A 56938-nucleotide genomic window follows, 5' to 3' on the forward strand; every position below is an offset into this window, starting at 1 on the left:
GGACAACTGGACCTTCGGCGTGGTCTATGCGCCGAGCTGGGGTGCCAACCAGTCGTGGTCGGACCGCCTGGACTTCGAAGTGGGCTACTACAACGTCGAGATCGAGGATGCGATCCAGGCCCGCGACCTGCAGGCATTGCTCACGACCTGCCTGCAGGAAGGCGGCGTCAACTCGGTCAACTGCACGCCGTTCTCGCGCGGCGCTGGCGGCAACCTCAACCCGCCCAACAACTTCCTCGACAACCTGGGTTCGATCAAGACCGACGGCGTCGACATCAAGGCCAACTGGGCCGGTCCGGAGTGGAGCTGGGGTCGCCTGAACGCGTCGCTGCAGTCGACCTACGTCAACGACTACGAGGCCGTCGACGTCGACGGCAACCGTTCGCAGCGCGAAGTCGGCATCGAGGTCGACGACAGTGCGATCCCGGAATGGCAGACCAATGTGCAGCTGGGCTGGACGAGGGGTGATTTCAACGCTGGCTGGACGCTGCGTTACATCTCCTCGGTGAAGGAGCCGTGCGACAACGTGCCGGTCGCCAATGCACCGGGCTGCCTGGGCGGAACAGAGTTCAACGAGCTCGGGTCCACCACGTTCAACGACGCGCAGTTCAACTGGTCCAATGCGTTCACCGAGGGACTGAAGCTGACGGTCGGCGTGAACAACATCTTCGGCAAGGAACCGCCGGTGTGCCTGACCTGTTCGCTCAATGGCTACGACGCGGGTACGTATGACCTGCCGGGTGCGTTCTGGTACGTGAGCGCGGACTATCGCTTCTGATGGTGCGCTGGTGATCGCGCGCTCATGAAGGCGTGATCGCGAACCAGAGTGGAACGAGGACGGCCGATGCATTGCATCGGCCGTTCTCTTTCCCGGAGGCGTCGCGATCGGGACAGGGCGCCAAGTTTCTTCTCCAGCGACCCCAGGGTGCGCTCCGGCTCAGTCTGGGCTGCTGTCATCGCCCACGCATCCCACAATTGCTTCTTCCAACTCATGGTTCCCGTGCTGCTGCTCGCCGTGCCGGGTTCGCATTCGGACGCATGCGTCGACCGTTGCGGACCCGCCTGAAGAGCACGAGGTTGCGTCTTGCCCATTCCCGCGGTGACTGCGGGCCATACATGGGTATGGATCCATACCTAGGTGTTATCGCCGTCGGCGCCGTGCGCTGATTACATGGCGACGACCGCCCCGATCGCGTCGCGACACGTCGGTCCATCGCCCGAGCATTTCGATACGAAGGGCGGCCTGTCCGGACACACGCCGGATAAACCGCCCAGCCAGGCTGTACGCACACGGCGCTGCCTGGCGCCGGAGAGCCGCGGATCCTCGCGCAGTGCGGCGGACTGGCGCCATTCAACGACACGGAGACCACCATGGACCATCGCGAAACCCAGTCGTTCGATCCGCTGCGCCGAAAGATGCTGGCTACCGCCGCCCTTGGCGTGGCGGTGGCCCCGCTCGCCATGGTGCGCAGCGCGCACGCCGCCGCGGCACCGTCCACCGCCGTCCCGCTGGCCCGTCGCGCGCAGGCGATTTCGTTCGCGACGTTGAAGCGGATCCGCGCAGGGCTGCTGGACGTCGAGTACGCCGAGGCCGGACCTGCCGACGGGCCGCCGGTGATCCTGCTGCACGGCTGGCCCTACGACATCCACAGCTACGTCGAAGTGGCGCCTCTGCTGGCGAAGCACGGATACCGCGTGATCGTGCCGTTCCTGCGGGGCTACGGCGGCACGCAATTCGTATCGGCTGACACGCTGCGCAACGGGCAGCCCTCGGCGCTGGCCGAGGATGTCGTGCAGTTCATGGATGCTTTGCACATCCGCACGGCGGTGCTTGGCGGTTTCGACTGGGGTGCGCGCTCGGCCGACATCGTCGCCGCGCTCTGGCCGGAGCGCGTCAAGGCGCTGGTGTCCGTCAGCGGCTATCTGATCGGCAGCCAGGCCGCGGGGCAGGTCCCGCTGCCACCGGAGGCGGAGCTGCAATGGTGGTACCAGTTCTACTTCGCCACCGAGCGCGGCCGCGCCGGCTACGACACGAACCGTCACGATTTCACGAAGCTCATCTGGAAGCTCGCCTCGCCGAAATGGGACTTCGACGACGCGACTTTCGATCGCAGCGCGGTGTCGTTCGCCAACTCGGATCATGTCGATATCGTCGTCCACAACTACCGCTGGCGCCTGGGCCTGGCGCAGGGCGAGGCGAAGTACGACGCCCTGGAGAGCCGCCTCGCGCAGTCCCCATCCATCGGCGTGCCCACCATCACGATGGAAGGCGACGCGAACGGCGCGCCGCACCCCCAGCCCGACGCGTACGCCAAGCGCTTCACGGGCAAGTACGAACACCGCCTGGTCACCGGCGGCATCGGCCACAACCTTCCGCAGGAAGATCCGCACGCGTTTGCGCAAGCGATCATCGATGCGGACCGCCTCTGAGCGACGGGGGAAATCGACATGAAAACCCGATGGGTAGTGCTTCCTGTCGCGCTGATCGTGCTGGGCCTGATCGCACTTACGGCCGCCGATGATGCGAAAGCCGGCAAGCCGGCATCGCCGATCTACGGCGTCACCGTGCCCGATGGCTACCGTTCCTGGGAGCTCATCGCGCCTGCACGCGAAGCCGCGCCGTTCGACGAACTGCGTGTGGTACTGGGCAACGACATTGCGGTGCGCGCGTACCGCAAGGGCACGTTGCCATTCCCCGACGGCAGCGTGCTGGTGAAGCTGGCCTGGAAGGAGGTGCAGTCGCCGGAGTTCGCGTCGGCGACGATTCCGGGCGCGGCCACGACCGTGCAGGTCATGGTGAAGGATTCGAAGAAGTATGCATCGAGCGGTGGCTGGGGCTTCGGCCGCTACATCGACGGCGTGCCCGCCGACGAAGCCCAGCACCGCAGCTGCTTCGCCTGCCACGAAGCACGCGTGAAGGATCGCGACTACGTGTTCACGCGCCGGGCGCCGTGAATCCTGCATCGCCTGATGGAGCGCAATGACATGACGCAACGATGGCTGATCACCGGCAGTTCCCGCGGCCTGGGCCGCGCACTCACGCTGGCCGCACTGCAAGCGGGGCATCGCGTGGTGGCGACGGCGCGCGACCCCTCGCAGTTGCGGGACCTGGTCGAACGGCATGGCGACGCCGCGCGCGCGGTGGCGCTGGACGTCACCGATCCTGCAGCGGCGGAGGCCGCGGTGCAGGCGGCTTTCGAAGCCTTCGGTGGTCTCGACGTGCTGGTGAACAACGCCGGCTTCGGCAACGTCAACTCCGTCGAGGACACCTCGCTCGACGATTTCCGCCGCCAGATCGAAACGAACCTGTTCGGCACCATCATCATGACGAAGGCGGCAGTTCCGCTCATGCGGGAACAAGGCAGCGGCCACATCATCCAGTTCTCCTCCGTCGGCGGCCGCCTGGGCGCGCCAGGGCGGGCGCCGTATTCGGCGGCGAAGTGGGGCGTGGAGGGGTTCTCCGAGGTGCTCGCGCAGGAAATGGCCCTGATCGGCGTGCGCGTCACCATCATCGAGCCCGGAGGGTTCCGCACCGACTTCGCGGGCGCATCGACATCGCTCGTCGAAGGCCGCCCGGAGTATGACGCCGTAGTCGGCAACGCCGTGCGCATGCAGCGCGAGTACGACGGTTGGCAGCCGGGCGACCCGGCGCGCGCGGCCCGCGCGATCCTCGCCATCGCCGCGATGCCCGAGCCTCCGCTGCGGCTTGCGCTCGGCAGCGATGCCGTGGCCGCGATCGAACGCGTCGAGCGTGCGCGCCTGGACGAACTCGCGCGATGGCGCGAGCTGAGCGTTTCCACCGACTTTCCCGCTGAACCTTCACCCCCCGAAAGGAGATCGACATGAAGAACCTGCTGGCCGCGATGGCCATGTGCGCGGCCTCGCTCACCGCGACGGCCGTGTCCGCACAAACGCCCAGGCCCACGGTCGTCCTGGTGCACGGCGCCTTTGCCGACGCATCCAGCTGGAACGGCGTCATCCGTATCCTCGAGAAGGACGGCTATCCGGTCGTCGCCGTCGCCAATCCGCTGCGCGGTGTCGCCAGCGATGGCGCGTACGTGGGTGATGTCGTGAACAGCCTCGGCAAGCCGGTGGTGCTGGTCGGCCATTCGTACGGTGGCAGCGTGATCACCGAGGCCGCGCGCGAAAAATCCAACGTGAAGGCGCTGGTATACGTCAGCGCATTTGCGCCGGACGCCGGCGAAACGGCGGCTGGCCTGTCCGGCAAGTTTCCCGGCAGCACGCTCGGGCCGGCCATCGCGCCGCCGGTGAAGCTGTCCTCGGGCGGCAACGACCTGTACATCCTGCAGGACAAGTTCCACCAGCAGTTCGCAGCGGACGTGCCGGCGGCGGACGCCGCGCTGATGGCCGCCACGCAGCGTCCCATCACCGAAGCCGCGCTCAACGAGAAGTCGGGGGCGCCGACGTGGACGGGCATCCCGTCGTGGTTCGTCTATGGCGACAAGGACCTCAACATCCCGCCGAAGGCGTTGGCTTTCATGGCCGAACGTGCGAAGTCGCGCAAGACTGAAGTCGTTGCCGGCGCCTCGCACGTGGTGATGGTGTCGCACCCGGACGTCGTTGCCCGGTTGATCGAGCGCGCTGCGGAAGCGAAGTAACCCCCCTCACGCTTCGCTCCCCGCGTTGCCCCGGGCCTCGTGCCCGGGGCTTTTTTTTGTTCCCGGAACAAGGAACGGCAGCCGGTCATGGCTGCCGCTACCGTGTTCCCGGTGGTGCTGCGATCGATCAACCGCGGATGAAGGCCAGCAGATCGGCGTTGATGACGTCCGCGTGCGTGGTGCACATCCCGTGCGGATAGCCAGGGTAGACCTTCAGCGTCCCGTGCCGCAGCAGCTTCACCGACAACAGCGCCGAATCGGCGATCGGCACAACCTGGTCGTCGTCGCCATGGAGCACCAGCGTCGGCACGTCGATAGCCTGCAGGTCATGGGTGAAGTCGGTTTCGGAGAAGGCCTTGATGCCCTCGTAGTGAGCCTTCGCGCCGCCGATCATGCCCTGGCGCCACCAGTTGTCGATCACGCCCTCGTCCACTTTGGCACCTGCGCGGTTGAAGCCGTAGAACGGACCGGACGGGAAATCACGGAAGAACTGCGCGCGATTGGCGGCGAGCGCGGTGCGGATGCCGTCGAACACTTCGATCGGCAGTCCGCCGGGGTTGGCGTCGGTCTTCAACATGATCGGCGGCACCGCGCCGATCAGCACTGCCTTCGCGACGCGTCCAGCGCCGTGGCGTGCGACGTAGCGGGCGACTTCGCCGCCGCCGGTGGAATGGCCGATGTGCACGGCGTTGCGCAGGTCCAGATGCTGCACGACGGCGGCTGCATCGGCGGCGTAGCGATCCATGTCGTGGCCGTCGCTGACCTGGCTCGAACGCCCGTGGCCGCGGCGATCGTGCGCGACGACGCGATAACCCTTCGCGAGGAAGAACAGCATCTGGGTGTCCCAGTCGTCGCTCGACAGCGGCCAGCCGTGGTGGAAGACGATGGGTTGTGCGGTCTTCGGGCCCCAGTCCTTGTAGAAGATGCTGGCGCCGTCGGCGGTTGTGATGAAGCTCATTGCAGGTTTCTCCGTGGGGTTGGACACACGGAACAAACTACGTCGCGCCCTGCGGCGCAGGAATCAGATCAATGTATAGGGATCGTCTGCAGGGTCGCCGCCATCCAGTGCAGCGGCAATGCAACGCGCGACGGTCGGACCGTCCATCGGCTTGACCAGGTAGGCCAGAGCGCCTGCGGCGAGGACGCGTTCACGCGCCGCGTCGGACGGAAATGCGGTCATCACGATCACCGGGAATCTTCTTTCGTTCACGATCAATGCGTCCAGCAGCTGCGCGCCGGTCATGCCCGGCATCTGCATGTCGGTGATGAGGCAATCGGGATCGCCTGCGTCGACATCGGCGAGGAACTGTGTCGCCGACGAATAGGTACGCACGTCGTGGCCGAGCGATCGCACCAGGCTGGAAAGCGACGTCCTGACGCCTTCGTCGTCATCGAGGATCGCGATCATGGGTGCGCGCTTCATCAGGGTCCTTCAGGCCGCGCTGGGTACGAAAGTGCATTGGAACGCGGCACGTACACGTTAACCGCGCCCGCGGCACCACGAAATCATACGCAGGTATGGCATGCGCTCACTTCGCCGCCGCAAGCCCCAGGGCTTCGGCCTGGCGAACCAGGTCGGCGAGCGTGCGCACACCCATCTTCCGCATGAGGTTGCCGCGGTGGATCTTCACGGTGATCTCGCTCAGCCCGATCAGGCCGGCTACCTGCTTGTTCATCAGGCCGGCGGTGACGTGCGCCATCACCTCGCGCTCGCGCGGCGTCAGCCTCGCATAGTGCGCGCGCACGTCGTCCAGTGCCGCGTTGTCGGCGCGGCGTTGCGCGTCGCGTTCGATCGCACCGGCCACGGCATCGAGCATGTCCTGGTCGCGGAACGGCTTGGGCAGAAAGTCGACCGCGCCTGCCTTCATGGCGCGCACCGACATTGGAATGTCGCCGTGGCCGGTCATGAACACGATGGGCAGCGCGATGCCGTTGCGCGCGAGCTGTTCCTGCAGGTCCAGGCCGCTGATGCCGGGCAGCCGCACGTCGAGGATCAGGCAGCCCGGCGAATCGGGCACCGTGGCCTGCAGCAGTTCAGCGGGCGAGGCGAACAGCAGCGTCTGCAGGCCAATCGAACGGAACAGGCTGTCCAATGCTTCGCGGACCGGCGCCTCGTCGTCGACGATCACGACGAGTGGGACGGGGGCCGCGACGCCACCGGAAATCGTGGGCGTGTTCATGCGGGAAGGTCCGTGGACGCGGTGGAAAGCAAAAGGCGGAACGTCGCGCCGTGGCCGGGCTCGCTTTCGACGGTGAGTCGGCCGCCGTGCGCTTCGGCGATGGTCTGGCAGATCGCCAGGCCCATGCCCATGCCCTGGGGACGCGTGGTGAAGAAGGGGTCGAACAGGCGCTCCAGGTGTTCGGTCGCGATGCCGGGTCCGGTATCGGCCACCGATATCCCGATGCGCGCTTCGCCCGTGCCGCCGACGGAGACGACGAGACGACGATGGCCCGCCTGCCCGGACATCGCCTGGCTTGCGTTCATCATCAGGTTGACCAGCACTTGCTGCAGCTGGATGCGATCGCCTCGGACGACGGGCAGCTGGGGTTCCAGTTCGAGCTGCAGCTCGACGTTGCCCCGTACCAGTTCGTGCTGGACCAGGCGCGCGGCGTCCTCGACGGTGGCGGCGATATCGAGTGCTTCGTGCCGGGCCGGCGCCTTGCCGAGGAACGCGCGGATCCGCGCCACGATCTCGCCGGCGCGACGGCCTTCCGAAACTATGCGCATGATCGCCGTATCGACTTCGTGCAGGTCGGGCGGGTCGCGACGAAGCCATCGCATGCCGGCCTCGCCATAGGTGACCACGCTCATCAACGGCTGGTTGACTTCGTGCGCGATGGAGGCCGTCAGTTCGCCAAGCGTCGAAACACGCGACGCGTGCGCAAGCTCGGTCTGCGCCAGCAGCAGGGCATCCTGGGCGCGCTGGCGCTCGGTGTTGTCGACCACGAACACCAGCACGCTCGCATCGCCGTCTTCCGCCGACGGGAAGGTGATGGTGAACAGCACCGGCGCACGCGCGCCGTCGCGCCGAACGATCTCCGTTTCGCCTTCATGGAACGCATCGCCGCGCGCGAATGCGAGCAATGCGGCAGCGAAGGTCCGGTCGGCATCGCCGATGACGTCCTGCACCGATGCCGGTGCCGACATCGGATCGCCAGCGCCGAACATCGCGGCAAATGCCGGGTTTACTTCGTCGATGCGTGCGATGCGGCGCATCTGTCCGACCAACTCCGGGTGTTCGAGCAGGTGCGCCGCCAGTGCATCGGCATCGTGTAGTCCACGCGCGTCAAGTTCCGTGCGCACCGCGCTCCAGTCCTGCTGGAGTACGCCGATGCGGCTTTCGTCGAACATGCGGCGGAAGCGACGTTCGCTGCGCACGAGGGCCGCGTACGCCGCCTTCCGTTCGGTGATGTCGGTGTGCGTCTCCAGCACGCCGGTCGCGCGTCCCTTGTCGTCGCGCTGCAACACCCACCGGCTGTCCAGCACGAGCGTGTGGCCGTGGCGGGTGACCTGCTCCAGCACGCCTTCCCATCGTCCGGTGGCCAGCAACGACTGTTCGATGTCCTCGCGGCGGTCGGGGTAACGCGTGCCCAGCAGGTCGTCCGCGTTCCGGCCCAGCGCCTGAGCCTGCGACCAGCCGTACACGCTCTCGGCGGTGGCATTCCAGAACGTGATGCCGCCCCCGATGTCGCGCACGAAGATCATGTCGTGCGACACATCCAGCAGCGTGGCCTGCGCCGACAGGGTGCGTACCGCGCTCTGGTTCTTCAGCGCCAGCAACGCGGCGATGCCGATGGCCGACAGGCTGACGAACGCGCGCACGGTCTGCGAGCCGACGTGTTCGAGTCCATGCGAGTCTGCATAGGCAAAGACGGTCAGCAGCGCCGCGCCGGAAGCGGCCATGAGGATGTCGCCACGCCGCTGCGTGCCGGCCACCAGCAGCACCGCGACCACGTACAGCACCGCGACCGCACCCTCGAGCGTGGTGAAGGTGTCGAGCAGGAAGATGCCCAGCATCAGCAACACGGCCGACGTGCGAAGCAGCCGGGGGCTTGCGCGTCCACGCGCCGCTACGCCCACGGCGTGGCGCGGGAGCGACGGATGCGGACGCACATTCGGATGCGGGCGGGGCGGGGCGGACACGGGCGGCTCCGTTTGGGCGGTCGCGCGAGACATTATCACCGCACGCACCCCCGCCGGACCGGATGGGCACGGATCGAAACCAAAGTATGAGTCGGCGAAACGAAGTATCTGCACCCGTCCGGACCTCGCCTTCCTCCAAAGTCCGCTTCTGGCCGATAGCGGACATCGAAGGTAGCGAAGCGGTAAGCGTGATGCTGATGTCCGCTTCCGTCCCAAAGCGGGAATCGCGCGCGTGCCTACGCGGTCCGGCTCAAGCGGAGCGCGTGACGGGGCTTGGCTCGCTAGATCGAGTAGCCGCCGTCCATGGTCAGGCTCGCGCCGGTCATGTATCCCGCTTCCGCGCTGGCGAGAAAGGCGGCCAGCGCGGCGACTTCGTCCGGTCGGCCAACCCGCTTCAAGGGGTTGCGCTGGATCAGAGGTTCGAGGAAGTCGGCGGTGATGTCGGTCTCGATCGGGCCGGGCTGGATGTTGTTGATCGTGATCCGACGTGGCGCCAGGTCCAGGGCCAGTTCACGCACCAGCGTGGCCACTGCGGCCTTGCTCATCGCGTAGACGCTGCTGCCCACGACACCTCCGCGCACGGCGGTGTTGCTGCCGATGGTAATGATCCTCCCATCCTCGGCCATGCTCGCGGCCGCCGCCTGGATCGCCAGGAACACGCCGCGTATGTTGATCGCCAGCATCTGGTCGAGGATGTCGAGCGAGAACTCCTGCAGCGGGCCTCCCTTGTAGATGCCGGCGTTGACCACGGCTACGTGGAGGGGCCCGAACTGCGCGACCGCGCCGCGAACTGCGGACGTGATGGCATCCGCGTCTGCGCTGTCGGCTTGCAGCGCCATGGCCACGCCGCCATCGGCCTGTATGGCGGCCACCACCTCCGCCGCTTTGTCGGCCCGGGAGGCGTAGGTGAGGGCTACCGCGTAACCGTCACGCGCGAGACGGCGGGCAATGGCGGCGCCGATGCCGCGCGAACCTCCGAAGACCAATGCGGCCTTCGGAGTCTGGGTGGGCACGTTCGTCATGTTCGAGTCCTTCGGATGGTGCCGACGGACAATCCGCCGGCTTTCAACCATTACGCCTCGGCGTTGTATCCGGCGGGTGTCTCGTCCACGCCGCTTTGTAAGCCAGTGCATCACCGGTCGCTCCGATGCGTTTGGATACGACGGCCGAGGGGCCTTCGGCCGAGCACCGACGACGCGCCCGGCAGATCCTATGCACTGGACCAGGGCATTGGCTCCGCGGCGCGCCGGCTCATGTTCGTTACGACGCCTGGCGCAGCGGGCGGAAGGCCGCACGCAGTTCCGCGCTGAACAGGTGGGGTTGCTCCCACGCGGCGAAATGGCCTCCCTTGCCCGGTTCGTTGAAGTAGTACAGCGTGGGGTACGCACGCTCGGTCCAGGTCCGGGGTGCGCGGTAGATCTCGCCGGGGAAGACGGAAACCGCGACCGGCACTTTGACCTGCGAGGTCTTCTGCGCGGCCGCGCTGAAGTTGTTGTTGTTGTTCTCCCAGTAGAACCGGCCCGACGACGTTGCGGTGCCCGTGAGCCAATACAGGCTTATGTCGTCCAGGATCGCGTCGCGTCCAAGCACGCGCTCGGGCATCCCGTCGCTATCGGTCCACTGCACGATCTTGTCGTACATCCACGCGGCCAGGCCGGCCGGAGAGTCGTTCAAGGCATAGCCGATGGTTTGCGGCCGCGTCACCATCATCGCGCCGTACGCCGCGTTGCGACTGAAGAATCGACTCAGCGTGTCGAACGCGTTGCGCTCGCTGTCCGAGAGCCCGGCCGGAGCGGATGCGCCGCTGTTGATGGCCGTCATCAACTCGCCCGGCACCGTCGCCGGCATGGTCAGGTGGATGCCGCGCAATGCGGCGGGCGCCTGGCGTCCAAGCGCATCGGAGATGACCGAGCCGTGGTCGCCGCCTTGCGAAACATAATGGTCGTAGCCGAGCCTTTTCATCAGCACGTCCCACGCGGCGGCAACGCGTTCCGGGCCCCAGCCAAGTTCGGTGGGGATGCCCGAGAATCCGTAACCGGGAATGGACGGGATGACGACATCGAAGGCGTCCTGCGCGCGACCGCCGAAGGAGGTCGGATCGGTCAAGGGACCGACGGTGTCGAGGAACTCCAGGATCGAACCGGGCCAGCCGTGCGTGAGGATCATGGGCAAGGCATTTCGGTGCGGCGACCGGACGTGGATGAAGTGGATGTCCACGCCATCGATGAGGGTGAGGAACTGCGGCAGTCGGTTGAGTCTGGCTTCGAGCCTGCGCCAGTCGTATCCGTTGCCCCAATAGGCAACCAGCGATCGCAGTGCCGCCAGGTTCAAGCCTTGTGAATCATCTGCGACGAGCTCCCTGTCCGGCCATCGCGTGGCCCGCACCCGATGGCGCAGCTCGGACAGCTCGCGCTCGCCTACATGCACCTTGAAGGGTCGGATCCGATCGTTGCCGACGGGGGACGCTGCGGGAGTGGAAAAGGCCTTGCGTGACGGAAGCAAACCAAGCAGGCCGGCACTTGCGGCCGCCAGCGTGGCGGCGCTCATCATGCGGCGACGTGGATGGTCGATGGTTTCGCTGGTTTCGACAGTGGGCATGGCAAGTTCCTCGGCACGGTGGTAGGAGGAGACGTCGATGGGCGGCTGCGCTGTCGGGCCTGCTGGCGACAAGGCATCTGCAGGCCTAAGCGTTGTCGCGAACGTGACGCGATGTGAGCGGATCTGGCCTCAATTCAAGCGCACCGCAAGCGCGCCAGACAGCTATACCTAGGGATGTTCGCTCTAACCCGAACGTAGGGCTGCTGGTCGATGAGGAGCGCGGTCTGGGGGCGACGGCGCAGGTCGGTCAACCTTCCGGGTGTTGGGTTCGTTCGGCGTAGATGCCCAAGGAACTGGTTGACCTCCGAGGACGCTCCTGGCCGATAACGGTCATCGAGCCGAGCAGCCGCCCGGGCGGCCATTTCACGACGAGTCGCTCAACGGCTCCACGCTTCGAATGAATCGTTCGCCGCAGACACGTGCGATCTGCTCACCGGCGTGTTGCGCGATAGGAGGCTACTTCGGCGTCACGCCGATGCTTAGGCTGCGGCGCTGAAATTGATCTGCGCCTTGCCATGGAACAAGGAAGGGCCACTCCCTCGCGCCTGCATGGCAAGGACCTGCGACCGGACGACGGCGCATATCCACTTTGCGATCCAGCCCCTTCAATAAGAGAGCAGTCAGATGAGTGCGTACCTGTCCCTGTTCGGCCGTATCGGTCTTTCCCTGATCTTCCTGGTGTCGGGATGGGGCAAGCTCGGTGGTTACGCCGCAACGCAGCAGTACATGGAGTCCATGGGCGTTCCAGGGACGCTGCTTCCGCTGGTCATCTCCCTCGAAATCCTCGGCGGTCTGGCGATCCTCGCCGGATCGCTTACACGCTGGGCTGCCATCTCGTTGGCGCTGCTCTCGCTGGCGTCGGCCGTGATCTTCCATGCCGACTTCGCCGATCCGATGCAGGCCAACAACTTCTGGAAGAACCTATCCATCGCAGGTGGATTCTGTGTTCTCGCCGCGAATGGCGCTGGCGCCTTGAGCGTCGATGCCGTTATTGGGCGTCGCATGCGTTGAGTCTACCTGCCGCGGACTGCCTGGCCTCGATGCATCCACCCACGAAAGAACGCCAAAGAGCGGGAACAACCACCATCATGAAAACGAACGTTAAGGCGCTACCGGCCACGCTGGCACTCCTGCTGTCGACCGGCTGCGCGCCTGGAGGGACTGTCCAATCCGTCGGCGATGCCCATCAGGTGGCGTCTCAGGACGAAGCGCAGCCAGTTGCGGCCGATGACCTGCAGACCGAACAGCGCAACCTCCGGACATTCGATGACCTGGACTTCAACGTCTTCAGCCATCAAAAGTGGGACCGGCTCGCGCACAGCCATGCGCAGGACGTGATCGTGCATTGGCCCGATGGCCGCACGACCGTTGGCATCGATACCCACATCGCCGACCTGAAGAAACTGTTCGTCTATGCCCCGGACACGCGGATCAAGGTCCATCCGCACAAGATCGCCGATCGCAACATGACGGCCGTCAGCGGAATCATGGAAGGCACGTTCACCCGGCCGATGCCGCTTGGGGATGGCTCCTCCATGCCGGCGACCGGGAAGCGCTTCACCCTGCCGATGGCTACGATCGGTCGCTGGGAGGGCGGCGTGATGCAGGAGGAATGGCTCTACTGGGACAACCAATCGTATCTGGTGCAGATCGGTGCAGCCCCCTGAAGCGTCAACGACGCTCCGGACCCTTCATGCCATGACTCGCCGCCAGGGTCGCGGCCTGCATCGGCGCGATACAGCTCGTCAGTGTGGCCGGCCTGCTTGTTGCGTGGCTTCAGCGAAAGGGGCGAGCTCGGGGCGTCGTGTCGATGGACAGAAGTCAAGGTGCGCGACGATCACCAGCGGTGTGCGACGCTTCAGGCGGAGCACGCACCTCTACCCGCTGGGCAATGTTGACCCCTCCTGGGAAGCGCAACTCGAGTGTTGTGACGACGTCATCGCGAGGCGAGCGATCCAGCGCGACCAGGCGCATGCCGCTGTCCGGCGATAACAGCTCGTTCGGACCGGATGCCGCCAATGCCTTGCGGCCGCGCCCTTGTCGGGCCCACGTCACCGTACCGTCAAGCAGTCGTTCCACTTCGAAGCGCTCAGCTGGAAAATCGCGTAGCTGATAGGTGCCGGTGAAGCGCGCGGCGATGGCGTCCGTCAGCGGAACAAACGACGCTCGCTCCGAGTGCATGGGATCCGGCCAGCCATACTGGTCGGCGATTGCGCGAGCAACCTCGTGTGCGAGGGTCATGCCTTCATCGGCATTGGTCATGATCGTTGCCCCCTGGCATGTGTCGGGGAACATCAGCCACAGCGTGCGATAGCCGACGGGCGCACCCGTGTGACTGAACTTGCGCGGCGCGCCGTCTGGCGACAGCTCGACGCCCAGTCCCCACGCCCCCGCCTGGCGGCGCATCATCTCGTTCGCGGTGGTCTTGGTCAGGAGCGCTCCGTTCTCGCCGCGCAGCGAACGCACCAGCGCGATTCCGAAGTGCGACAGATCGGTTGGCGTCGACCACAGCCCGGCCGCTGCCTGTTCGGGATACAGGCGCCAGCCGCCGGGCATCTGCGTTCCATCGGCGAGTGTTCCGCTGGCGGCTTCCGGCGCAGGCGTCGTCGCCAGGGGTGCGTGGTAGCCGCTGCGATGCATGCCCGCCGGGCGCAGCACGCGATCGCGTATCAAGTCTTGGAACGGGATGTGGCTCACCTCTTCCATCAACAGCTGTGTCAGGACGAAGCCACCGCCCGAGTAGCGCCAGTCTGCACCGGGCCGCACCTTGATGCGCACCGGATCAGTGTTGGCCGGAGGCGTGCCGTCGAGGATCTGCGTCAGGCTTGGCAGCGTGGTGCCGGCCGCATATCCCTTGAACCCCGGCACGGTCAGCCCGGCGCTGTGCGAGAGCAGTTGGCGCAGCGTCACCGGGATCTGGTCGAACGGCTCTGGCCGCGGCAGGGTCCAGCCCCCAAGGTAGTGCGACACGTCATCGTCCAAGGAAAGTGTGCCGTCCTCGACGAGCTTCAACGCGCCAGCCGATGCCACGACCTTACTGACGGATCCTGCCATGAACCGCGTGCCCGGATACGCCGGTGTGCCGTCCGGTCTAGCTTGCCCGAACGCGCGCGAATCCACGATCTCGCAACCGTCCACGACCGCGACGCTGACCGCCGGCACCCCGTAATGCCGCATGCGCTCTTCGATGCCAAATCGCTGGTTCCCCGCGCCTTCCAGTATGACCTTGCGGCGCAGGTTCGAGTCATAGCCGGCCGTTCCGGGTTCGTTCGCGGCAGCCGCTGGCAATAAGGTAAGTAATACCGCGAACAAGGCGGTGGATGAACCTTTCCATCGGCAAGCACTGCGCACCATGGTTGCGGACACTGTCTTGTAGTGATTGGCCGCCGACGATAGCGCAATGCTCCTGCTTGCACGAGGTTGGCATACCGCCAGCGATCAAATGCTCAACAGAGTGGGCCGACAGGAGCTACGGCTTACGCGAAGCAGGGTGCGTCCGATGTCCGCTCTGGCCGATTGCGGTCGCCGTGACGTTAAGGCATTTGCGGAGTCAGGGTGTATAACGCGGTCCAACTGGCTAACGGAAAGGAGTGGCCATGAGCATCCGTCGTTCTGGGCGGTTGTCCCTGGAAGCTCCCACGCGTCGTGCGAAACGGACACGGATTGACATATGACCGCTCAAAAGCTCGCTGGCGGCACGGTTCACAAGCTGCCTGCCGATTTCCGGGAAGCCATCGAGTCCGATGGCACGGCCAAGGCCCTCTGGGCCGACATCACGCCACTGGCGCGGAACGAGTGGATCTGTTGGGTCACGTCACCCAAGCAGGAGGCGACCAGGAAGCGTCGCATCGAGGTCGGCATCGACAAGATGCGGGGAGGCATGCGCAGGCCATGCTGTTGGCCCGGGTGCCCGCACCGCTGACCTGCTTGCTCACTTGGCCTGAGAGGACGCGGCGACTACCGCCTCGCAGAGGCGTTCTATCACCCGGCTGCCGGCGCGGGCTTCATCTTCGTCGGCGGGAGCAAACTCGGTCATGGTAAAGCCGACCAGATCCGCTTCGCGTGCTATGCGCCCCACGAGCGCGATCGCATCGTCAATGCGCAGCTTGCCGTCGGGATAGGCAACGTAGGGAAACTCTAGCGGGTCCAGTGCGTCCAGGTCGAAATGGATATGCACCGGTCCGTCGATGGCTGCCTGCGGGCCCAGTCGCTGCAGATCCAGCTCGCGTTGCAGTTCCCAATCGCCATCGTCGCCCACCTGGATGCCGACGTAGCGGAAGCGGCCCGGCTCTAGCGGCATTCCAAGGTACGGTCGCATCGGTCCAGGCGCGCGCCCCAGAATCGCGCTGACCGGCATGCCGTGGAAGTTGCCACTGGGCGAGGTTTCCGGTGTATTGGCGTCGAGGTGTGCATCGATCCAGATGACCTGAAGATCAGGATGCACGCCTTTCAGGTAGTCGATCACAGCGACATCCACGGCGCAGTCGCCGCCGGCGGTCAGGACGCGCCTGGCACCCGAGTTGGCGAGGATCTTCTGCGCATTGCGGAACTGCGCGAAGATCGCCCGCCAGCGGTGAACGCCGTGGAGCAGTTCGTCATCGGCCTCGTCATCGCCATGGGCAGGTGGAACCCGGACCAGCGGGGCGAACCGTCCGCAGATTTCCGAGGCCGCTTCGGCGCCGCGCGGCAAGTTCTGGTATCGCCCCGATCCCTGCCATTGCGGGTAAGAAAGACTGAGGTCGAACGGCATGGTTCTGCGCTCCTGTCAGGTCGCCACTATAAGCGCACCACCGTCGTCCGTTCGCCCAGGGTCGCTTCCGATTCCAAGGGGACATCGATCGTTGCTTCGACAGGTCGTGCGATGGCCTCGTTGATGGCGGGCACCGGACTACTTGGGCACCCGGACCAGTGGTAACGTCCGCTTCCGACCCAAAGCGGACATTGGCCAGGCCATTCGACCCGACCCGCTGGGTCCGGTTATACGTCGGCTTGTTAGCCCGACCCAGCTTGCATAAGCTCAAGCCCAATCAGGGGGTTACAGCCCATTCGCTGGGGTGTGGCGTCAGACGTATAACCGGACCGACGGGTCCGTCTATTAGGTAGTTAGCCCGCCGGGAAGAGCAATGAAGACTGCCATTGCAATCGCTGCCTTTCTGCTGCCGCTTCCGGCTCTGGCCGTAGTTGGCGGCGCCACTGTTCCGGACCAGTTTGTTGGCTATTGGGCAGGAAGCCCTGATTCCTGTGGGTCGGACGCGGATGACCTTACTCTTCGCATTACTCCTCGCCACGTCGCCTACTGGGAGAGTCGAGGCCCAATCAAGGCCGCTGTGGTTCGCGGAGACCATGAGATTGCGTTGATCTCTGAGCTGTCCGGTGAGGGCGAAACGTGGCTTTCCACCGCGAAGTTCACATTGTCCAAAGATGGGCAGAAGCTAATTGACGACACGACCGTGCCAGGTCAGGAGATCACGCGGTACAAGTGCCCTGGCCCAGTCGGTACGCGGTCTAGCAATTCATTCAAGCCGACACCGCTCCGCGGCGCGGCTTAACTCTGGCGTTGGACCTGCATGAAGCGCTACCTTCGCCTTGACCAAGACAAGCTAATCTCTCTGGCACTCGGTGCTCTGCTGGTGATCTCATTCGTAGCCAAGCACGGCATTGGTAAGGGCTTACTAGCTTCTGCTGGTTTCGCCTACGCCATGGCGGCAATGTGGCTGGTGTCCGCCGCGTTAACGGCACTTTCCGCAAGGAGTTGGCGGTTCTCGCTGTTCGACTGGGCTGTTGCGGCGTTTGCGGGCATCTATGTGCTCGGGTCCTTTCTGTTCACCTGGCCGGCGGCCGGCACGCTTGCACTTATTGGCGCGGCAACGGGCGGCGTTGTTTGGACCGCAATGTGGTTGTTCAGGGGGCGCGGATGATGCTGCTGTCCGCTGGCCGCATGTCTAACAGTTCATTCAAGCCGACACCGCTCCGCGGTGCGGCTTAACTCAGGCGTTAGCTGCCTATGAGATATCTCGTTGCACTCACCATTCTCGTAGTCGCTGTTTGCCTAGCAGTTCTTGGCTGGCGCGTGGGCCGGGAGTGGATGTGGGAACAGGAGCATGCTCCACTCGGCATTGAGAGTTCGCAGCCTCCCCTTGGAAATTACACTGCTCAAGTTCGCCTGCTCTCCGAGGGAGACGCGTCAGCACCGTATGGTCAAGGCGTGTTCCTGCGCGACCAGCGGATGCAGGATTGGTCAAGCGCCACCCTTGTTTTTGCCGGGTACTGCAAGCCGGAGATAGAGCTCAAATGGCTCTCCGCCGAGCAGCTTGCCGTACAGTGCAAAGTCGCAGAGGGGGTTCCAAAGTTGTTGCCAGCTCCCAAAGGCATCGTTGTTGTAGTCAGCGGTGGCGGCGACTAACAATTCATTCAAGCCGACGCCGCTCCGCGGCGCGGCTTAACTCAGGTGTTAGGTGGCAGGGAAAGATGATCTCGGCTCTTGCAATCGCGATGCTCGCGGCCAGCTCAGGTGCTAACGTATCTGCAGCACAAGCTCCCGCGCTTCAATGCAACATCGGCCCAACGACCGCCCAATTGGGCGGCAACGACTGGTTGATGTACGGCTGCGCTGATGGCCATTCGGTAGTTGTGGTAGCCGCACCACCGAATCCTGCTTCACCGTTCGTTTTCATCGTTACACCTGACGGGAATGGGGGCATCGAGCTTCACGGAGAAGGCACAGGTTCCAAGTCCGCCACAGAGCCGGCATATAAGACCCTCAGCTCAATGTCATCGGCCGACCTGGAGGCCTTCTATCAACAGGCCAGGCATGCTGCAGACAAGTAAGCTGCCACCTAACAGTTCATTCAAGCCGACGCCGCTCCGCGGCGCGGCTTAACTCAGGCGTTAGATGGTGAGGAAGCGAATGTCACGTCTCATTCTCCTCTTGTGCTGCGTGCTGTTGTCGCCACTTGCAAATGCTTGTGAAGTGGAGATCCGAAACAGCACGAACGTTGGCCTCTCCATTCCTACTGATAAAGACACAGCAGTTTCAGTGGAGCCCGGTCAGACCGGCCGCTTTGTGGTCAGTAGCCCAGTTTGGGTGGACCTTCGGCGCCATGGCTCACGAGTTCGAAACTGGGCCCGCTAGGAAAGCTCTTTGCCCGGGCGGGGCGAATGCTCCTGTGCGGATTGAGGCCCGGTCGGACGGTGCCCTTTGGTTAGATACACCTGGTACCCAGCCGGACGGGTTTCCACTGCGGCCAGTTGGCATCCACGACCTCACTGGCTCACCATCTAACAACTCATTCAAGCCGAAGCCGCTTCGTGGCTCGGCTCAACTCAGGCGCTGGCGAATGTCCGCTTATGGCCGTTAGCGGACATTGGGATCGGTCGGACGTCGGATCAGGTGCTAATGTCCGCTTCCGACCCGAAGGGGACTTCAATACATGCTCATGAGATGCGTCAGCTTTGCGGGAGAGTTGACCAGGCTTGAGCTATGCGCTTGCTTGATCTGCGCCCTTGTCGTTGCTGGCTGCCGGGAGCGGACAGGCGCGGCATTGCCTCAGCAATCGCAGGTCGCGGCGAAAACGGCCAGCACCGCACCTCCTCCACCGCCACCTGCCGATGCGCCGTATTGCGTAAAGGACGACCCCGGCCAGTGGCTGCAGGGTACTTCGCAGTTCGTTGTCATAGGTGCGCATGCCGCTAGCGAGGCTTGGCGAGGCTTGGCGGGGTTTGGTCACGCTCACCCGAAGCGGTAGTCGGTTCAATGTCATTCGCGTCGTCGCAGATCGAACTTTGGAGGGCGAAGCGGAAAGTCAGCGATGCGGCGGTGGGGAATACCAGCAATTTGTAGTCCACTATGACGACGGTAGCGTGGCCATCTGCCATATGACAGGTAATGGACGCAACGAGATGCGCTTCGTCTGCGACGTCTCGGTCAAGGGGCAGAAGCCTGGCATGGAGACATGGTACGAACCGCCTCTTGGTGAGACAGTCAATCGAGCGAGTGCTAGATAAAGTCGGCACAAGCGTTCGACGTAAATAAGCTTTTGGCGAACGGCCGCTCCTGGCAGTGGGCGAACAATGGGGCGGGCGGAGGCCAGGTTCTGTTCCACATCCCGGAGGGGAGACGCGACGATGCTGATTTACACGCAGATGAATCCGCGGGGCACAGCGTTCATGCAGGCCCTGGGCTTGCCGTTCTACGTCACGGCGATCGTGGTGGGGCTCGCCATTTCCTCCTGGTTTCCGGGTGCTTACTTGGCCACGCTTCTCGGGGCCTTTTTCATCTACTCCCTCGCCTACAGCAAAGCACTTCACTACTTTGTGCACCGGCTGCGTCCGGCAAGGCCGCTTTGGCAGTTCGTCCTTGCCGTCCTGGTGGTCCAAGCTCTTATCATGGCCGCCACGTTGTATGGGATTGCGGCCTGACAATTCGATCCAGCCGGAGCCGCTTCCATCCATGCGGTACGCCCATCAAGCATTACCTGATGCGCGCAGGATTGCCGACCACAGTCGCACCGGCAGGTACGTCGCGGGTCACGACGCTGCCAGCGCCGATGATCGCGTCGTCGGCAACGCAGACACCGGGCAGGATAAGGGCACCCGCGCCGATCCATACATTGCGACCGATCCGCACCGGCCGGCCAAACTCCAATCCACTGGCACGCTCGTCCGGATTGCGGGGATGGTCCGCAGTCAATATCTGCACGCCCGGACCGATCTGAGTGAAGTCACCGATGGAGACTTCGACGACATCAAGAATGACGCAGTTGAAGTTCAGGAATACGCCTGTGCCGAGGCGGATGTTGAAGCCGTAATCACAATGGAAAGGCGGGCGGATGACGGCGCCTTCGCCGACCTGGGCCAAGCGTTCCTGCAAGAGGCGATGCCATGCGGAGGGCGCGTTCGCGAGGCCGGTGTTGTACCGCGCCAGCCAGGCGCGTGTTGCCGCCTGGTCCGCCTGGATCTCGGGCGAGTTGGCGTTGTATAGCTCCCCAGCAAGCATCTTCTGCTTTTCGGTGGGCTGCGACATCTGTCCTCCAGTAGGCAGAGACGGAGTGTGCGCAAGACGATCGCATATCGAAGCGTCAAAGGCACCAGGGGCAAGCAGGCGTGAGGGTCGTTGCTTTCGCGCCATGAACACCCGGCGCCGCGCCTCCTTTAAGATCACGGCATCCTGCCATCGGAGGTAGTCGGGTGATAACAGGGCGCTGTCTCTACGGTGCAGCCGGCTACGAGTCGCCAGGTCCCGGTTTATTCTCCATCGTGTGCTATTGCCCCGACTGTCAGCGCGCATCCGGAAGCGCCGGCGTCCCGGTGATGGGTGTGCAGCGGGCATCGTTCACCGGCATCGGACCGATCAAGCAGATGCCGCATCCTGGCGAGTAAGTCCGCTGTTGCCGCGGGGGTGAGAGCCTCACCCTGGTCGCCGAGCCGCCGTTGGGATTCAAGCGCGGAACACCGGAGCGTCCGCTGTAGCGCCATAGCGGGCATCCGTCGATGCCAGAGTACGTTTGCCGGCTACCGTCAGCGCAACGCGCTGTCCGGCACGTCCAGCTGGATCGACAGCGCAAGGTGATCCGACTGCGCCGCCGGCAATGCGCGCGCGTTCGAAGTGCGCAGGCCGTCGCCGACCAGGATGTGGTCGATCGCGCGCTGCGGGCGCCAGCTCGGGAAGGTCGGTACGTCGCCCTCGGGCGGTTGCAGGCGGGTGCTGCGGAACAGCGCCTGCATTTCCGGGCGGTCGATCGAGCAGTTGAAGTCGCCCATCAGCACCGCATGCGGGTGGTCGTGCAGCAGTTCGGCGATGAAGCCCAGTTGCGCGGCGCGCGAACTGGCGCCGAGCGAGAGGTGCGCCACCGCGACCAGCAATGCGGCATCGCCATCGCCATAACGCGCCAGCAGCACGCCGCGACCGGAGATGCGGCCGGGCAGTGGATGGTCGATGACTTCGCGCGGTTCCAGCCGGCTCAGCAGGCCGTTGGCGCTGGAGGCGACACCGCCGACGCGGCGGTTGGGCTGGTGGCTCCAGTAGTCGAAGCCGCCGCGCTGGGCCAGGTAGTGGGTCTGGTTGGTGAACCCGGAGCGGAGGCTGCCGGGGTCACTTTCATTGAGGCCGACGATGTCGTGTTCGCCGGCCAGCTGCGCGATCGTGTCGAGGCTGCCGCGCTTGTTGCCGGCCGGCAGTACGTGCGACCAGCTGCGCGCGACGTAGTCGTGATAGCCGCGCGTGCTCGACCCCGCCTGGATGTTGGCGCTTAGCAGGCGGAGCCGGCGCGTCTCCATTCGAGGCAGGGTCGCCAGGTCAGCCGCCGGCCGGGGCCGGAGCAGCGGACTTGGCGCGCTCCTGCGCGACCAGGTGGTCGGCGATGCGCAGGCTGTCTTCGAAGCTCTTGCCGACGACCTTGTACTTGCCGTTGACCACCAGCGACGGGGTCGAGTCGACGCCGGCGCGGGCGATGAAGTTGCCGGCGCGCTTGAGCTTGGCATCAACCGCGAAGCTGCTCATGGTGCTTTCGAACTGCTTGGGGTCGACGCCGTACTTGGCGTAGAAGCTGGCGATCTGGGCGTCGGTCGGCAGCGGCTGCACCGGCAGGGTGTGGTCGACGTGGATGGCGTTGAACATCGCCTCGTGGGTCTTGTCGAGCACGCCCATCGCCTGCGCGGTGTAGAAGGCCTTGGCGTACGGCATCCAGTAACCGCCGAACGGCGCGGCCAGCGCGACGAACTTCACGTCAGCCGGCTGCTTGGCCTTCCAGGCCTCGACCAGCGGCTCGAAGTGCGCGCAGTGCGGGCAGGTGTATCCGAACACTTCGATGACTTCGATCTTGCCGCTGGTGGGCTCGTAGGTCTGGCCGCCGGCGATCTCGACGTAGTCGGTGCCTGCGACCGGGGCCGGGCCCTGCGGCGGCGTGGCGGCCGCTGCGGGAGCTGCCGGTGCCGGGGTCTCGGCCGGCGCGGTCTCGGTCGGTGCCGGAGCGGCCGGGGCCGTCTCGGCAGGAGCTTCGGTGGTGGCTACCGGAGCGGCCGGCGCAGCGGTGTCGGCCGGTGCCGGTGCCTGCTTGGAGCAGGCGGACAGGGCGAGCAGGCCGGTCAGAACCACGGCAAGGTGGGGCAGGCGCGAGGTCATGGATCGAATTCTCCGCAGGTGGCTATTGCTGGAAGGTGTGGCCGGCGCACGTGTGCGTCCGGGCCATCAAGAGGTGTTGCCGCAAGAATACCGGCCGCCGGGGCTGACCGGTATGGCGGGCGCGCAGTCAGCGAGTCGCGCGTTCGCGCGCGACCAGTTGATCGGCGATACGCAGGGTGTCGTCGAAGCTGCGGCCGAGGATGCGGTACTTGCCGTTCACGACCAGCGTCGGCGTGCCTTCCACGCCACTGGTGCGGATGAACTGCTCGGCCTTGTCCATGCGCGCCTGCACCTGCGGGCTGTCGTAGGTGCTGGTAAAGCGCTGCGCGTCGACGCCATAGCGCGCATAGAACGAGGCGATCTCGTCGACCGACGGATTGCGCAGCGGCAGCGTGCCGTCGGTGTGCAGCGCCAGGAACATCGCGTCATGGCTGCGGGTGGCCACGCCCAGCTCCTGCGCGGCATAGAAGGCCTTGGCGTAGGGCGTCCAGAAGCCGCCGAACGGCGCCGCCATCGGAACGAAACTGACCTGCTTGGCGTTCCGGGCCTGCCACTTGGCGATCTGCGGCTGGAAGTGCGCGCAGTGCGGGCAGGTGTAGCCGAACACCTCGACCACCTCGACCTTGCCCTTCACCGGCGCAAATGGCTTGCCGCCCTCGATGACCTCGTAGTCGGTGCCCTCGACCGGGGCGGGTGCCGCAGTGGCGGCCATCGCGCCGGAGACCAGCGCCGCGGCGGGCAGCAGGGCAAGCAGAAGCAGTGACTGCAGGAACGGACGACGGCTCATCGATCGGGGTCTCGTCAGGGCTGGCCATGGGAAGGGGGCGGATCGCGCCTCCCGGAAAACAAAACGCCGGTCGTGTGGACACGACCGGCGCAAGCGAACAACAGGAGGAGATGATCGCTGTGACCGCGGGTCACCGGCGAAAGTTCCGCCTTTATGAACCGGTGGCGGGCGCCGCCGGCTCCTGGGTCGGGGCAGGCGCCGGAGCGGGGGCCGCCGCCGGGGCTGCCGGAGCCGCTGCCGGGGCCGCTGCCGGCGACTTGGCCGCGGCCAGGTCGTCGTGGCTCGGGTGCAGGCCCTGCAGGTAGCTCGACAGCGAGCCGATTTCCTCGTCGCTGAGCTGCTTGGCGACGGTGGCCATCACGTTGAACAGGTGGGCATCGCGCTGCGTGGTGGTACCGGTGCGGTACTCCTCGAGGCGGCGCTGCGTGTAGGCCGACTGCTGGCCCGCGATGTGCGGGTAGGCCGGGCCCGGGTTGCCGGCGCCGTCGGGGCCGTGGCACGCCATGCAGGCCGGGATGCCGCGGGCCTTGTCGCCCGAGCGGAACAGCTGCTGGCCGATTTCGAAGAACTTCTTGCCCGAGTTCGGGCCGGTCGCGATGACGGTGTCGTCGGCGACGCCGGCGCCGGCCTTCTGGGTGGCGAAGTAGGCGCCGATGTCGCGCGCGTCCTGGGCACTGAGGGCGTCGGCGAACGGCTTCATGACCGCGGCCATGCCGGTGTTGCGCTCGCCGCTCTTGAACAGGGCGATCTGGTGGGCGAGGTAGCGCTCGCTCTGGCCAGCCAGGCGCGGGTACTGCGGATCGGTCGGGTTGCCGTCCAGGCCGTGGCAGGCGGCGCAGGTGCCGGCCTTGGTCGCGCCAGCCTTGGCGTCACCCCAGACGACCTTCTCCGGCGCGGTGTTCAGCGCAGCGGCCTGGACCGGCGCGTTGTCCGGGACCGGGGTAACGGTGGTCTGGGCGTAGGCGACGGCAGCGGCCGCCATTGCGGCGAGGCCGATCATGCCGAGGACGCGGGCTTGGCTCATGTAGCTGGGCTCCGAAACACTTTAAGAGGCGCCCAGGATTGCGGACGCCGGAACCGCGGAATTATCGTCGCCGCTTCCGGTCGGGTCAACGCGGATTGAGCGTGTGAGCTGCCCGAGTCAGGCGTTTTGCTGTGTTTTGGGCCTTTTGCGCGGGCCTGGATCGCTGCCTGGGCGGCAATTCCGGCGGTCGGGGGCGTCGCCATGCGATCCTATGGCATGGCCAATCCCTTTGTTCGCGCCCGCTACCTGCTGGCGGCGCATAACCACAAGCAGCTGCCGCCCGAGGGCGGGACCGAGGTCGCCTTCGCCGGCCGCTCCAATGCCGGCAAGTCCAGCGCGCTCAATGCGTTGTGCCAGCAGAACGCGATGGCGCGGGTCTCCAAGACCCCCGGCCGGACCCAGCAGCTGGTCTATTTCGACATCACCCCGCCCAGCGTGGAGCCGGTCCCGGGCAACTACCTGGTCGACCTGCCCGGCTATGGCTACGCCAAGGTGCCGCAGGACCTGCAGGCGCACTGGCAGGCCTTCATCCACCAGTACTTCCAGACCCGCGAGTCGCTCAAGGGCCTGGTGGTGGTGATGGACATCCGCCATCCGCTGCGCGAATACGACCGGCAGATGCTGGGCTACGCGGTCAACCGCGGCCTGCCGGCGCATGCGTTGCTGACCAAGGCCGACAAGCTGGGGCGTGGGCAGCAGACGCAGACCCTGCACGCGGTGAAGCGCGACCTGTTCAGTGCCTTTGGCGACACGGTCAGTGTGCAGACGTTCTCGGGCGAGTCGAAGCAGGGCGTGGAAGAAGCGCGCGCTGTAGTCGCCGGCTGGCTGGGCCTCTGAGATCCCCGTCGTCCCGGCGAACGCCGGGACCCAGGCCCGCAGTCCATCAGCAACGTCACGTCATCCCGGCGAACGCCGGGATCCATTTCGCTGTTGCTCTTTGGTTTGCGAAGCAACATCAACAGCTTCCGCCACTGAAGCGGCGGGTCACTTCTTCTTTGCTGGCCCAAAGAAGAAGTAACCAAGAAGAAACGGCCTCCCTGACAACCCAGTCCTACGACCGGAGTGCTCGAGGGGATTTTTCTAAGGGACATCCTTGTCCCTTAGAAAAACGCCGCACGTCCTGTGCGGCGCCCTCCGGGTCTGCAAGCGCTGCTGGCTGCGAGGTTCACCTCGAAGGCGCGAGGCACAGGCAAAGCCAACGTCAACGTCAACGTCAACGTCCTTGGATCCCCGCCTTCGCGGGGATGACGGTGAGGTATACCCGTCATTCCCGCGCAGGCGGGAACCCAGCGTCTTTGCTCGTGTTGGTTGCTCGCCGAAGACCGCGCAACGAATCGCCAGAGCGTTGTCCGCAGGGGCGGGGAGTGCGGAGCAGCGGGACATGGATGTCCCGCGTCCCGCATAAAGACAGGATGTCGTCTGCGGGACGTAGCACTCCCCGCCCCTGCGGACAACGCCGCTCCGAAGACAACCCAACGTCAAGATGGATCCCGGCGTTCGCCGGGATGACGGTGACAAAGCGGAAGACGTGACGGCCTGGATTCCGGCGTTCGCCGGGATGACGGTGACAGGCGTTCGCCGGTAGGACGGGCAATAAAAAACCCCCGCCGGATCGCTCCGGCGGGGGTTCGTTCTTCAGCCCGGGAGGGGGATCAGAACTTGTACGACGCGCCCACCAGATAGGTGCGACCCCACTCGATGTACTCGAGCGGACGGTCCTTGCTGCTGGCGTAGGTCTGGTACGGCGAGTTGGTCAGGTTGCTGCCCTGCAGGTACAGGCTCAGGCCCGACATCGTGCCCTCGCCGAACTCGTAGCTGATCTGCGCATCAAGCTGGTCGTCGCCCACCACGTAACGCAGCGTGCGGTTGCCGTTGAAGTTGCCGATCTCGCCGATGAAGTCCGAACGCCAGCGCTGGCTCACGCGCGCCTCGAAACCACCGCGCTCGAAGTACGCCGTGAAGCTGTACACCTCGTCCGACAGGCCCGGCAGCGTGATCGGGTCCGAACCGACACTGCTCGCGCTGTCCGGATCGACAATCTCGATGTCGCTGTCGTTGAAGCTGGCGTTGGCCACGATGCCGAAGCCTTCCAGCGGCTCCCACAGCATGTCCAGCGGCAGCGACGCACTCAGCTCCAGACCCTGCAGCATGCCGCCCTGGCCGTTGTACGGCGCAGTGAAGTTGCCCGTGGTCTGGGCCGGCACGCCACCTTGCGGCGGCACGTAGTCGGCGACGAAGCTGCTGAAGTCGTAGTTGTCCTGCGTCTGCTTGTAGATGTAGCTGCGCAGGTCCTTGTAGAAGTACGCGGCCGCAACGTAGGCGCGGTTGTCGCCGAAGTACTTCTCGTAGGAGATGTCGAACGCGTTGGCACGCCACGGATCCAGGCGCGGATTGCCGCCGCTCGCGCCGGGCTTGCCGGTCGAGGTGTCGACGCCGAACTCGAGCGAGGCACGCAGGTCGTCCACGCGTGCGCGGGCCACCTGGCGGGCGAGGGCGAAGCGCAGGGTCTGGTCATGCTCGAACGAGAACGCCAGGTTCAGGCTCGGCAGCACGTCGGTGTAGGTCGTGCCGTCTTCGAACGGCTTGGCCGCACCGGTGTTGTTGTTGGCGGTGCCGTCCCAGTAGTTCGCGTTCGACGACTGGTCGGTGTGCTGGATCTGCACGCCGACGTTGCCGCGGACACCGACCGAACCCCATTCGGTGTCGATGTCGGCCTGCACGTAGCCGGTGGTGATCTTCTCGTTGACCGTCCAGGCCTTCGACACCAGGTACGACAGGTCGGACACCGGATTGAAGGTCATGTAGCGACCGACCGCGCCCGGGACATTCCACGCCGGGATGTAGCCGATGCCGGCGAAGCCCAGGTTGACCGGGTCGAACTGCAGGTCGGAGGCGATCGTGGTGTCGCAGCCGGTGCAGATGTTGATGTTGCCCTCAGGCTGGGTCTTCTGCTTCTCGCGATCGGCGTAGTTCAGGCCGATGTCGATGTTCGACAGCCAGCTCGTCGCCGGAGCCGGCAGCGAGACGACCACGCGTGCACCCTTGAGCTCGTCGTCGACGCTCGGGACCTTGCCGTAGCCGGAACCGTAGATCGTGCCGGTCAGGAACAGGCTGTTCGGATCTGAATAATCGCGCCCCGGCACCAGCTGCGAGAAGTCACTGCGGGAGTAGGCCAGGTTCAACGTGTCGCGCAGCGTGTTGGGCAGTTGCTGGGTGTTGTTCTCCAGGCTCAACTCGTCGCGGCTCGCCTTCGAATAGCTGAGGTCTGCATTGACGCGGGCATTGCCCACGGCGAAGTCGTTGTTCCAGCCGAACGCGTTGATCTCGTCTTCGCGCTTGTTGTACATGCCGCGCACCAGCGGGTAGATGCCGGTGGCGTTGCCGCCAGTGAACGTGCCGTTGCCGTTGACCTGCGCGCCGTTGATCAGCAGGCCGCTCGGATAGTTGCCGAGATTGACCTCGAACTGATTGGCCGTGTCGACCTGCTCGGCCTCGGTGTGGAACACGTCCAGCGTGCTGGTCCAGGCGTTCGACGGGCGGTACTGCACGGTGGCCATGATGCCGTCGCGCTCGGCATAGCCGGTGCGGCGCAGGGCCTTGATGCCGTCGGAGTAGAACGCGCCGGCAGGCACGCCCGGGCGTGCGCCGGCGCCAACGGCCGACCACGGCTCGTACAGGCCGACCTGCTCTTCCTGGATCGGCGTCTCCAGGTGCGAGTAACCGATCGAGATGCCCAGGGTGTTGTCGAGGAACTGGCCGATGTAGCTGGCATTGACGCGGTTGCCGTCGCCGTCGCTGTCGGCGGCCGAACCAAGCGAGTTCTTCTGGTAGCGGGCGCCGAACACGGCCACCGGCTCGCTGTAGCTCAGCGGACGCACGGTCTGCATGTCGATGGTGGCCGACAGGCCCTGGCCGACCAGGCTTGCGTCGGGGGTCTTGTACACGGTCACGCCGTTGAACAGCTCCGACGGGTACTGGTCGAACTCGACGCTGCGGTTGTCGCCGGTGCTGACCACTTCGCGGCCGTTGAGCAGCGTGGTGGCGAAGTCGGGCGACAGACCGCGGACGCTGATGACCTGCGCGCGGCCGGCCACGCGCTGGGCGGCCAGGCCCGGCAGGCGGGCGATGGATTCGGCGATGCTGATGTCAGGCAGCTTGCCGATGTCCTCGGCCGAGATGGCTTCGACGATCGAGGTCGAGTCCTTCTTGGTCGAGATGGAGCTTTCGATACCGGCGCGGATACCGGTGACCACCACCGAGTCCAGCGTCGTGGCGTCCTGGCCGGGCGTGCCCGGCTGGCTCGTTTCCTGCGCCTGGGCGCCTGCGGCGATCAGCATCGTCGCCGATGCCAGTGCCACGCTCAGCAGATTGCGCTTGAGTTGCATCTCCCCTCCCACTGCATAGTGTTTTTATAGTCGGCTTGCGTACGTCGCGGCGATTGCGCCGCCGATCGTCGAAGCCCGCGCGCCAGGATTGGCAATATGAAAGACCGTTCCAGAACGTAGCGCGATGGTAGACGCAGGCATCGCTGCACAAATTCCATTGCATACGTATTCATCGCCACGGCATGCAGGCAATTGGCGGCTGCAATCGTTTTCGGGACGCACGCAGCCGGCGCCTTCCCTCTTCAGGGTGGGCGGTGCGGGACGGCCGGGCACCGGAAGCGCCAGGCCGATCAGCGCCTAAGGCGCTGGTGTGGGCGCAGCCGGTGCCGGCAGGTAATCGCGACAGCGCGGCATGGCGCTCGCCGCGGGCGTGGCGTAGGCCCAATGCAGGAATACGGGCAGCATGCGAGCCCACGACGCCTGGTTGTGGCGGCCGTCGGCGAGCAGCAGGAAATCGATGTCGGATTGCGGGCGGCACGGCGCATACGCCAGCGACACCCGATATCCCAGCCCCGTCAGGCCCTGCAGATCGCGTTCGCCATCGCGGCCGCCGCGGATCAGGGTGAGGGCATCGTCGAGAGCGTCGAACACGCCATCGTGGTCGCGATCGTCCGTCTCTTCGGCGCTGCCGACGGCGATGAACATGCGCAGGCCCTCGCGCCTGGGGCCACGCTCGACCATGGCCTGCGCGAGGCGTTCATCGCCCGGCGCGCGCGATGGCGGCAACCAGAACGATGGCGAGAATGCGCCCATGCGTCCGAACAGTTCCGGGTACTGCCAACCCATGTCGAACGCCTGCAACGCGCCCAGCGACCAGCCGAGCATGCTGCGGCCAGAGGCCTCCGGCACGGTGCGGTAGTGGGAGTCGATGTATGGCACCAGCGTGCCGGCGAGCCATTGCGCGTAGTCGTGCGCGCGCGTGCCGATCGGACCGAAGCGCGAACTGCCGGGGAGGCTTGCTCCGGCGGCGCGGTCGGACAGGCCGTAAGTGCCCATGCGATCGGTGAGCATGTCGATGGCGACGACGATTACCGGTTCGATCGCCGGTTCGATCGCCTGCTGCGCGTACAGGCGCGACAGCGTCGATTCGAGGCCGACGGCCGGCATGTCCTGGCCGTCATTGATATAGAGGACGCCATAGCGACGGTCGCCCTGGTCGCCGTAGCCCGGTGGCAGGTACACCGAGACTTTCACCCGTTCCGGCGCGAAGGCCGGCGCGTCCAGTTGCAAGCGAACCGGTTCGGCGCGCAGCGGCAGCGCGAACGATGCGATCAGCGCGAGCGCGGCAATGGCGGCACGCGCGCGCATCGGTCAGCCGATCCGCGCGTAGCACACGCCGTGCGCCGGCAGCTGCAACTGGCCAGCATCCACGCGCCCGGACAGCAGGCCGTGGTCGTCGACCGGTGCCAGCGAGCCCAGGTCCGCGGGAATCGCCCACTGCTGCGGCTGCGCCGACAGGTTGAACACCACCAGCAACGACTCGTCATCGCTGCGACGGGTGAACGCCAGCACCGGCTCCGGGGCGTCCAGGAAGCTGATGTCCCCGGCGACCAGCGCCGGATGTGCCTTGCGCCAGCGCATCAGGTGACGCACGCCGTTGAGCACCGAGTCGCTTTGCGCGTCCTGCACCGCGACGCTGCGCGCGCTGTGGGTTTCCGCCACCGGCAGCCACGGCTTGCCGTCGCTGAAGCCTGAATGCGTGCCGCCGTTCCACGGCATCGGCGTGCGGCATCCGTCGCGGCCCTTGAAGTTGGGCCAGAACGCGATGCCGTAAGGGTCCTGCAGCGATTCGAACGGAACCTCCGCTTCGGTCAGCCCCAGTTCCTCGCCCTGGTACAGGCAGACCGAACCACGCAGCGAGCACACCAGCGCCACCAGCTGCTTGGCGAGGGCGTCGGGCGCGTTGTCGCCGCCCCAGCGCGTCACCGCGCGGCGGACGTCGTGGTTGGAGATGGCCCAGCACGGCCAGCCGCGGGTCATCTTCGCTTCCAGGTCCTCGACCGTGCCGCGGATGTAGGCGGCGCTGAAGTCGTCGGTCAGCAGTTCGAAGCTGTAGCCCATGTGCAGGCGCTGCTCGTTGACGTACTCGCCCATCGTCGCCAGCGAGTCTTCCGAGGAGATCTCGCCGAGCGTGGTCGCGCCGGGATAACGATCGAGCAGGGCGCGCAGGTCCTCGAGGAAGTCGAGGTTCTGCGGCTGCGTGTTGTTGTAGTGGTGGTACTGGAATGCGTACGGATTGTCCGGGCTGAAGCCGCGACCGGTGCGCAGTTCCGCCGGCTTGGGCGGGTTGTCGCGCAGCTGCTGGTCGTGGAAGCAGAAGTTGATCGCGTCCAGGCGCAGGCCGTCGACGCCGCGGTCGAGCCAGAACTTGACGTTGTCCAGCGTCGCCTCGCGCACGGCCGGGTTGTGGAAGTTCAGGTCCGGCTGCGACGACAGGAAGTTGTGCAGGAAGTACTGGCCGCGGCGCGGTTCCCAGCGCCAGGCGACGCCGCCGAACAGCGACAGCCAGTTGTTGGGCGGCGTGCCGTCGGGCCTGGCATCGGCCCAGACGTACCAGTCGGCGCGGGCGTTGTCGCGGCTCTCGCGGCTTTCCTTGAACCAGGCATGCTCGACCGAGGTGTGGCTGAGCACCTGGTCGATCATCACGCGGATGCCGAGAGAGTGCGCCTTGGCCAGCAGGCGGTCGAAGTCGTCCAGGGTGCCGAACAGCGGGTCGACGTCGCGGTAGTCGGCGATGTCGTAGCCGAAGTCGGCCATCGGCGATTTGAAGAACGGCGAGATCCAGATCGCATCCACGCCGAGGCTGGCGACGTAGTCCAGCCGCTCGATGATGCCGGGCAGGTCGCCGACGCCATCGCCATTGGTGTCGAGGAAGCTGCGCGGGTAGATCTGGTAGATCACCGCGCCGCGCCACCATGCTGCGTCCTGCATTGCCGCCTTCCTGTCCGTTGTGACTGCCGCCATCGTCATCCGCGCGCCGCTTGTGTCGTTGGGCGCGCCGGGGGCACGCATTGGTGCGCACTATTCCATGCCGGGTAGCCGTCGGGATTGCCAGGTCCGCCTGCTTGGCGATGAATACGTATGCAGCAAGCGCGTGCGCATCGGTGCCGCGAACTACCATGGCCGCTGTTCGCAAAGGGGCGATGCATGACTCAAGCCGCAACCGCACGCTGTCAGGCCGGGGTTCGAGGCCTTGTCGCGGGTGCGCTCGCCATCGCCTGCACGGTCGCGTTGGCGCAGTCACCCGCCGCGCCCACCGATGCTGCATGGCAACACGGTTTGTCGTGGCGCGGGCAGAGCGTCGAGATGGTTGAGGGCGGCAAGGGGTATGTGCTGTCCGGCGCTGCCAGGCCGCGCACGATCCCGCCGCAGTCCCTGCGCAGCCAGACCGCCAGCCCGCTGTTCGACGGCCTGTTCGCACTGGCCCAGCTCGAGGTGCAGCAGGCTCAGGTCGAATCGATCACCGACAACGCCTTCGACAACGGCAAGCCGATCGCCTGTCCTTGCTTCGAGACTGGCGAGAAGTGGCGTTACGTCTGGACCCGCGATCTCTCCTACGCAGCGGACCTCGCCCTGGCGCGGGTGGCGCCTGAGCGCACGCGCGCCTCGCTGCGCTTCAAGCTGTCCGGCACAAGACCGCCTGCAGCCGCCGGCGGATTCTTCGTCGCCCAGGACACCGGCTCGGGCGGCAGCTGGCCGATCAGCAGTGACCGGGTGGTGTGGTTCCTGGCTGCGCGCCATCTGCTCGCTGGCAAGGATGCGGATGGCAAGGATGCCGACAGCAGCCGCTTCGCCGACGAGACCTGGCGCGCGCTGACCGACACGCTTGCGCAGGACCGGCAGTTCGTCTTCGACGACAACGTCGGGCTGTATCGCGGCGAGACTTCCTACCTCGACTGGCGCGAGCAGTCGTACCCGCGCTGGACCGCGAACGATGTCGCCTTCATCGCGCAGTCGTTCGCGCTGTCCACCAACGTCCTGCAGTACCAGGCGCTGCGCCTGGGCGAGCAGATGGCCAGGCGTCGTGGCGACGCCCGCGCGGCAACCTATGCGCGTCAGGCCGATGCGCTGGCCAAGGCCATCGACCGCGCGTTCTGGCGCGAGGATCGCGGCCTGTACATGAGTTACATCGGCACGGCCGAGCACCGCGTCCCGTTCGAGGCGTATGACCTGCTCGGCCTGGCGCTGGTGATCGAAAGCGGCATCGCCCCGCCCGATCGCGCGCGCCGCGCGCTGTCGCGCTACCCGGCGCTGGAAAGCGGCAGCCCGGTGATCTGGCCGCAGCAGCCCGACACCGCGATCTACCACAACCGCGCGATCTGGCCCTTCGTCAGCGCCTACTCGCTGCGCGCCGCGCGCACGGTCGGGCACGCGCCGCGCATCGCCCACGAGATCCGCTCGCTGATGCGCGGTGCCGCGCTGGCCGGATCGAACATGGAGAATTTCGAGCTGGTCACGCAGGCCGTGCACGTCGACGACGGCGCACTCAGCGGGCCGGTGGTCAACTCGCCGCGGCAGCTGTGGTCGGTGGCGGCCTACCTGGACATGGTCATCGAAGGCGTCTTCGGCGTCGGCGAGGACGGCAGCGTCAGGCCGATGCTGCCAGCCGAGCTGGTGCCGATGCTGTTCGGCGACCGCGACGAGATCTCGTTGCAGCTGGACAAACGCAGGGTGACCCTGCGTCGCCCGCGTGCGATCGAAGGCGACTTGCTGCTTGCCGGCACGACCCGCGTCGACGGGGCAAACACCGTTGTCGATCTGGTCGCCACGCGAAGCACGTCGGCAACGCTGGCCACGGACGCTGCGGCGCTCGCGCCCGCCTCGCCACAGGCCCCGCTGGTGCACGCGACCGGCACGCAATGGCGCGTCACGCTGCCGCCGGGCACGCGGCTGTATGTCGACGGCCAGCGCCGCGCCGATGCCGGGGGGGCATCGACCGCGGTGACGCTGGCCAGGCAGCCGTACCAGCAATGCCTCAGCCTGACCCGGATCGGCGAAGGCGGCATCGAGTCGCTGCATGGTCCGACCCACTGCATCGCTGACGGGACATCGGTCGGCGGTGACTGGCCGCGGCAGTGGACGGCGACGTCGGGCGGACGCTTCTCGGTGCGCCTGGACTTCGTCAATCCGCACGGCCCGATCAATACCGGCATCACCGCGGCGGTGAAGACGCTGGTGGTGGACTGCCCCGGCCAGCCGCAGCAGTCCGGAACGCTGGTGATGCCGCACGGCAAGGCCCGGCAGCTTTCCAGCGCGGTCGTGTTCGACGCCAGGGTCGGAGCGCAATGCCGCTTCGACCTGCGCGACGGCTTCAACATGAGCTACCTGAGCCACTTTGCCCATTACACCGGAGGCACCGGTGGCGCGGCAGGGCCGTTGAACTCGGCCGAGGCGGGGGAACTGCATGTGGTCCAGCTGGCTCCCGCTGGCGCCGTCATCCCGGCGAAGGCGGGGACCCAGTGACTTTGCCCTTGACCGTCATCCCCGCGAAGGCGGGGACCCAGTGACTTTGCCCTTGACCGTCGTCCCCGCGAAGGCGGGGACCCAGTGACTTCCGCGTCCATCGAAGTCAAAGTCGCTGGGTTCCCGCCTTCGCGGGAATGACGGGTTACGGGGATCCATCGCAATGACGGCTAACCATCTCAGGGGGATCGGGACGCAATGACCACCAAACCGCAGCTGTCGTTCTGGCAGATCTGGAACATGTGCTTCGGCTTCCTCGGCATCCAGTTCGGATTCGCCCTGCAGAACGCCAATGTCAGCCGCATCTTCCAGACCCTCGGCGCCAGCGTGGACGAGATCCCGGCGCTGTGGATCGCCGCGCCGCTGACCGGCCTGATCGTGCAGCCCATCGTCGGTTACCTCAGCGACCGCACCTGGACGGGCCTCGGCCGCCGCCGTCCCTACTTCCTCGTCGGCGCAGTGCTGGCCACGCTCGCCCTGTGCGCGATGCCGAACTCGCCCACGCTGTGGATCGCCGCCGGCCTGCTGTGGGTGCTCGACGCCTCGATCAACATCTCGATGGAACCGTTCCGCGCCTTCGTCGGTGACCAGTTGCCGACAAAGCAGCGCGCCAGCGGCTTCGCCATGCAGAGCTTCTTCATCGGTGTCGGCTCGGTGATCGCCAGCCTGCTGCCGTGGTTCCTGGCGCAGGTCGGCGTCGGCAACACTGCCGGCCCGGGCGAAGTGCCCGACACGGTGCGCTATGCGTTCTACTTCGGTGGCGCCGTGCTGATGCTCTCGGTCGGCTGGACGATCGTGCGCACCCGCGAATACCCGCCAGAGGTGCTGCGCGCCCACGACACGCTGCAGCGCGCGCCGCAACGCACGCTCGATCACGCGCGCGCACGCCGCAACGGTGCGATTTGGCTGCTGCTCGGCGCGGCCGGTGCGTACGTAGTCATGCATTACAACCTCGACCGCCAGCTCTACGTGCTCGCCGGACTGGCCGCGGGCTACGGCCTGGCGCTGCTGGTGGTGACGCTGCTGCGGCGCGACAGCGCCTTCGCCCACATCATCGGCGACATGCACGACATGCCCGCCGAGATGCGTCGCCTGGCGGTGGTGCAGTTCTTCTCCTGGTTCGCGCTATTCGGCATGTGGATCTACACCACCGGCGCGGTCACCGGCGTCCACTACGGCACCAATGACACCGGCTCGGCGCTCTACAACGAAGGCGCCAACTGGGTCGGCGTGCTGTTTGCCGCCTACAACGGTTTCGCCGCGCTGGCCGCGATCGTGATCCCGTGGATGGTGCGCCGCATCGGCCTGCGCATGAGCCACCTGATCAACGTGTGGCTCGGCGGGCTCGGATTGATCTCGTTCCTCTTCATCCGCGACCCGCACTGGCTGCTGCTGTCGATGGTCGGCGTCGGTTTCGCCTGGGCCTCGATCCTGTCGCTGCCCTATGCCCTGCTGGCCGACAGCGTGCCGGCGGAAAAGATGGGCGTGTTCATGGGCATCTTCAATTTCTTCATAGTGATCCCGCAGCTGGTCGCCGCCAGCCTGCTGGGATTCCTGCTCAAGACCTTCTTCGGCGGCCAGCCGATCCAGGCGCTGACGATTGGTGCCGTCAGCCTGTTCGTCGCCGGCCTGTGCGTGCTGCGCGTGCAGGACCCGCGCGCGGCCACTGTTGCCACCAGCCACTGAGACCCATCGATGCCGAACCCGAAGTTCCGACCGCTCGCCGCCACGCTGCTGGCCATACTCTCCGCACAAGCAGCAGCTGCCGACCGGGCGCCGGACTACTACGGCACGCTTGAACCGTTCGCCAGCGAGTCGGTGTACTTCGTCGTGACCGACCGCTTCGTCAACGGCGACACCGGCAACGACCATCGCGAGCAGGGCGGGCCGGATCCAGCCACGCGCACGTTCGACCGCCCGGTTCCGGGACCGGACGGCGAGACCGACAACATCGGCTACCTCGGCGGCGACTTCAAAGGCGTGCTGGACAACGTCGGCTACATCCGCGACATGGGCTTCACCGCGGTGTGGATCACCCCGATCGTCGACCAGCCCGATGCCGCCTTCACCGGCGGCAAGCCGGTCAGCTGGGGCAGCTTCTGGACCGACCAGGGCAAGACCGGCTACCACGGCTACTGGGGCGTGAACTTCTACAAGCTCGACGAGCACCTGCCCAGCCCGGGCCTGGATTTCGCCGGCTTCACCAAGGCGATGCACGGCCATGACATGAAGGTGGTGCTCGACATCGTCGGCAACCACGCGTCGCCTGCGTTCTCGATGCCGAAGAGCCAGCCTGAGTTCGGCAAGGTCTACGATCGCGACGGCAAGCTGCTGGCCGATCATCAGAACCTGCCGCCGGAGAAGCTCGATCCCGAACACAACCCGCTGCACGCGTTCTACCGCTCGCCGGCGGAAATCGCCGAACTGGCCAGCTTCAACGACGGTAACCCGGCCGTGCTCGACTACCTGTCAGGTGCCTACCTGCAGTGGCTGGGGCAGGGCGCCGATGCACTGCGCATCGACACCATCGGCTGGATGCCGCACACCTTCTGGAAGCAGTTCGCCGACCGCATGCGCGCGCAGCGGCCGGGGCTTTTCATGTTCGGCGAGAACTTCGAGTACGACCCGGCCAAGATCGCCCCGCACACCTGGGCGAAGAACGGTTCGATCAGCGTGCTCGACTTCCCGATGAAGGAGCGCATGGCGCAGGTGTTCGGCCGTGGCGACAAGCCGCACGGCTTCGAGAACCTGCAGCCTCGGCTGTACCTGCAGGGCGGGCCGTACGCCAACCCGTACGAGCTGATGACGTTCTACGACAACCACGACATGCCGCGGCTGGATGCCAGCAACGAGGGTTTCATCGACGCCAACAACTGGCTGTTCACCGCGCGCGGCATCCCGGTGGTCTATTACGGTTCGGAAGTCGGCTTCATGCGCGGCCGCGCCGAGCATGCCGGCAACCGCAACTACTTCGGGCAGGAACGGGTGGATGCGGCGGTGGGCAATCCGATCCGCGAGAACCTCAAGCGGATTGCCAAGATCCGCGCGGCGTCACCGGCGCTGCAGCGCGGCGTGCAGCTGGATGTGCTGCTTAAGGGCGACAAGGCGGCGTTCTACCGCGTCTACCAGCACGAGGGCGTGTCGCAGATCGCGCTGGTGCTGCTCAACAAAGGCGACCAGCCGGCGCAGTTCGAGGTGAAGCGCTGGTTGCAGGCAGGGCGATGGAAGGCGGCGATTGGCGGCGGCGAAGTTGAGGTGGCGAACGGCAAGGAGCTTGCCGCGACCGTGCCTGCGCATGGCGTCGAGGTGTATCTGTTGGATGCGCCGGTGGCGCGCGCCGACCTTCGGCGCGAACTGGATGCGGCGATGAGGACGAAGCGTCCGCAGTAAGGCGACCCCTCTCCCTGGCCGCTTCGCGGCCTGTCCCTCTCCCACAAGGGGAGAGGGTTGTAGCTCTTCCTTCTCCCCTCGTGGGAGAAGGTGCCCGAAGGGCGGAAGAGGGGGACTCTTGCTTCTCAGGCCCCGCTCGACTTGCGCACCACCAGCGACGCCGGCAGCGTGATGCTCTGCGTCGCCTCGCCATGCACCTGGCGCATCAGCGTCTCCACCAGCAGTTCGCCGGCGCGCTTGGTGTCCTGGAATACCGTCGTCAGCGGCGGCGTGGCGAAGCGCGCCATCGGGATGTCGTCGAAGCCGACCACGGCGACGTCTTCCGGCACGCGCAGGCCGGCATCGGCCAAGGCCCGCATCGCGCCGATGGCGATCAGGTCGCTGGCGGCGAACACCGCATCGAAGGCGCCACCGCGTTCGATCAGCTCGGCGGCGGCGTTGTAGCCGTCCTCTTCCGAACTTTCCGCATCGACCTGCAGGATCGCCTCCATCGCCCCGCCGACCTCGCGCAGGGCGGCGTCGCAGCCGCGGAAGCGGTCGAAGAATTCCGGGCAATGGCTGGAGGCGCCACCGAGGAAGGCGATGCGTCGACGCCCTTGCGCCACCAGGTGCTCGCCGGCCAGGCGGCCGCCATTGAAGTTGTCGCAGCCGATCGACTGCCCGGGCTGGTCCGGCAGCACCGCGCCCCAGCGGACGAAGCGCGTGCCTTGCTCGACGAGCTTTTCCAGCTTGCCCTGGTAGGCCAGGTAGTCGCCGTAGCCGAGCAGGATCAGGCCGTCGGCCTTCATGCTGTCCTCGTAGTCGGCGTGCCAGTCGTCGGACAGCTGCTGGAACGAGATCAGCAGGTCCTGGCCCTCGCGCGCGCAGGCGCGGGTGATCGAGCCGACCATCGACAGGAAGAACGGGTTGATGTGCGACTCGTCCGGGGTCGGGTCCTCGAACAGCAGCAGCGCCAGGGTGCCCGAGCGCTGGGTGCGCAGGCTGGAGGCGTGGCGGTCGACCTTGTAGTTGAGCTCGCGGACGGCGTCCTCGACCCGGCGCCGGGTCTCGGCATTGACCAGCGGACTGCCGCGAAGCACGCGCGATACCGTCGCCTGCGAGACACCGGCCCGGTGGGCGATGTCGAGCGAGGTGGTCTTGGTCTTCTTGCTGCGACCGACGAACTGCATTTGAGACATTCGGCCAGTGTAGGCAGCACTGTCCCGTAAGGCATGCCGCAGCGCAGCGCAGGAGGCTTGGATTGAGCCGGGTCGCGGGGAAGGCCGAAGGCCGCAGCGGGTCCGCGTCCACACCAAAAGACAACCTACAGCGTTTCAGGGCCGCCATTGTTCCATTCGCGCCCGCCGCTACACTGCACAAGGCTTGCTATCAGGGGGGACGTCCCCACCATGCTGGTCAGGTGGGTGCCTTCACGTCGCTTGCGCGAGCAAACGCGACACTGCACCGCCGTTCCGCGCTTTGGCCACATCGCGCGAGCAGGGCATCAGCCCTGCAGATGGAGTTTTCCCCCGCGAGGTGCATGTGTCCGGTCCCAGTCATGTCAAGGAAGTAGCCATTGAGGGCCGGGCCGACCTGGTCGAGTTCCTCAGCTCCGGCGCGCGCCCGCGCGAGGACTGGAAGATCGGTACCGAGCACGAGAAGTTCGGTTTCCGCAACGATGACCTGCGCCCGCCGACCTTCGACGGCGATCGCGGCATCGAGGCTTTGCTCAAGGGCCTGACCCGTTTCGGCTGGCAGCCGGTCGAGGAGCACGGCCGCGTCATCGCGCTCACCCGCGACCAGGCCTCGGTGTCACTGGAGCCGGCCGGCCAGCTTGAGTTGTCCGGCGCACCGCTCGAGAACCTGCACCAGACCTGCAGCGAGACCTCCAGCCACCTCAAGGAAGTGCGCGCGGTCGCCGAGCCGATGGGGCTGGGCTTCCTCGGCATGGGCTTCCAGCCCAAGTGGCGTCGCGACGAAATGCCGTGGATGCCCAAGGGCCGCTACAAGATCATGCGCGAGTACATGCCCAAGGTCGGTTCGCTCGGCCTGGACATGATGACGCGCACCTCCACGGTGCAGGTCAACCTCGACGTCGGCTCCGAGGCCGACATGGTCAAGAAGTTCCGCGTCTCGCTGGCGCTGCAGCCGATCGCCACGGCGCTGTTCGCCGACTCGCCCTTCACCGAGGGCAAGCCCAACGGTTATCTCAGCTACCGCTCGCACATCTGGACCGACACCGATGCCGGCCGCACCGGCCTGCTCGATTTCGTCTTCGAGGACGGTTTCGGCTACGAGCGCTACGTCGACTACCTGCTCGATGTGCCGATGTACTTCGTCTACCGCGACGGCGAGTACATTGACGCCTCCGGCCAGTCGTTCCGCGATTACCTCGACGGCAAGCTGCCGGCCTACCCGGGCCAACGCCCGCTGCTGCGCGACTGGGCCGACCACAGCACCACCGCCTTCCCGGAAGTGCGCCTGAAGAAGTACCTGGAGATGCGTGGCGCCGATTCCGGCCCGTGGAACCGCATCTGCGCACTGCCCGCGTTCTGGATCGGCCTGCTCTACGACGATGCCGCCCTCGACGCCGCCTGGGACCTGGTCAAGGATTTCACCCTGGAAGAACGCCACGCCTTGCGCGACGGCGTGCCGCGCCAGGCGTTGAAGTTGCCGTTCCGCAACGGCACCGTGCTCGACCTCGCCCGCAAGGCGCTGGAAATTTCCGCGCACGGCCTGGCCCGGCGCGCACGCCTCAACCGCAACGGCGCCGACGAGTCGATCTACCTGGATCCGATGATGGAGTTCGCCGAAGCCGGCATCACCCCGGCCGAGCGCAAGCTCGAGCTGTTCCATGGCGCCTGGAGCGGCAGCGTCGATCCCGTGTTCACCGAGTTCGCCTACTGACGATCAAAACGGGGTCAGAGTGCCATTTCCAAATCGGGGTCAGAGTGCCATTTCCGGTACGAGTGAAAAACGTACTCTGACCCCTGTATGGGACCCAAGGTAGGCTAGGCGCCACTTACCGTTGACCGGAGTGGCTGCAATGCACGGATTCCGACGTGGCTGGTGGCTGGCACTGCTGTTGTTCACCGGCGCGGCCGATGCCGCCGAACGCATTGCCCTGGTCGGCGGCACCCTTGTCGACGGCACGTTGCGCGAGCCGATCCAGGACAGCGTGGTACTGATCGACGGCGAACGCATCACCGCCGTTGGCAGCGTCGGAACGCTGCCCGTACCTGCCGGCACGCGCGTGATCTCGACCGAAGGCATGACCGTGCTGCCCGGGCTGTGGGACATGCACGTGCACCTGATGATCAACGGCCACGCCGATTACGAGCATTGGGACAAGACTTACCCGGATCGCTTCCGCGACGTGATCATGCCGGCCTCGGCCAAGCAGCTGCTGCTGGCCGGCGTGACCGGCGCGCGTGACCTCGGCGGTCCGCTCGAGGACAGCATCGCTGTGCGCGATGCGATCAACAGCGGAAAGATCCCGGGCCCCACGCTGTTCGTGTCCGGGCCCTTCATCCAGAAGAAGCCCTATCCGGGCACCGAACAGTTCCGCTGGGGCGTCGACTCGCCGTCGGATGCGCGCCGCAAGGTGCGCCGCCTGGCCGAAGCCGGCGTGGACGTGGTCAAGCTGATCGACCAGGACCAGATGAGCGAGGCCGAAGTGCAGGCCATCGTCGACGAGGCCCACAAGCACAAGCTGCCGGTGGTGGCGCACGCGCATCGTCCGGAAGAAATCCGTCGCGGACTCAAGGCCGGTGTCGACTGTTTCGAGCACACCGGGCTGGGCGCGTCGCCGGAGTATCCGGAAGATGTCATGGCCGCGCTGCGCGAGCGCACCGGCAACATGGCTGCGGGCCCGATGTTCTGGACGCCGACGATCGAAGGCTTGTTCAACTTCCCCTACACCGTGCGCAACCATGAGTTCATCGACGGCGATGCCTGGCACGAAGGCCTGCCGCCGGACATCGTCGCCGACATCCGCCACTCACTCGAGCACCCCGAGCGCATCGCCTACTTCCAGCAGACGCCGCAGCGCTGGCCGACGCTGAAGCGCAAGTTCCAGCAGCTGCGCGAATCGGGCGTGGTGATGCTGGTGGGCACCGACTCGGGCATCCCGATGAAATTCCACAGCGGCAGCACATGGAACGAGCTGGACGTGTGGGTCAACCAGCTCGGCGTGCCGGCGGTGGACGCGATCCGCGCGGCCACGTACTGGCCGGCGGTCGCGATGAAGGCCGACAAGGATTACGGCAGCGTGGTCGAAGGCAAGTACGCGGACATCATCGCGGTGAAGGGCGATGTGTTGAAGCAGGTGGCGCTGCTGCAGCGGGTGGATGTCGTCATCAAGCACGGCAAGCAGGTGAAGTAAGCCGTCCGCCGCTGTCTAGAACCGCGAAGCCACCAGCTTCACATCCGCCCACTCCCACGCCGCCGCATACCGTCGCTCGGTCTCGCTTGCATCGAGCTTGAGCTTCTTCTGCGCCTGCGCCAGGCCATACAGCGACCAGCCGTTCTCCGGGTAGGTCCTGAGGTCATCCTCGTACACCGCCACCGCTTCCTTGGCGCGGCCGGCATCGAGCAATGCCGCGCCCAGGTACGGCCGCACCGGCAGCGGCCAGTCCGGCGGCTCGTTGTAGTTGAGCTTGTCCTCGGCGGCGACGGCTTCGCGCAGCGCGGCCAGTCCCGGTTTGCGCTGCTTCTGCGCGAGCGCGATCTCGCCGCGCAGCATCGGTTCGGCCACGGCCAGCACGCGGTCGGCACTGTTCATGCCGAACAGCCCGACCTTCGCCAGCTCCGGATCCGCGGCGATCGCCTTCAATGCTTTCAGCTCCTTGAGCGCGGCGGCCGGCTTGTCGGTGCGCACCAGCGCCATGCCACGGGCGAAATGCCAGACCCCGCGCGGGAACGGCAATGCCGCCGGTGCCTCTTCCGTCGCCAGGATCGCATCCCACTCACCGAAGCGGACCTGTGCGAACAGCGGCGTGACCAGGAACTGCTGCATGAAGCTCATCGCTTCCATCTGCGGCGGATCGACCCGCTTGGCGGTCTGCTCGGCGGCCTGCATCGTCAGCGTGCGCGAGCCGTGCAGTGCAGCCGACATCGCCGCGAAGTGCCAGTTGTGCGGGACGTAACCCAGCGGGTAGGCGCCATTGCTGCCGCGGCACACGGCCAGGAATTCCTTGTCGGCGGTGCTGGCGGCGAAGTTGCTCAGCGTGGCGTCGTGGTAGCGGCCGATGCGGATGTAGACATGCGCCGGCATGTGCACCAGGTGACCGGACCCCGGCGCCAGCGCGGCGAGCTTGTCGGCATAGCCTTCGGCGCGCTTGGGGTCGTTCGACGCTTCGACCGCATGGATGTAGTAGTGAGCCGCGCCGATGTGGTCGGGATTGCGCTGCAGCACCTTTTCCAGCATCGCCACCATCGTTCCCGTGTGCAGGCCCGGCTGACCATCGGGGGTCCAGTACGCCCACGGCGACAGGTCCATCAACGATTCGGCATACAGCGTGGCGATGTCGTCGTCGTCGGGGAACTGCGCCGCAGCCTCGCCCATCGCTTTCGAGTAGGCCTCGTCGAGCGGCTTGCGGTCATCGGGCGCGGGTGCGGTATAGCGCTTGGTCAGCGCGGCGATCAGCGCGCGGTCGGCCGGCTTGGCGCCCTTGGCCAGGTCCTGCGCACGCGTTGCCAGCAGTGTCGCGTCGGCGGCGAGTTCCGGCGGCATCGGCAGGTTGATGTTCGGGCCCAGCACCAATGCCTGGCCCCACACGCACATCGCGCACTTGGGATCGAGGCGTTCGGCTTCGGCGAATGCGCGACCGGCCGCTTCATGGTTGAAGCCGTAGGCCAGGCGCAGGCCCTGGTCGAAGTAGCGTTGCGCCTCCGGCACGCGCGTGCCGATGTCGCGGTGCAGCTGGCCGAAGGTGTCAAACAGAGGCGGTGCCGCCGCGGCCTTTTCGTCGCGGGTGGTCGGAGCCTCGCAGGAGATCAGGGCGAAACAGCTGAGCAGGAGGACCAGGGCTCGAGTCATGGCGATCGCACGGAGTGGGGCCGGGACTATTAAACGTCAGGCCCGGCCACCGCAGGCCGCCCGACGCCATGAACAGGCCCGCCAACCGCCCCGACCCATCCGTTGCGGCTGAAACGGTCGCCGTCAAATGTTGCAGTGCGGTAGGCTCGGCGGATGACCATGAGCCGCGCCGTCGAGTCCGCCTCCGAGTCCGTTGCGGAGCCCGCCGAAGAACCCCTGCGAATCGTCGAGTTCGCCTCCTCCGACGCGCTCCTGCGCGAGGACGTCAAAACCGTCGGCGCCCTCGTCGGCGAGATCCTCGCCGAGCAGCGCGGCCCGCAGTTCCTGGCCGAAGTCGAACGCCTGCGCCGCGCGGCGATCCGTCGCCGCGAAAGCCATGCGCCGGTGTCGGAGCTGACGCAGGCACTGGCCGGCATCGAACTGTCCCATGCCGGCGACCTGGTGCGCGCCTTCGCCACCTACTTCCAGGCGGTCAATGTCGCCGAGCGCGTGCACCGCATCCGTCGCCGCCGCGACTACGAACGTCGTGGCGCCGGCGCGCAGCCGGGCAGCCTGCGCGAAGTGCTGGCTTCGCTCGCGGCGCAGGGTGTGAGCCTGGATGAAGTGGTCGCGCTGCTCTCGCGGCTGCGCATCGAACCGGTCTTCACCGCGCACCCGACCGAGGCGGTGCGGCGCGCGCTGCTGGAAAAGGAACGGCAGATCGTCACCTGCCTGATCGACGACATCGACCGCAGCCGCACGCCGTACGAGCACCGTGCCGATCTGGAGCGCATGCGCCTGGCGCTGACCGCCGGCTGGCAGACCGCCGAAGCCTCGCCGGTGAAGCCGAGCGTCGCCGACGAGTTCGAGCACGTCGGCTTCTATCTGTCGGACGTGCTGTACCGCGTGTTGCCGGTGTTCTACGAAGTATTCGAGGACGCCCTGCGCGAAACCTATGGTGAGGCCACGCCGGCCCCGGACGTGATTGGTTTTGGCACCTGGGTCGGCGGCGACATGGACGGCAACCCGAACGTCGGCGCCGACACCATCGCAGCCAGCCTGGCGGGCCAGCGCAAGCTGGTGTTGAGCGCGTACCGCCAGGAAGTGGCTGCGCTGGGCGAACTGCTGAGCCAGTCGCTGGGTCGTGTCAGCGTCGCCGACGAGGTCATGGCGCGCATCGAGGAATATCGCTACCTGCTGCCCAAGGCCGCGGCGGCGCTGCGCCCTCGCCACGCCGACATGCCATACCGCAACCTGCTGGCACTGGCCGGTGCGCGCCTGCGCGCCACCGCCGAGGACCATGTCCACGGCTATCCGGATGCCGCCGCCTTCCTGGCCGACATCGCGATGATCGAGCGCAGCCTCGACGCGCATCAGGGCGAACACGCCGGCGGTTTCGCCGTGCGCCGGTTGCGTCGACGCGTTGAATGCTTCGGTTTCCATCTTGCCAGCCTCGACCTGCGCCAGGACTCGGCCACGCACGATGCAGCGCTGGCCGAGCTGCTCGCCGATCCGGACTGGGAGTCGCACAGCCGCGAACAGCGCGCGCAACGCCTGCACGCGCTGCTCGATGGCAGCGCGCCGGCGCCGACGACCGGCAACGGCCAGGCACGGTCGACGCTGGACGTGTTCCGCGCGGTGGCGCGACTGCGCCCGCGCTACGGCCCGCGTGCCTTCGGCCCGTACATCGTCAGCATGAGCCGCAGTGCCGCCGATGCGCTGGCCGTGCTCGCACTTGCACGAATTGCCGGCTGCATCGACGGCGACGGTCGCGTCCCGCTGGATGTCGCGCCGCTGTTCGAAACCGTCGACGACCTCGACGCCGCACCCGACACGCTGCGCGCGCTGTTCGCCGATCCGGTCTACCGCACTCATCTGGCCGCACGTGGCAATCGCCAGGTGGTGATGCTGGGCTACTCCGACAGCGCCAAGGACGGCGGCATGCTCGCCTCGCGCTGGGCGCTGCAACGCACCCAGATAGCGCTGGCCGCGCTGGCGCAGGAGAGCGGCGTGCGCATCGCCTTCTTCCACGGCCGCGGTGGTTCGATCAGCCGCGGCGGCGGCAAGACCGAACGCGCCGTCATCGCCGCGCCGCGCGGCTCGGTCGACGGCTACCTGCGACTGACCGAGCAGGGCGAGGTGATCCACCGCAAGTACGGCATCCGAGCGATCGCGCTGCGCAACCTCGAGCAGGCCACCGGCGCGGTGCTGCGCGCGACCTTGCGGCCGCGTCCACCGGAGCCGCGCGAGGCCAGCTGGCGCGCGATCGCCAACGAACTGTCGGCCAGTGCGCGCAGCCACTACCGCGCGCTGGTGCATGAGCATCCGGACTTCCCGGCGTACTTCCGCGCCGCCACGCCCATCGACGTGATCGAGCGCCTGCGCATCGGCTCGCGCCCGAGCAAGCGCGCCGGCGACGGTGACGTGTCGTCCTTGCGGGCGATCCCGTGGGTGTTCGCGTGGTCGCAGAACCGCGCCGGCCTCACGGCCTGGTACGGCGTCGGCAGCGCACTGACGCAGGCGCTGGAAACGCACGGTCGCGAGACGATGGCGGAGATGGCGCGTGACTGGCCGTTCTTCGGCACCCTGGTCGATGACCTGGAGATGATGCTGGCCAAGTCCGACCCTGCGATCTTCGAGCAGTACTCGCTGCTCGCCGGCGAACTGCACGAGCGCTTCCATCCCGGTATCGCTGCCGAGTTCGAGCGCACCCGCGCGGCGGTGCTGGCGATCAAGGGCAGCGACGAGCTGCTGGCGGGCGACTACCGCCTGCGCTTGTCGATCCGCCTGCGCAATCCCTACGTCGATCCGATCAGCCTGCTGCAGGTCGACCTGCTGGCCCGCTGGCGCGCCGCCGGCCGCCCCGACGACGAGCTGTTGCAGGCGCTGGTGGCGACGGTCAACGGCATCTCGGCGGGCATCCAGAACACGGGTTGAAAGTCTCCCTCCCCTGCAAGCACCAGCACCGGCAACACCAGCTTTACACCCGGGGCCTAGAATCATCGGCTGGATCCCCGCCTGCGCGGGGATGACCCATCCACATTCTCCGCTCCGGATCCGCCTCCCATGAAAAGCCGTGCCGCCGTTGCCTTCGCCCCGGGCCAGCCTTTGCAGATCGTCGAAATCGACGTCGCCCCGCCCAAGGCCGGCGAAGTGCTGGTGAAGATCACCCACACCGGCGTCTGCCACACCGACGCGTTCACGCTCAGCGGCGACGACCCGGAAGGCATCTTCCCCAGCGTGCTCGGCCATGAAGGCGGCGGCGTCGTCGTCGAAGTCGGCGAAGGCGTCACCAGCGTCAAGCCCGGCGACCACGTGATCCCGCTGTACACGGCCGAATGCCGCAAGTGCAAGTTCTGCCTGTCGGGCAAGACCAACCTGTGCCAGGCGGTGCGCGCCACGCAAGGCAAGGGCCTGATGCCGGACGGCACCACGCGCTTCTCCTACAACGGCCAGCCGATCTACCACTACATGGGCACCAGCACCTTCAGCCAGTACACAGTGGTGGCGGAAGTCTCGCTGGCCGTGGTCAACCCGCAGGCGCCGCTGGAGAAGGTCTGCCTGCTCGGTTGCGGTGTCACCACCGGCATTGGCGCGGTCCACAACACCGCCAAGGTCAAGGCCGGCGACAGCGTCGCCGTGTTCGGCCTGGGCGGCATCGGCCTGGCGGTGATCCAGGGCGCGGTGCAGGCCAAGGCCGGGCGCATCGTCGCCATCGACACCAACCCGGGCAAGTTCGAACTGGCGCGCAGCATGGGCGCGACCGACTGCATCAACCCCAAGGACCACGACAAGCCGATCCAGGAAGTCATCGTCGAGCTGACCGACGGCGGCGTCGACTTCAGCTTCGAGTGCATCGGCAACGTCGATGTCATGCGCGCGGCGCTGGAGTGCTGCCACAAGGGCTGGGGTGAGAGCGTGATCATCGGTGTCGCCGGCGCAGGCCAGGAAATCCGCACGCGCCCGTTCCAGCTGGTCACCGGTCGCGTCTGGCGCGGCTCGGCGTTCGGTGGCGTCAAGGGCCGCACGCAATTGCCGGGCATGGTCGAGCAGGCGATGAAGGGCGAGATCCAGCTCGACCCCTTCATCACCCACACGATGCCGCTGGATCGGATCAACGAGGCCTTCGACCTGATGCACGAAGGCAAGTCGATCCGCACCGTGATCCATTTTTGAATGATCCATTTCTGACGGAGCAACGCACACGGGGGCGCACTCGCGTCGCTGCGAACCTGCGACGCCACGATTGGAGGTGATCCATGAACAGTGCAGTGGCCATCCATCCGGCCGTCGACCAGGGCGTACCCAAGGGCGGTGCCGCAGATTTCGCCGGCGGCACGCTGCAATGCAAGTGCGCCGACAAGCCGGTCAAGGTTCGAGTCGGCGCGCAGACCGCGCACAACCACGTGTGCGGCTGCACCAAATGCTGGAAACCGGAGGGCTCGGTATTCTCGATGATCGCCGCGGTGCCGCGCGACAAGCTTGAAGTGCTCGAGAACGGCGACAAGCTGGCCGTGGTCGACGACAAGGCGACGATCCAGCGCCACGCCTGCAAAGGCTGTGGCGTGCACATGTTCGGCCGCATCGAGAACAAGGAGCACGCTTTCCACGGACTCGACTTCGTCCACACCGAGCTGTCGAAGGACACCGGCTGGTCGGCGCCCGGCTTCGCCGCGTTCGTGTCCTCCATCATCGAATCGGGCTACGCCCCGTCCGGCATGGAGGCGGTGCGCGCACGGCTGCGCGAACTCGGGCTGGAGCCGTACGACTGTCTGTCACCCACCCTGATGGATGCACTTTCCACGCACGCGGCGAAAAAGTCGGGCGTGCTCAAGGCCTGATTCAGAAGAGCTTGACTGAAAGGAGAACGATGGAACGGATCGAACGGCATGCCTGCTTCGGCGGGCAGCAGGAAGTGTGGAAGCACGCCTCGACGTCACTGGGCTGCGAGATGCGACTGGGCGTCTACCTGCCACCGCAGGCGACGCAGCGCCGCTTGCCAGTGCTGTACTGGCTCAGCGGCCTGACCTGCAACGAGCAGAACTTCATCACCAAGGCCGGTGCCCAGCGCTACGCCGCCGAGCATGGCGTGATCCTGGTGGCGCCCGACACCAGTCCGCGCGGTCCCGGCATCGCCGATGCCGATGGCTATGACCTCGGCATGGGTGCCGGCTTCTACGTCGATGCGACGCAGGCGCCGTGGGCCTCGCACTACCGCATGCACGACTACGTGACCCGCGAGCTGCCGGCGCTGGTCGAGGCGCATTTCCGCGCCACCGATGCACGGGCGATCAGCGGTCATTCGATGGGCGGGCACGGCGCGCTGGTGGCGGCGCTGCGCAACCCCGGGCGATACCGAAGCGTGTCGGCGTTCTCGCCGATCGTGGCGCCCACCCAGGTGCCGTGGGGGCAGAAGGCGCTCTCGGCCTACCTCGGCGATGACCATGAGGCGTGGAAGGCGTGGGACGCGCACGAACTGGTGGCCCATGCGAGCGAGCGGCTACCGCTGCTGGTCGACCAGGGCGAGGCGGACGAATTCCTGGTGACGCAACTGCGGCCGCTGCTGTTGCAGGACGCGTGCGATGCCGTGGGCCACCCGCTCGAGTTGCGCATGCGCCCGGGCTACGACCACAGCTACTACTTCATTGCGACGTTCATCGGCGAGCACATCGCCTACCACGCGCGAGCGCTGGCCGACTGACGGCGGCAGGTAGGAGCGAGCTTGCTCGCGATCCACCCGACAGCTGCAGCCGCGCCAGCTTCGCGAGCAAGCCCGCTCCTACGCCAGCAGGAAGTCGGCGTAGGCAAAGCGTTCGTCGCGCAGCACCTTCTCGCCGGGCTGCAAGGCAATGGGCCGACCCAGCATCGGCCCGGCATGCACCAGCGTGTGGAACTCGCCGTTCTCGCCGCACCGGTCGCACGGCGGCGGCAGCTCGGCCAGCAGGGCGTCGTCGAACGAACGCCCGCTGAACTCCGCCGCCAGCTGCTGCGTATCGACGCAGCACAGCCGTGCCTGCAATCCGCCGGCAATCATCTCGCGTGCCAGCGCCGCGGTATCGGCGCCGAACAGCGGCGTGTCGATCGTCCAGCCCAGGCGCGCGCACGAGGCTTCGCGCCAGGCGCGCACGTCGGCCAGGTAGAGGTCGCCGAAGGCGATGCAGTCCAGCTGCGGCCAATGGCCGCGAGCCTGCTGCAGCGCCTGCGCGAATGCGGTCTCGTAGGTGGCGTTGTCGCACTTGGGCGGAATCACCGCTTCGATCAATGGCAATCCTGCCGACTCGGCCTGCGCGTGCAGGATGTCGCGGCGGATGCCGTGCATGGCAACGCGCTCATAGCCGCTGGTGACCGTGGTCAGCAGCGCCACAACTTCGACATCGTCGCGCTGGCGCAGGGTGTGCAATGTCCAGGCCGCGTCCTTGCCGCCGCTCCACGACAACAACCGCTGGCTCATGCCGAGGTCACGTCCCGAAGCTCCCAGCCGCTGCCGGCCAGCAGGCGCAGGCGGTGCTTGAGCACCGTGCCGGAGATGGTCGAGGTCACGACCAGGTCGACGTGCAGGTCTTCCTGCTCACCGTGCACGGTGGCGGCGGGGTCGGTGGCGCCGAGCGCCGGATCGACTGCGTCGGGATCCTCCTGGCGCGCCTTCCAGCGGTCGAACAACGCGCTGTCGCGCAATGCCGCCTGCAACTGTTCGGCGAAACCTTCGGCACTGACGGCACTGAAGGAAAACGCGGCATCGCTGCCGCGGGCGCGCGTCGCATCGGGAAGGCGAATGTAGTAACGAGTAGCCATGCAAGGGTTCCGGTATTGGGGTCTTGTTGGGGCGAGCTTGCTCGCGATCGCGCGAATCCGTCGCGGAAGCGCCCTCGCGAGCAAGCTCGCTCCAACACACATTACGCCCCGTCCGTGACGACGGTGATTAGCCGTGGAACTTCTGCCCCTCGGCGGCGAAGCCGACCACCACCGCGCCCTTGCCGACGTTGACCATGCCGGTCAGGCTCATCACCGACTCGAACAGCTCGATGTTGTTGTTGGCACAGGCATGACGCAGGCGCTCGTAGCCGGGCAGCTTGCGCATGTCCTCGAGCTCGCCGCCGTAGCTCAGGCACATCGTCGGGGTCAGCAGTTCGCCGGCCTCGACCCGCTGCGCGGCATGCTCGAACAGCTTCTCCACCGCCGGCTCGAAGCCCTTGATCTTGGCGACCGGGGCGGTCTCGCCGCGATTGCAGTGCAGTACCGGCTTGATGTCGAGCGCGCTGCCGAGTGCGGCGCTGAGGAAGCTGACGCTGCGGTCGCCCTTGGTGCGGGCGCGGTTGCGAAGGTAGTAGAGGTCCGGCGGAACCATGTAGCCCTGCGTGTGCAGCGCGAGGTGCTCCAGGCGCGCACGGATCTTCGGCGCGCCTTCGCCGGCTTCGCGCAGGCGCACCGCTTCGACCGCGCCGACGCCCTGGGCGGCGAACAGGTTCTGGCTGTCGACCACGCGCAGCGCGAACGGCGTGTTGTTGCCGGCGGCGGAACGGGCGGCCTTGTAGTCGCTGAGGATCGCGAAGCTGGCCTGCTGCGCGTTGTCGAAGATCGGGCTGCGCGTCTTGGTGATCGTCATGCAGAAGACGTAGTCGTAGTCGATCACCAGCCGGCTCAGGAACAGGTCCTGGATCTGCTGCACGGTGTACGGCGTGGTCTGCGCTTCATGGCCGCGCTCGGCGACGTGGGCGTGCAGGAACTCCAGGGTCGCCTGTTCGTTGCGGCGGTCGGCCAGCACGGCCTCGCCGATGCGCACGGTGATCGGCAACACGTCGACGTTGTGTTGCTCCAGGTAATCCAAAGGCAGATCGCAGGCCGAATCGACCACGAGTCCAATGCGCATGTTCCCCTCCCCAAATTACCAGCGCTGGCATCAAATTGTGACGCGCAGCATACCTGCTTCGGGGCCTGCGTCTCGCTGCGGGTGCAGCAAATCCGTGCCGAAATGGGCCAGGGAGAAGTCTGAATGGGCGGTCGCTTTCGACCCTGCGCGGCGGCTCAGCGCCGGCGCTGCAATCCGACCGGCAGCGTCGACACCCGCTGCATCTCGGCGTCGTCGAGGACCGCCGGTTCGCGCAGCGTCGCCAGGGCGAAATCGTGCGCGTCGTTGCCCCAGAACAGCTCGCCGCGCACCGCCAGGGTCGGCACCCCATAGACACCGGCGGCGATGGCCGCATCGGTGTTGGCACGCAGCGCCGCCTTGGTCGGCGCCGCGTCGAGGTCCTCGGCGGGCACGTTCAGTACCGCCATCAGCGGCACCAGCGCTTCCACGCTGTCGCCGGCGCGGCCCTGCGCCCACAGCCAGTCGTAGATCGAATCGACCGCCTCGGGCGTATTCCCCGCGGCAATGCTCAGGCGCAGTGCAGCCAGCGGATTGAACGGGTGCGTCGGCGGAAACCGCAACGGCACGCCCTGCTGGCGCGCCAGCCACAGCACGTGGCGGTAGGTGAATTCACGCTTGCCGGTGATCTCGGCCGGACCCTTCTGGCCGCAGGCGTCGAGCACCGCGGCGAACACGATCGGCACCAGCTGCACCGGCGTCCCCTCGCGCTCGAACTCGCGCACGAGCGGCTTGAGCTTCTGCCACTGCAGGTACGAGAACGGCGAGATGAAGTCGAAATACCAGACCAGCGGTGCCTTATCCATGGCGAAGGTTCTCTCTCAGTGCCAGGCGCCGAGGATCAGCCCGTACAGGCTGAACTGCGCGATGTGGTAGCCGGCGTCGATCATCCACATCTTCACGCTGCGCTGGGCGAAGGCGTAGTTGATGCCGAAGCTCATGGCGACGAAGAACAGGCCGACCACGAAGCCGGCGCCGAAACCGTCGGCCGGGCCGGCTTCCGGCGGCAGGGCAATGGCGAACATCAGCGCCGCCAGCAGGCTGCAGCCGAAGGCGGTGGCGAAGGTCAGCTTTGGATGCGGCGGGGCGCTGTTGGGGTCGATGCCGGCTTCGCGGCACCAGACCTGCTTGAACAACGGCCCGTACCAGATTCCGCCGAGGACGAAGGCGGAGACGGCCGCGGCGATCACCGCCAGCCAGTTGAAGTCGATGTGCGGCAAGTTCATGGCGTCCTTCGTGCTGTCGCGATGACCGGCAGCATACCGCTCCGCCAGTCGTTTGCAGGAGCGAGCTTGCTCGCGAAAAGCGCGTCCTGTTCCAGACACGCCCGATCGCGAGCGAGCTCGCTCCTGCGGGGCTCAGCGCCCGGCCGGCTGCGGATACGCCCGCGGCAGACCGCCATTTTCCGCCGGCGTGGACGTCTGGATGTAGCGATCGCGCAGTTCGGTCTGGCGGCTGCGCATCTCGATCGCGCGACCGTCCATCCACACCTGCACGGCCACCGCGCTGACTTCGAGCGGATCGCCGCTCCACAACACCAGGTCGGCGCGCTTGCCCGGGGCGATGCTGCCCATGCGGTCGGCCACGCCGAACGCTTCGGCCGGCACGCGGGTCAGGCCGGCCAGGCCGTCATCCCAGGGCAGGCCGTTGGCTACGGCATTGCCGGCCAGCTGGCGGATCTTGCGCGCGTTGTGCGAGGCATCGCCCGACTGCGAGAAGCCCACCGCGACGCCGGCGGCACGCAGCCGCGCGGCATTGAGCATCGTCGCGCCGATCTGGTCGAAGTCGTAGGGCAGGTTGCCGAGCGGATTGACGAACACCGGCACCTTGGCCGCAGCCAGCTGCGGTGCCATGCGCCAGGCTTCGGCACCGCCGGCGATGGCGATGCGGACGTTGTGGCGGGCCGACCAGCGCAACAGCTGGCGGATGTCGGCGGCGCGATCCACCGCGACCACCACGCGACCACCGCCGCCGACATAGCGCGCCAGCGTCGCCCGACCGGCCGGCGTCAGCAGCGCGGCGTTGGCGTCGGCAGGGATGCGTCCGCGCACTTCATCGATCAGCTGGTCGAGGATCATCCACTGCGCGGCACGCGAGTTGCCGCTCAGGCCGATGGCGTCGCCGCCGATGCGCACGAACAGTTCGCGCGGCCCGACCGGGTCGGCGCTGCCGTCCAGTCGCACCACGCCGCCCTGGCCGGCGACGATCGAACCGCCGGCACCGGTGCCGGCGCCGAGCAGGGTCCAGCCGATGCCTTCGATACGCGTCACCGGCACCAGCACCGAGTCGGGGTTGTAGGCCAGGGTCACGTCGAACTCCGGGCGCACCGTCATCTGCTTGGTTTCGGCGCCGAGCGTCAGGGTCTCGTCGTTGGTGGCCTTCTCACCCGACACCTCTTCCAGGCCGATCTCGGTGATGCCGCCGAACATCGTCGGCGTCAGCGGCTTGCCCTGGGCATCGATCACCTGCGCGCCCGCCGGTGCGACCAGGCCAGTGCCGACGGCGCGGATGGTGCCGCCGCTGACCAGCACGTCGGCGTTGTGCAGCGTGCCCTGCGCGGAAACGGTATGGACGGTCGCATTGCGGATCAGCAGCTCCTGGGCGGATGCACTGAGCGAGCAGAGCCCCAGGCCGATGGTCAGCACCGCTCCACCCGTCATCCACGCGAAGGCGGGGACCCAGCGGCGTTGCTCCGACGTTGCCTGCACTGCAAAAGTCCCTGGGTTCCCGCCTGCGCGGGAATGACGGTTCTTAGTCCTCACAGCACACCTCCCTGCGCCGCGGCGCCCTGTCCCAGCATGAAATCCGACACCGGCTGGCGGTTGCGGTCATTGCGGTCGAACACGCGCGCGCCGTCGACGTAGACCTGCTCGGCGTGCGCATACACGCTGAACGGATTGCCGTTCCAGACCACCACGTCGGCCATCTTTCCCGGCTCCAGCGTGCCGGTTTGCCCGAGGATGCCCAGCGCCTGCGCGGCGTTGCGGGTGAGCCAGCCGATCGCGCGCTCGGGCGCGATGTCCATGCCGGCGAGCCTGGCGTGCGCCATCACCTTGGCCGCTTCCTGGTTGAGGCGCTGGATGCCCTCGTCGGAATCGGAGTGGACGATCGCGCAGCTGTTGGCCGGACGATCGACGATGGCGATGTTCTCCTGGATGCCGTCGAAGGCTTCCATCTTGAAGCCCCACCAGTCGGCCCACAGCGCCGCGCAGACGCCTTCGCTGGCGAGGCGGTCGGCCAGCTTGTAGGCCTCCACGCCGTGGTGGAACGCGGCGACCTTGAAGCCGAACTCCTTGGCCAGGTCGAGCATGATCGCCATCTCGTCGGCGCGGTAGCAGTGGATGTGCACGCGGATGTCGCCGTTGATCGCACCGGCCAGCGTGTCGAGCTTGAGGTCGCGCTTGCCGCCAGTGTCCTTCTCGCTGTCGGCGCCGTTGCCGTTGCTCGACTGCCACCAGTGCTTCTTCTTCGGTGCGTCGTTCTTCTTGCCGCCACCGTTCTTGCGGAGGTATTCGCTGGCATCGATGAAGGCGGCGCGATACCCGGCGACATTGCCCATGCGCGTGGCCGGGCCGCTCTTCTGGCCGTAGACGCGCTTGGGGTTCTCGCCGCAGGCCATCTTCAGCCCCCATGGCGCGTCCGGAAACTTCATCGCCTGGTAAGTGGTGGCGGCGACGTTCTTCAACGTCACGCCGCGGCCGCCGACCAGGTTGGCCGAGCCCGGCAGCACCTGCAGCGAGGTGATGCCGCCGGCCAGTGCCGCGGCAAAACCCGGATCCTGTGGCCAGATCGAATGCTCGGCCCAGACGTTGGCGGTGACCGCGCCGGTCATCTCGTTGCCGTCGCTGTGCGCGCTGACGCCCGGCGTGGGGTACACGCCCAGGTGCGAATGCACGTCGATGATCCCCGGCGTCACCCACTTGCCGGTGCCGTCGACGCGGGTGGCGCTGGCCGGTGCCTGCAGCGCGTTGCCGACCGCGACCACCTTGCCGTCCTGCAGCAGCACGTCGGCGTTGTCGAGGCGCTGGCCGGTGCCGGTCAGCACCGTGGCGTGTTCGATCAGGACCGGGCCGGCCGCGATCGAGCGGTAGGTGCTGGGGTAGGGGTCTTCGACGAAGCGCGACTTCGAGGAGGACGGCTTGGAAGCGGACGCGTCAGGCGAGGCCGCATGGGCGACGCCAACGGAAAGCACCGCGGCGAGCGCGATGGCCAGTGGTCGGAACATGGATTTCCCCAGAGGTGGCACGAACAACGTAATCCGCACCCTAGCCGCGGCGGACCATCCGCGCAAACCCGACGAAGGTCATGGCCGGCCGTGAGAGAATGCAGCTCCAGGCAGCCCCGCCCTGGTAGGCGCCAGCAACGCTGGCGACCGGGCGTTGGAGCTTGTCATACGTGCCAGCACGCTGGCCCCGGCAAGAGACAACGCGAGGAAGACGTACGTGAAAGACAAGGAACAGATCGTAGATAACTGGCTGCCGCGCTACACCGGCGTGCCCCTGGACCAGTTCGGCGAACACATCCTGCTGACCAACTTCGGCGGCTACCTGCACACCTTCGCCCGCCTGACCGGCGCCGAAGTGATCGGCCTGGACCGGCCGATGCCCAGTGCCACCGCCGACGGCATCACCATGATCAACTTCGGCATGGGCAGCCCGAACGCGGCGACGATGATGGACCTGCTCAGCGCGATCATGCCCAAGGCGGTGCTGTTCCTGGGCAAGTGCGGTGGGCTGAAGCGGAAGAACCAGCTCGGCGACCTGATCCTGCCGATCGCGGCAATCCGCGGCGAAGGCACCAGCGACGACTACCTGCCGGCGCAGGTGCCGGCACTGCCGGCGTTCGCGCTGCAGCGCGCGGTCTCGACGATGATCCGCGACCTTGGCCACGATTACTGGACCGGCACGGTGTTCACCACCAACCGCCGCGTCTGGGAACACGACGACGCCTTCAAGGAACGCCTGCGGACGATGCGCTGCATGGCCATCGACATGGAAACGGCGACGATCTTCGCCGCCGGCTTCGCCAACCGCATTCCCTGCGGCGCGCTGCTGCTGGTCTCCGACCAGCCGATGATCCCGGAAGGCGTCAAGACCGAGGCCTCCGATGCGCGCGTGAGTTCCGATTACGTCGACAACCACATCAACGTCGGTATCGAAGCACTGCGGCTGATCCGTCGCAACGGCAAGTCGGTGCGGCACCTGCGTTTCGACGAATAGCGATGCGTCATTCCCGCGAAGGCGGGAACCCATGGACGTTGCGCCATGAAAAAGGCCGGCAATGCGCCGGCCTTTTTCACATGCGCGGAATGCGACGCGATCAGTCGCAATCCATTTCCCATTCGTAGCTCTGCGTTTCCTCGTTGAATACGGTCACGGCAGTGCAGGCGCTCTTGGCCGCGCTCGACTGTGAGGGCGCGGTCAGCGCCGGTTGCTCGGCCGGCGTTTCGGCACTGGCGGACCGCCCGCAGACCTTGTTGACCGGCGGCAGCGTGCCGGCCGGATAGCAGACCATGCGGGGCGGATTGCAGAGCAGGGTGCACTGGAT

General features: G+C 66.6%; 49 protein-coding genes (2 of these 49 only partly in view). 22 read left to right on the forward strand and 27 right to left on the reverse strand.

The genetic code is table 11. The annotated features are described in order from the left end of the window. The 5 genes from AC3A3Q_RS09510 to AC3A3Q_RS09530 form a co-directional block, all read left to right on the forward strand. A protein-coding gene (locus tag AC3A3Q_RS09510; protein ID WP_487586021.1) for a TonB-dependent receptor crosses the window boundary here: on the forward strand, positions 1-778 show its 3' end. 2126 nt of this gene lie to the left of the window's left edge; 778 of the gene's 2904 nt are visible here — the last part of the coding sequence; its start codon lies beyond the left edge, outside the window; it ends in the stop codon at positions 776-778. 593 nt (positions 779-1371) lie between these two features. After that, on the forward strand, positions 1372-2430 hold the full coding sequence (locus tag AC3A3Q_RS09515; RefSeq protein ID WP_487586022.1) for an alpha/beta hydrolase: 1059 nt from the start codon (positions 1372-1374) through the stop codon (positions 2428-2430). Positions 2431-2448: 18 nt separating this feature from the next. Beyond that, entirely contained in the window at positions 2449-2955 is a 507-nt protein-coding gene (locus AC3A3Q_RS09520) for a cytochrome P460 family protein (protein WP_487586023.1), read from the forward strand. 30 nt (positions 2956-2985) lie between these two features. Continuing rightward, on the forward strand, positions 2986-3846 hold the full coding sequence (locus AC3A3Q_RS09525) for an oxidoreductase (protein ID WP_487586024.1): 861 nt from the start codon (positions 2986-2988) through the stop codon (positions 3844-3846). Then, positions 3843-4619: an alpha/beta fold hydrolase gene (locus tag AC3A3Q_RS09530; protein WP_487586025.1), complete on the forward strand. Its 777-nt coding sequence runs from the start codon at positions 3843-3845 to the stop codon at positions 4617-4619. Before AC3A3Q_RS09525 ends, AC3A3Q_RS09530 begins: the two co-directional genes overlap by 4 nt. 127 nt (positions 4620-4746) lie before the next feature. Here the strand turns inward: AC3A3Q_RS09530 and AC3A3Q_RS09535 are convergent, their stop codons facing one another. The 6 genes from AC3A3Q_RS09535 to AC3A3Q_RS09560 form a co-directional block, all read right to left on the reverse strand. Beyond that, positions 4747-5577, reverse strand: coding sequence for an alpha/beta fold hydrolase (locus AC3A3Q_RS09535; protein WP_487586026.1), 831 nt, complete (start codon positions 5575-5577; stop codon positions 4747-4749). Positions 5578-5640: 63 nt separating this feature from the next. Next, positions 5641-6042, reverse strand: coding sequence for a response regulator transcription factor (locus AC3A3Q_RS09540; protein ID WP_487586027.1), 402 nt, complete (start codon positions 6040-6042; stop codon positions 5641-5643). 106 nt (positions 6043-6148) lie between these two features. Beyond that, positions 6149-6799, reverse strand: coding sequence for a response regulator transcription factor (locus tag AC3A3Q_RS09545; RefSeq protein WP_487586028.1), 651 nt, complete (start codon positions 6797-6799; stop codon positions 6149-6151). Continuing rightward, positions 6796-8763, reverse strand: coding sequence for a PAS domain-containing sensor histidine kinase (locus AC3A3Q_RS09550; RefSeq protein WP_487586029.1), 1968 nt, complete (start codon positions 8761-8763; stop codon positions 6796-6798). Before AC3A3Q_RS09550 ends, AC3A3Q_RS09545 begins: the two co-directional genes overlap by 4 nt. A 281-nt stretch (positions 8764-9044) precedes the next feature. Continuing rightward, positions 9045-9785 carry an SDR family NAD(P)-dependent oxidoreductase gene (locus AC3A3Q_RS09555; protein WP_487586030.1) on the reverse strand — a complete coding sequence of 247 codons (741 nt, stop codon included), beginning with the start codon at positions 9783-9785 and terminating at the stop codon, positions 9045-9047. A gap of 238 nt (positions 9786-10023) precedes the next feature. Beyond that, positions 10024-11361: an epoxide hydrolase family protein gene (locus AC3A3Q_RS09560; protein WP_487586031.1), complete on the reverse strand. Its 1338-nt coding sequence runs from the start codon at positions 11359-11361 to the stop codon at positions 10024-10026. A 624-nt stretch (positions 11362-11985) separates the two neighbouring features. On the opposite strand from AC3A3Q_RS09560, the gene AC3A3Q_RS09565 reads away from it, so the two are divergent. Beyond that, the gene (locus AC3A3Q_RS09565; protein ID WP_487586032.1) at positions 11986-12372 is read left to right on the forward strand and encodes a DoxX family protein; all 387 of its coding nucleotides are present in this window, start codon (positions 11986-11988) and stop codon (positions 12370-12372) included. A gap of 29 nt (positions 12373-12401) precedes the next feature. Beyond that, complete coding sequence (locus tag AC3A3Q_RS09570; protein WP_487586033.1) at positions 12402-13028, forward strand: ester cyclase; 627 nt, start codon at positions 12402-12404, stop codon at positions 13026-13028. Between the two features lie 154 nt (positions 13029-13182). Here the strand turns inward: AC3A3Q_RS09570 and AC3A3Q_RS09575 are convergent, their stop codons facing one another. Then, complete coding sequence (locus AC3A3Q_RS09575) at positions 13183-14727, reverse strand: serine hydrolase domain-containing protein (protein ID WP_487586034.1); 1545 nt, start codon at positions 14725-14727, stop codon at positions 13183-13185. A 304-nt stretch (positions 14728-15031) separates the two neighbouring features. Between AC3A3Q_RS09575 and AC3A3Q_RS09580 the strand changes: the two genes are divergently transcribed. Continuing rightward, on the forward strand, positions 15032-15283 hold the full coding sequence (locus AC3A3Q_RS09580; RefSeq protein WP_487586035.1) for a YdeI/OmpD-associated family protein: 252 nt from the start codon (positions 15032-15034) through the stop codon (positions 15281-15283). Between the two features lie 9 nt (positions 15284-15292). Here AC3A3Q_RS09580 and AC3A3Q_RS09585 read toward each other — a convergent pair whose 3' ends face one another. Beyond that, entirely contained in the window at positions 15293-16111 is an 819-nt protein-coding gene (locus AC3A3Q_RS09585; RefSeq protein WP_487586036.1) for an arginase family protein, read from the reverse strand. Between the two features lie 817 nt (positions 16112-16928). Between AC3A3Q_RS09585 and AC3A3Q_RS09590 the strand changes: the two genes are divergently transcribed. Further along, a complete protein-coding gene (locus AC3A3Q_RS09590; protein ID WP_487586037.1) occupies positions 16929-17279 on the forward strand; it encodes a hypothetical protein in 351 nt (116 codons plus the stop codon). A gap of 320 nt (positions 17280-17599) precedes the next feature. Here the strand turns inward: AC3A3Q_RS09590 and AC3A3Q_RS09595 are convergent, their stop codons facing one another. After that, the gene (locus AC3A3Q_RS09595; RefSeq protein WP_487586038.1) at positions 17600-17776 is read right to left on the reverse strand and encodes a hypothetical protein; all 177 of its coding nucleotides are present in this window, start codon (positions 17774-17776) and stop codon (positions 17600-17602) included. Between the two features lie 1709 nt (positions 17777-19485). Between AC3A3Q_RS09595 and AC3A3Q_RS09600 the strand changes: the two genes are divergently transcribed. Next, positions 19486-19779, forward strand: coding sequence for a hypothetical protein (locus AC3A3Q_RS09600; protein WP_487586039.1), 294 nt, complete (start codon positions 19486-19488; stop codon positions 19777-19779). A gap of 52 nt (positions 19780-19831) precedes the next feature. Here AC3A3Q_RS09600 and AC3A3Q_RS09605 read toward each other — a convergent pair whose 3' ends face one another. Further along, the gene (locus AC3A3Q_RS09605) at positions 19832-20383 is read right to left on the reverse strand and encodes a sugar O-acetyltransferase (protein ID WP_487586040.1); all 552 of its coding nucleotides are present in this window, start codon (positions 20381-20383) and stop codon (positions 19832-19834) included. 164 nt (positions 20384-20547) lie between these two features. Here AC3A3Q_RS09605 and AC3A3Q_RS09610 point away from each other — a divergent pair, with 164 nt between their 5' ends. Next, positions 20548-20739 carry a GFA family protein gene (locus tag AC3A3Q_RS09610; protein WP_487586041.1) on the forward strand — a complete coding sequence of 64 codons (192 nt, stop codon included), beginning with the start codon at positions 20548-20550 and terminating at the stop codon, positions 20737-20739. Between the two features lie 138 nt (positions 20740-20877). Here AC3A3Q_RS09610 and AC3A3Q_RS09615 read toward each other — a convergent pair whose 3' ends face one another. The 4 genes from AC3A3Q_RS09615 to AC3A3Q_RS09630 all read right to left on the reverse strand — a co-directional run bounded on the left by AC3A3Q_RS09615 (position 20878) and on the right by AC3A3Q_RS09630 (position 24291). Continuing rightward, entirely contained in the window at positions 20878-21636 is a 759-nt protein-coding gene (locus AC3A3Q_RS09615; RefSeq protein ID WP_487586042.1) for an endonuclease/exonuclease/phosphatase family protein, read from the reverse strand. 19 nt (positions 21637-21655) lie between these two features. Continuing rightward, a complete protein-coding gene (locus AC3A3Q_RS09620; RefSeq protein WP_487586043.1) occupies positions 21656-22480 on the reverse strand; it encodes a thiol:disulfide interchange protein DsbA/DsbL in 825 nt (274 codons plus the stop codon). A gap of 127 nt (positions 22481-22607) precedes the next feature. Beyond that, on the reverse strand, positions 22608-23267 hold the full coding sequence (locus AC3A3Q_RS09625) for a thiol:disulfide interchange protein DsbA/DsbL (RefSeq protein ID WP_487586044.1): 660 nt from the start codon (positions 23265-23267) through the stop codon (positions 22608-22610). Positions 23268-23418: 151 nt separating this feature from the next. Beyond that, entirely contained in the window at positions 23419-24291 is an 873-nt protein-coding gene (locus AC3A3Q_RS09630; protein WP_487586045.1) for a c-type cytochrome, read from the reverse strand. 216 nt (positions 24292-24507) lie between these two features. Between AC3A3Q_RS09630 and yihA the strand changes: the two genes are divergently transcribed. Then, complete coding sequence (yihA, locus tag AC3A3Q_RS09635) at positions 24508-25128, forward strand: ribosome biogenesis GTP-binding protein YihA/YsxC (RefSeq protein WP_487586046.1); 621 nt, start codon at positions 24508-24510, stop codon at positions 25126-25128. 815 nt (positions 25129-25943) lie between these two features. Here yihA and AC3A3Q_RS09640 read toward each other — a convergent pair. The 3 genes from AC3A3Q_RS09640 to AC3A3Q_RS09650 form a co-directional block, all read right to left on the reverse strand. Further along, positions 25944-28676, reverse strand: a complete 2733-nt coding sequence (locus tag AC3A3Q_RS09640; RefSeq protein ID WP_487586047.1) for a TonB-dependent receptor — start codon at positions 28674-28676, stop codon at positions 25944-25946. Positions 28677-28973: 297 nt separating this feature from the next. Continuing rightward, complete coding sequence (locus AC3A3Q_RS09645) at positions 28974-29984, reverse strand: alpha/beta hydrolase (RefSeq protein WP_487586048.1); 1011 nt, start codon at positions 29982-29984, stop codon at positions 28974-28976. A 3-nt stretch (positions 29985-29987) separates the two neighbouring features. Next, positions 29988-31607: an alpha-glucosidase family protein gene (locus AC3A3Q_RS09650; protein WP_487586049.1), complete on the reverse strand. Its 1620-nt coding sequence runs from the start codon at positions 31605-31607 to the stop codon at positions 29988-29990. A 216-nt stretch (positions 31608-31823) separates the two neighbouring features. Here AC3A3Q_RS09650 and AC3A3Q_RS09655 point away from each other — a divergent pair, with 216 nt between their 5' ends. The 3 genes from AC3A3Q_RS09655 (at position 31824) to AC3A3Q_RS09665 (ending at position 37529) form a co-directional block, all read left to right on the forward strand. Continuing rightward, a complete protein-coding gene (locus AC3A3Q_RS09655; RefSeq protein WP_487586050.1) occupies positions 31824-34139 on the forward strand; it encodes a glucosidase family protein in 2316 nt (771 codons plus the stop codon). Between the two features lie 198 nt (positions 34140-34337). Continuing rightward, a complete protein-coding gene (locus tag AC3A3Q_RS09660; RefSeq protein WP_487586051.1) occupies positions 34338-35825 on the forward strand; it encodes an MFS transporter in 1488 nt (495 codons plus the stop codon). Positions 35826-35834: 9 nt separating this feature from the next. After that, positions 35835-37529, forward strand: coding sequence for an alpha-amylase family glycosyl hydrolase (locus AC3A3Q_RS09665; RefSeq protein ID WP_487586052.1), 1695 nt, complete (start codon positions 35835-35837; stop codon positions 37527-37529). A gap of 125 nt (positions 37530-37654) precedes the next feature. Here AC3A3Q_RS09665 and AC3A3Q_RS09670 read toward each other — a convergent pair whose 3' ends face one another. Then, positions 37655-38707 (reverse strand): LacI family DNA-binding transcriptional regulator, encoded by a 1053-nt coding sequence (locus tag AC3A3Q_RS09670; protein ID WP_487586053.1) that lies wholly within the window; start codon positions 38705-38707, stop codon positions 37655-37657. Positions 38708-39050: 343 nt separating this feature from the next. On the opposite strand from AC3A3Q_RS09670, the gene AC3A3Q_RS09675 reads away from it, so the two are divergent. Both AC3A3Q_RS09675 and AC3A3Q_RS09680 read left to right on the forward strand, forming a co-directional pair. Beyond that, positions 39051-40415, forward strand: coding sequence for a glutamate--cysteine ligase (locus AC3A3Q_RS09675; RefSeq protein WP_487586054.1), 1365 nt, complete (start codon positions 39051-39053; stop codon positions 40413-40415). Between the two features lie 139 nt (positions 40416-40554). Continuing rightward, the gene (locus AC3A3Q_RS09680) at positions 40555-41892 is read left to right on the forward strand and encodes an amidohydrolase family protein (protein WP_487586055.1); all 1338 of its coding nucleotides are present in this window, start codon (positions 40555-40557) and stop codon (positions 41890-41892) included. Positions 41893-41907: 15 nt separating this feature from the next. Here the strand turns inward: AC3A3Q_RS09680 and AC3A3Q_RS09685 are convergent, their stop codons facing one another. Further along, on the reverse strand, positions 41908-43548 hold the full coding sequence (locus AC3A3Q_RS09685; RefSeq protein WP_487586056.1) for a tetratricopeptide repeat protein: 1641 nt from the start codon (positions 43546-43548) through the stop codon (positions 41908-41910). 159 nt (positions 43549-43707) lie between these two features. On the opposite strand from AC3A3Q_RS09685, the gene ppc reads away from it, so the two are divergent. From ppc to fghA, 4 genes are all read left to right on the forward strand, one after another. After that, a complete protein-coding gene (ppc, locus tag AC3A3Q_RS09690) occupies positions 43708-46464 on the forward strand; it encodes a phosphoenolpyruvate carboxylase (protein ID WP_487586057.1) in 2757 nt (918 codons plus the stop codon). 129 nt (positions 46465-46593) lie between these two features. Next, positions 46594-47703, forward strand: coding sequence for an S-(hydroxymethyl)glutathione dehydrogenase/class III alcohol dehydrogenase (locus AC3A3Q_RS09695; protein WP_487586058.1), 1110 nt, complete (start codon positions 46594-46596; stop codon positions 47701-47703). Positions 47704-47786: 83 nt separating this feature from the next. Beyond that, positions 47787-48368 (forward strand): S-(hydroxymethyl)glutathione synthase, encoded by a 582-nt coding sequence (gene gfa / locus AC3A3Q_RS09700; protein ID WP_487586059.1) that lies wholly within the window; start codon positions 47787-47789, stop codon positions 48366-48368. A gap of 29 nt (positions 48369-48397) precedes the next feature. Then, a complete protein-coding gene (fghA, locus tag AC3A3Q_RS09705) occupies positions 48398-49228 on the forward strand; it encodes an S-formylglutathione hydrolase (protein ID WP_487586060.1) in 831 nt (276 codons plus the stop codon). A 78-nt stretch (positions 49229-49306) separates the two neighbouring features. Here fghA and AC3A3Q_RS09710 read toward each other — a convergent pair whose 3' ends face one another. The 7 genes from AC3A3Q_RS09710 to AC3A3Q_RS09740 all read right to left on the reverse strand — a co-directional run bounded on the left by AC3A3Q_RS09710 (position 49307) and on the right by AC3A3Q_RS09740 (position 55616). Continuing rightward, the gene (locus tag AC3A3Q_RS09710) at positions 49307-49978 is read right to left on the reverse strand and encodes a Dph6-related ATP pyrophosphatase (protein ID WP_487586061.1); all 672 of its coding nucleotides are present in this window, start codon (positions 49976-49978) and stop codon (positions 49307-49309) included. After that, positions 49975-50319, reverse strand: coding sequence for a hypothetical protein (locus tag AC3A3Q_RS09715; protein WP_487586062.1), 345 nt, complete (start codon positions 50317-50319; stop codon positions 49975-49977). Before AC3A3Q_RS09715 ends, AC3A3Q_RS09710 begins: the two co-directional genes overlap by 4 nt. A gap of 127 nt (positions 50320-50446) precedes the next feature. Further along, complete coding sequence (locus AC3A3Q_RS09720; protein ID WP_487586063.1) at positions 50447-51394, reverse strand: DegV family protein; 948 nt, start codon at positions 51392-51394, stop codon at positions 50447-50449. Positions 51395-51549: 155 nt separating this feature from the next. Beyond that, complete coding sequence (locus AC3A3Q_RS09725) at positions 51550-52197, reverse strand: DsbA family protein (protein ID WP_487586064.1); 648 nt, start codon at positions 52195-52197, stop codon at positions 51550-51552. A gap of 15 nt (positions 52198-52212) precedes the next feature. Further along, positions 52213-52617 (reverse strand): DUF1761 domain-containing protein, encoded by a 405-nt coding sequence (locus tag AC3A3Q_RS09730; protein WP_158732474.1) that lies wholly within the window; start codon positions 52615-52617, stop codon positions 52213-52215. Between the two features lie 132 nt (positions 52618-52749). Further along, the gene (locus AC3A3Q_RS09735) at positions 52750-54051 is read right to left on the reverse strand and encodes an amidohydrolase family protein (protein WP_487586065.1); all 1302 of its coding nucleotides are present in this window, start codon (positions 54049-54051) and stop codon (positions 52750-52752) included. Positions 54052-54149: 98 nt separating this feature from the next. After that, a complete protein-coding gene (locus tag AC3A3Q_RS09740; RefSeq protein ID WP_487586066.1) occupies positions 54150-55616 on the reverse strand; it encodes an amidohydrolase in 1467 nt (488 codons plus the stop codon). A gap of 217 nt (positions 55617-55833) precedes the next feature. On the opposite strand from AC3A3Q_RS09740, the gene AC3A3Q_RS09745 reads away from it, so the two are divergent. Beyond that, the gene (locus AC3A3Q_RS09745; protein WP_200609089.1) at positions 55834-56610 is read left to right on the forward strand and encodes an AMP nucleosidase; all 777 of its coding nucleotides are present in this window, start codon (positions 55834-55836) and stop codon (positions 56608-56610) included. A 100-nt stretch (positions 56611-56710) separates the two neighbouring features. Here the strand turns inward: AC3A3Q_RS09745 and AC3A3Q_RS09750 are convergent, their stop codons facing one another. Beyond that, on the reverse strand, positions 56711-56938 hold the 3' portion of the coding sequence (locus tag AC3A3Q_RS09750; RefSeq protein WP_487586067.1) for a hypothetical protein. The gene runs 72 nt beyond the window's last position; 228 of the gene's 300 nt are visible here — the last part of the coding sequence; its start codon lies off the right edge, out of view; the stop codon is at positions 56711-56713.

This window comes from Lysobacter sp. Soil_C_59 (genome assembly GCF_057656415.1).

Bases quoted from the DNA above. Each gene is read 5' to 3' on its own strand.
- AC3A3Q_RS09615 (WP_487586042.1), bottom strand. From the start codon at position 21,636: ATGGAGACGCGCCGGCTCCGCCTGCTAAGCGCCAACATCCAGGCGGGG.
- AC3A3Q_RS09545 (WP_487586028.1), bottom strand. From the start codon at position 6,799: ATGAACACGCCCACGATTTCCGGTGGCGTCGCGGCCCCCGTCCCACTC.
- AC3A3Q_RS09630 (WP_487586045.1), bottom strand. From the start codon at position 24,291: ATGAGCCAAGCCCGCGTCCTCGGCATGATCGGCCTCGCCGCAATGGCG.
- yihA (WP_487586046.1), top strand. From the start codon at position 24,508: ATGGCCAATCCCTTTGTTCGCGCCCGCTACCTGCTGGCGGCGCATAAC.
- AC3A3Q_RS09680 (WP_487586055.1), top strand. From the start codon at position 40,555: ATGCACGGATTCCGACGTGGCTGGTGGCTGGCACTGCTGTTGTTCACC.
- AC3A3Q_RS09620 (WP_487586043.1), bottom strand. From the start codon at position 22,480: ATGACCTCGCGCCTGCCCCACCTTGCCGTGGTTCTGACCGGCCTGCTC.
- AC3A3Q_RS09725 (WP_487586064.1), bottom strand. From the start codon at position 52,197: ATGGATAAGGCACCGCTGGTCTGGTATTTCGACTTCATCTCGCCGTTC.
- AC3A3Q_RS09590 (WP_487586037.1), top strand. From the start codon at position 16,929: ATGAAGCGCTACCTTCGCCTTGACCAAGACAAGCTAATCTCTCTGGCA.
- AC3A3Q_RS09695 (WP_487586058.1), top strand. From the start codon at position 46,594: ATGAAAAGCCGTGCCGCCGTTGCCTTCGCCCCGGGCCAGCCTTTGCAG.
- AC3A3Q_RS09580 (WP_487586035.1), top strand. From the start codon at position 15,032: ATGACCGCTCAAAAGCTCGCTGGCGGCACGGTTCACAAGCTGCCTGCC.
- AC3A3Q_RS09640 (WP_487586047.1), bottom strand. From the start codon at position 28,676: ATGCAACTCAAGCGCAATCTGCTGAGCGTGGCACTGGCATCGGCGACG.
- AC3A3Q_RS09740 (WP_487586066.1), bottom strand. From the start codon at position 55,616: ATGTTCCGACCACTGGCCATCGCGCTCGCCGCGGTGCTTTCCGTTGGC.
- AC3A3Q_RS09645 (WP_487586048.1), bottom strand. From the start codon at position 29,984: ATGCGCGCGCGTGCCGCCATTGCCGCGCTCGCGCTGATCGCATCGTTC.
- AC3A3Q_RS09685 (WP_487586056.1), bottom strand. From the start codon at position 43,548: ATGACTCGAGCCCTGGTCCTCCTGCTCAGCTGTTTCGCCCTGATCTCC.
- AC3A3Q_RS09515 (WP_487586022.1), top strand. From the start codon at position 1,372: ATGGACCATCGCGAAACCCAGTCGTTCGATCCGCTGCGCCGAAAGATG.
- AC3A3Q_RS09605 (WP_487586040.1), bottom strand. From the start codon at position 20,383: ATGTCGCAGCCCACCGAAAAGCAGAAGATGCTTGCTGGGGAGCTATAC.
- AC3A3Q_RS09520 (WP_487586023.1), top strand. From the start codon at position 2,449: ATGAAAACCCGATGGGTAGTGCTTCCTGTCGCGCTGATCGTGCTGGGC.
- AC3A3Q_RS09735 (WP_487586065.1), bottom strand. From the start codon at position 54,051: ATGACGGGTGGAGCGGTGCTGACCATCGGCCTGGGGCTCTGCTCGCTC.
- fghA (WP_487586060.1), top strand. From the start codon at position 48,398: ATGGAACGGATCGAACGGCATGCCTGCTTCGGCGGGCAGCAGGAAGTG.
- AC3A3Q_RS09720 (WP_487586063.1), bottom strand. From the start codon at position 51,394: ATGCGCATTGGACTCGTGGTCGATTCGGCCTGCGATCTGCCTTTGGAT.
- AC3A3Q_RS09670 (WP_487586053.1), bottom strand. From the start codon at position 38,707: ATGTCTCAAATGCAGTTCGTCGGTCGCAGCAAGAAGACCAAGACCACC.
- AC3A3Q_RS09625 (WP_487586044.1), bottom strand. From the start codon at position 23,267: ATGAGCCGTCGTCCGTTCCTGCAGTCACTGCTTCTGCTTGCCCTGCTG.
- ppc (WP_487586057.1), top strand. From the start codon at position 43,708: ATGAGCCGCGCCGTCGAGTCCGCCTCCGAGTCCGTTGCGGAGCCCGCC.
- AC3A3Q_RS09555 (WP_487586030.1), bottom strand. From the start codon at position 9,785: ATGACGAACGTGCCCACCCAGACTCCGAAGGCCGCATTGGTCTTCGGA.
- AC3A3Q_RS09730 (WP_158732474.1), bottom strand. From the start codon at position 52,617: ATGAACTTGCCGCACATCGACTTCAACTGGCTGGCGGTGATCGCCGCG.
- AC3A3Q_RS09540 (WP_487586027.1), bottom strand. From the start codon at position 6,042: ATGAAGCGCGCACCCATGATCGCGATCCTCGATGACGACGAAGGCGTC.
- AC3A3Q_RS09710 (WP_487586061.1), bottom strand. From the start codon at position 49,978: ATGAGCCAGCGGTTGTTGTCGTGGAGCGGCGGCAAGGACGCGGCCTGG.
- AC3A3Q_RS09525 (WP_487586024.1), top strand. From the start codon at position 2,986: ATGACGCAACGATGGCTGATCACCGGCAGTTCCCGCGGCCTGGGCCGC.
- AC3A3Q_RS09565 (WP_487586032.1), top strand. From the start codon at position 11,986: ATGAGTGCGTACCTGTCCCTGTTCGGCCGTATCGGTCTTTCCCTGATC.
- gfa (WP_487586059.1), top strand. From the start codon at position 47,787: ATGAACAGTGCAGTGGCCATCCATCCGGCCGTCGACCAGGGCGTACCC.
- AC3A3Q_RS09655 (WP_487586050.1), top strand. From the start codon at position 31,824: ATGACTCAAGCCGCAACCGCACGCTGTCAGGCCGGGGTTCGAGGCCTT.
- AC3A3Q_RS09530 (WP_487586025.1), top strand. From the start codon at position 3,843: ATGAAGAACCTGCTGGCCGCGATGGCCATGTGCGCGGCCTCGCTCACC.
- AC3A3Q_RS09560 (WP_487586031.1), bottom strand. From the start codon at position 11,361: ATGCCCACTGTCGAAACCAGCGAAACCATCGACCATCCACGTCGCCGC.
- AC3A3Q_RS09650 (WP_487586049.1), bottom strand. From the start codon at position 31,607: ATGCAGGACGCAGCATGGTGGCGCGGCGCGGTGATCTACCAGATCTAC.
- AC3A3Q_RS09660 (WP_487586051.1), top strand. From the start codon at position 34,338: ATGACCACCAAACCGCAGCTGTCGTTCTGGCAGATCTGGAACATGTGC.
- AC3A3Q_RS09665 (WP_487586052.1), top strand. From the start codon at position 35,835: ATGCCGAACCCGAAGTTCCGACCGCTCGCCGCCACGCTGCTGGCCATA.
- AC3A3Q_RS09715 (WP_487586062.1), bottom strand. From the start codon at position 50,319: ATGGCTACTCGTTACTACATTCGCCTTCCCGATGCGACGCGCGCCCGC.
- AC3A3Q_RS09570 (WP_487586033.1), top strand. From the start codon at position 12,402: ATGCATCCACCCACGAAAGAACGCCAAAGAGCGGGAACAACCACCATC.
- AC3A3Q_RS09535 (WP_487586026.1), bottom strand. From the start codon at position 5,577: ATGAGCTTCATCACAACCGCCGACGGCGCCAGCATCTTCTACAAGGAC.
- AC3A3Q_RS09585 (WP_487586036.1), bottom strand. From the start codon at position 16,111: ATGCCGTTCGACCTCAGTCTTTCTTACCCGCAATGGCAGGGATCGGGG.
- AC3A3Q_RS09600 (WP_487586039.1), top strand. From the start codon at position 19,486: ATGCTGATTTACACGCAGATGAATCCGCGGGGCACAGCGTTCATGCAG.